The 52,901-nt window shown below is 74.2% G+C and carries 66 protein-coding genes (2 of these 66 running past the window's edge); 25 read left to right on the forward strand and 41 right to left on the reverse strand.

Going from position 1 to position 52,901, the window contains the following annotated elements; genetic code table 11:
- Window positions 1-1,307, reverse strand: partial view of a methionine synthase gene (gene metH / locus LPU43_RS19260; RefSeq protein WP_373321761.1) — the beginning only. The gene continues 2,197 nt to the left of window position 1, outside the view; only the first 1,307 of its 3,504 coding nucleotides appear in the window; the start codon lies at window positions 1,305-1,307; the stop codon falls past the left edge of the window.
- Between the two features lie 268 nt (window positions 1,308-1,575).
- Here metH and LPU43_RS19265 point away from each other — a divergent pair, with 268 nt between their 5' ends.
- Window positions 1,576-2,445 carry a PAC2 family protein gene (locus LPU43_RS19265; RefSeq protein WP_229401858.1) on the forward strand — a complete coding sequence of 290 codons (870 nt, stop codon included), beginning with the start codon at window positions 1,576-1,578 and terminating at the stop codon, window positions 2,443-2,445.
- A gap of 127 nt (window positions 2,446-2,572) precedes the next feature.
- Window positions 2,573-3,364, forward strand: a complete 792-nt coding sequence (locus tag LPU43_RS19270) for a GntR family transcriptional regulator (RefSeq protein ID WP_229401859.1) — start codon at window positions 2,573-2,575, stop codon at window positions 3,362-3,364.
- 137 nt (window positions 3,365-3,501) lie between these two features.
- Here LPU43_RS19270 and mshC read toward each other — a convergent pair whose 3' ends face one another.
- The 7 genes from mshC to LPU43_RS28575 all read right to left on the reverse strand — a co-directional run bounded on the left by mshC (window position 3,502) and on the right by LPU43_RS28575 (window position 9,362).
- Window positions 3,502-4,740 carry a cysteine--1-D-myo-inosityl 2-amino-2-deoxy-alpha-D-glucopyranoside ligase gene (gene mshC, locus LPU43_RS19275; RefSeq protein WP_229401860.1) on the reverse strand — a complete coding sequence of 413 codons (1,239 nt, stop codon included), beginning with the start codon at window positions 4,738-4,740 and terminating at the stop codon, window positions 3,502-3,504.
- Window positions 4,741-4,817: 77 nt separating this feature from the next.
- On the reverse strand, window positions 4,818-5,636 hold the full coding sequence (locus tag LPU43_RS19280) for an SCO1664 family protein (protein ID WP_229401861.1): 819 nt from the start codon (window positions 5,634-5,636) through the stop codon (window positions 4,818-4,820).
- Entirely contained in the window at window positions 5,633-6,217 is a 585-nt protein-coding gene (locus LPU43_RS19285) for a DUF3090 domain-containing protein (protein ID WP_229401862.1), read from the reverse strand. The genes LPU43_RS19280 and LPU43_RS19285 overlap by 4 nt, the downstream gene beginning before the upstream one ends.
- 157 nt (window positions 6,218-6,374) lie before the next feature.
- Window positions 6,375-7,088, reverse strand: a complete 714-nt coding sequence (locus tag LPU43_RS19290) for a histidine phosphatase family protein (RefSeq protein WP_229402013.1) — start codon at window positions 7,086-7,088, stop codon at window positions 6,375-6,377.
- Between the two features lie 169 nt (window positions 7,089-7,257).
- Window positions 7,258-8,094, reverse strand: a complete 837-nt coding sequence (locus tag LPU43_RS19295; RefSeq protein WP_229401863.1) for an undecaprenyl-diphosphate phosphatase — start codon at window positions 8,092-8,094, stop codon at window positions 7,258-7,260.
- Window positions 8,091-9,143, reverse strand: coding sequence for an LLM class F420-dependent oxidoreductase (locus tag LPU43_RS19300; protein WP_229401864.1), 1,053 nt, complete (start codon window positions 9,141-9,143; stop codon window positions 8,091-8,093). Before LPU43_RS19300 ends, LPU43_RS19295 begins: the two co-directional genes overlap by 4 nt.
- 87 nt (window positions 9,144-9,230) lie before the next feature.
- Entirely contained in the window at window positions 9,231-9,362 is a 132-nt protein-coding gene (locus LPU43_RS28575) for a hypothetical protein (RefSeq protein WP_255686341.1), read from the reverse strand.
- On the opposite strand from LPU43_RS28575, the gene LPU43_RS19305 reads away from it, so the two are divergent.
- Together LPU43_RS19305 and LPU43_RS19310 are read left to right on the forward strand one after the other, a co-directional pair.
- Window positions 9,361-10,332 carry an aldo/keto reductase gene (locus tag LPU43_RS19305; protein WP_229401865.1) on the forward strand — a complete coding sequence of 324 codons (972 nt, stop codon included), beginning with the start codon at window positions 9,361-9,363 and terminating at the stop codon, window positions 10,330-10,332. The genes LPU43_RS28575 and LPU43_RS19305 overlap by 2 nt on opposite strands.
- 145 nt (window positions 10,333-10,477) lie before the next feature.
- Complete coding sequence (locus tag LPU43_RS19310; protein ID WP_229401866.1) at window positions 10,478-10,669, forward strand: DUF5703 family protein; 192 nt, start codon at window positions 10,478-10,480, stop codon at window positions 10,667-10,669.
- A gap of 70 nt (window positions 10,670-10,739) precedes the next feature.
- Here the strand turns inward: LPU43_RS19310 and LPU43_RS19315 are convergent, their stop codons facing one another.
- Together LPU43_RS19315 and LPU43_RS19320 are read right to left on the reverse strand one after the other, a co-directional pair.
- Entirely contained in the window at window positions 10,740-11,411 is a 672-nt protein-coding gene (locus LPU43_RS19315; RefSeq protein WP_229401867.1) for a hypothetical protein, read from the reverse strand.
- Window positions 11,412-11,469: 58 nt separating this feature from the next.
- A complete protein-coding gene (locus LPU43_RS19320; protein WP_229401868.1) occupies window positions 11,470-12,798 on the reverse strand; it encodes a M20/M25/M40 family metallo-hydrolase in 1,329 nt (442 codons plus the stop codon).
- Window positions 12,799-13,120: 322 nt separating this feature from the next.
- On the opposite strand from LPU43_RS19320, the gene LPU43_RS19325 reads away from it, so the two are divergent.
- From LPU43_RS19325 to LPU43_RS19335, 3 genes are all read left to right on the forward strand, one after another.
- A complete protein-coding gene (locus LPU43_RS19325; protein WP_229401869.1) occupies window positions 13,121-13,738 on the forward strand; it encodes a hemerythrin domain-containing protein in 618 nt (205 codons plus the stop codon).
- A gap of 135 nt (window positions 13,739-13,873) precedes the next feature.
- Window positions 13,874-14,869: a LysR family transcriptional regulator gene (locus LPU43_RS19330; protein ID WP_229401870.1), complete on the forward strand. Its 996-nt coding sequence runs from the start codon at window positions 13,874-13,876 to the stop codon at window positions 14,867-14,869.
- Window positions 14,870-14,888: 19 nt separating this feature from the next.
- Entirely contained in the window at window positions 14,889-15,125 is a 237-nt protein-coding gene (locus tag LPU43_RS19335; protein ID WP_229401871.1) for a hypothetical protein, read from the forward strand.
- Between the two features lie 140 nt (window positions 15,126-15,265).
- Here LPU43_RS19335 and LPU43_RS19340 read toward each other — a convergent pair whose 3' ends face one another.
- Genes LPU43_RS19340 through LPU43_RS19350 form a run of 3 tightly spaced genes read right to left on the reverse strand, consistent with a single transcriptional unit; the run spans window position 15,266 to window position 18,370 of the window.
- Window positions 15,266-15,616: a DUF3140 domain-containing protein gene (locus LPU43_RS19340; protein WP_229401872.1), complete on the reverse strand. Its 351-nt coding sequence runs from the start codon at window positions 15,614-15,616 to the stop codon at window positions 15,266-15,268.
- A complete protein-coding gene (locus LPU43_RS19345) occupies window positions 15,616-15,798 on the reverse strand; it encodes a hypothetical protein (protein ID WP_229401873.1) in 183 nt (60 codons plus the stop codon). The genes LPU43_RS19340 and LPU43_RS19345 overlap by 1 nt, the downstream gene beginning before the upstream one ends.
- A 13-nt stretch (window positions 15,799-15,811) precedes the next feature.
- Window positions 15,812-18,370 (reverse strand): ATP-dependent Clp protease ATP-binding subunit, encoded by a 2,559-nt coding sequence (locus LPU43_RS19350; protein WP_229401874.1) that lies wholly within the window; start codon window positions 18,368-18,370, stop codon window positions 15,812-15,814.
- A gap of 290 nt (window positions 18,371-18,660) precedes the next feature.
- On the opposite strand from LPU43_RS19350, the gene LPU43_RS19355 reads away from it, so the two are divergent.
- The 5 genes from LPU43_RS19355 to LPU43_RS19375 all read left to right on the forward strand — a co-directional run bounded on the left by LPU43_RS19355 (window position 18,661) and on the right by LPU43_RS19375 (window position 23,992).
- Window positions 18,661-19,038: a PIN domain-containing protein gene (locus tag LPU43_RS19355; protein ID WP_229401875.1), complete on the forward strand. Its 378-nt coding sequence runs from the start codon at window positions 18,661-18,663 to the stop codon at window positions 19,036-19,038.
- Between the two features lie 308 nt (window positions 19,039-19,346).
- Window positions 19,347-19,607 carry a hypothetical protein gene (locus LPU43_RS19360; RefSeq protein WP_074473389.1) on the forward strand — a complete coding sequence of 87 codons (261 nt, stop codon included), beginning with the start codon at window positions 19,347-19,349 and terminating at the stop codon, window positions 19,605-19,607.
- An 8-nt stretch (window positions 19,608-19,615) separates the two neighbouring features.
- Window positions 19,616-20,656 carry a hypothetical protein gene (locus tag LPU43_RS19365; protein WP_229401876.1) on the forward strand — a complete coding sequence of 347 codons (1,041 nt, stop codon included), beginning with the start codon at window positions 19,616-19,618 and terminating at the stop codon, window positions 20,654-20,656.
- Window positions 20,649-23,333, forward strand: coding sequence for an FtsK/SpoIIIE domain-containing protein (locus tag LPU43_RS19370; RefSeq protein ID WP_229401877.1), 2,685 nt, complete (start codon window positions 20,649-20,651; stop codon window positions 23,331-23,333). The genes LPU43_RS19365 and LPU43_RS19370 overlap by 8 nt, the downstream gene beginning before the upstream one ends.
- Window positions 23,330-23,992: a hypothetical protein gene (locus LPU43_RS19375; protein WP_229401878.1), complete on the forward strand. Its 663-nt coding sequence runs from the start codon at window positions 23,330-23,332 to the stop codon at window positions 23,990-23,992. Before LPU43_RS19370 ends, LPU43_RS19375 begins: the two co-directional genes overlap by 4 nt.
- Window positions 23,993-24,038: 46 nt before the next feature.
- On the opposite strand, the gene LPU43_RS19380 is transcribed toward LPU43_RS19375, so the two are convergent.
- Both LPU43_RS19380 and LPU43_RS19385 read right to left on the reverse strand, forming a co-directional pair.
- Window positions 24,039-25,316 carry a cupin domain-containing protein gene (locus tag LPU43_RS19380; RefSeq protein WP_229401879.1) on the reverse strand — a complete coding sequence of 426 codons (1,278 nt, stop codon included), beginning with the start codon at window positions 25,314-25,316 and terminating at the stop codon, window positions 24,039-24,041.
- A gap of 9 nt (window positions 25,317-25,325) precedes the next feature.
- Window positions 25,326-25,628: a hypothetical protein gene (locus tag LPU43_RS19385; protein WP_229401880.1), complete on the reverse strand. Its 303-nt coding sequence runs from the start codon at window positions 25,626-25,628 to the stop codon at window positions 25,326-25,328.
- A gap of 243 nt (window positions 25,629-25,871) precedes the next feature.
- On the opposite strand from LPU43_RS19385, the gene LPU43_RS19390 reads away from it, so the two are divergent.
- Entirely contained in the window at window positions 25,872-26,627 is a 756-nt protein-coding gene (locus LPU43_RS19390) for a DUF72 domain-containing protein (protein WP_229401881.1), read from the forward strand.
- Window positions 26,628-26,765: 138 nt separating this feature from the next.
- Here LPU43_RS19390 and LPU43_RS19395 read toward each other — a convergent pair whose 3' ends face one another.
- Window positions 26,766-27,194 carry a DUF2267 domain-containing protein gene (locus tag LPU43_RS19395; RefSeq protein ID WP_229401882.1) on the reverse strand — a complete coding sequence of 143 codons (429 nt, stop codon included), beginning with the start codon at window positions 27,192-27,194 and terminating at the stop codon, window positions 26,766-26,768.
- A gap of 411 nt (window positions 27,195-27,605) precedes the next feature.
- Here LPU43_RS19395 and LPU43_RS19400 point away from each other — a divergent pair, with 411 nt between their 5' ends.
- The 4 genes from LPU43_RS19400 to LPU43_RS19415 are packed head-to-tail and all read left to right on the forward strand — an operon-like array spanning window position 27,606 to window position 31,059.
- On the forward strand, window positions 27,606-28,520 hold the full coding sequence (locus LPU43_RS19400; protein WP_229401883.1) for an ABC transporter ATP-binding protein: 915 nt from the start codon (window positions 27,606-27,608) through the stop codon (window positions 28,518-28,520).
- Window positions 28,513-29,388 (forward strand): ABC transporter permease, encoded by an 876-nt coding sequence (locus LPU43_RS19405; RefSeq protein WP_229401884.1) that lies wholly within the window; start codon window positions 28,513-28,515, stop codon window positions 29,386-29,388. Before LPU43_RS19400 ends, LPU43_RS19405 begins: the two co-directional genes overlap by 8 nt.
- Window positions 29,385-30,344, forward strand: coding sequence for an ABC transporter ATP-binding protein (locus LPU43_RS19410; RefSeq protein ID WP_229401885.1), 960 nt, complete (start codon window positions 29,385-29,387; stop codon window positions 30,342-30,344). The genes LPU43_RS19405 and LPU43_RS19410 overlap by 4 nt, the downstream gene beginning before the upstream one ends.
- 4 nt (window positions 30,345-30,348) lie before the next feature.
- Entirely contained in the window at window positions 30,349-31,059 is a 711-nt protein-coding gene (locus LPU43_RS19415; protein WP_229401886.1) for an ABC transporter permease, read from the forward strand.
- Window positions 31,060-31,421: 362 nt separating this feature from the next.
- Here LPU43_RS19415 and LPU43_RS19420 read toward each other — a convergent pair whose 3' ends face one another.
- The 10 genes from LPU43_RS19420 to LPU43_RS19465 all read right to left on the reverse strand — a co-directional run bounded on the left by LPU43_RS19420 (window position 31,422) and on the right by LPU43_RS19465 (window position 37,890).
- Entirely contained in the window at window positions 31,422-31,862 is a 441-nt protein-coding gene (locus LPU43_RS19420; protein WP_229401887.1) for a hypothetical protein, read from the reverse strand.
- A gap of 140 nt (window positions 31,863-32,002) precedes the next feature.
- Window positions 32,003-32,389 carry a hypothetical protein gene (locus tag LPU43_RS19425; protein ID WP_229401888.1) on the reverse strand — a complete coding sequence of 129 codons (387 nt, stop codon included), beginning with the start codon at window positions 32,387-32,389 and terminating at the stop codon, window positions 32,003-32,005.
- A gap of 481 nt (window positions 32,390-32,870) precedes the next feature.
- Window positions 32,871-33,122, reverse strand: a complete 252-nt coding sequence (locus tag LPU43_RS19430; protein ID WP_229401889.1) for a hypothetical protein — start codon at window positions 33,120-33,122, stop codon at window positions 32,871-32,873.
- A 200-nt stretch (window positions 33,123-33,322) separates the two neighbouring features.
- Window positions 33,323-35,410, reverse strand: coding sequence for a P-loop NTPase family protein (locus tag LPU43_RS19435; protein WP_229401890.1), 2,088 nt, complete (start codon window positions 35,408-35,410; stop codon window positions 33,323-33,325).
- An 82-nt stretch (window positions 35,411-35,492) separates the two neighbouring features.
- On the reverse strand, window positions 35,493-35,663 hold the full coding sequence (locus LPU43_RS19440; RefSeq protein WP_229401891.1) for a hypothetical protein: 171 nt from the start codon (window positions 35,661-35,663) through the stop codon (window positions 35,493-35,495).
- A 95-nt stretch (window positions 35,664-35,758) separates the two neighbouring features.
- Window positions 35,759-35,908 carry a hypothetical protein gene (locus LPU43_RS19445; protein ID WP_229401892.1) on the reverse strand — a complete coding sequence of 50 codons (150 nt, stop codon included), beginning with the start codon at window positions 35,906-35,908 and terminating at the stop codon, window positions 35,759-35,761.
- A 35-nt stretch (window positions 35,909-35,943) separates the two neighbouring features.
- Window positions 35,944-36,894, reverse strand: a complete 951-nt coding sequence (locus tag LPU43_RS19450) for a hypothetical protein (RefSeq protein ID WP_229401893.1) — start codon at window positions 36,892-36,894, stop codon at window positions 35,944-35,946.
- Entirely contained in the window at window positions 36,891-37,145 is a 255-nt protein-coding gene (locus tag LPU43_RS19455) for a hypothetical protein (RefSeq protein ID WP_229401894.1), read from the reverse strand. The genes LPU43_RS19450 and LPU43_RS19455 overlap by 4 nt, the downstream gene beginning before the upstream one ends.
- Window positions 37,145-37,297 carry a hypothetical protein gene (locus tag LPU43_RS19460; RefSeq protein WP_229401895.1) on the reverse strand — a complete coding sequence of 51 codons (153 nt, stop codon included), beginning with the start codon at window positions 37,295-37,297 and terminating at the stop codon, window positions 37,145-37,147. Before LPU43_RS19460 ends, LPU43_RS19455 begins: the two co-directional genes overlap by 1 nt.
- Before the next feature lie 62 nt (window positions 37,298-37,359).
- Window positions 37,360-37,890: an NUDIX hydrolase gene (locus LPU43_RS19465; protein ID WP_229401896.1), complete on the reverse strand. Its 531-nt coding sequence runs from the start codon at window positions 37,888-37,890 to the stop codon at window positions 37,360-37,362.
- A gap of 172 nt (window positions 37,891-38,062) precedes the next feature.
- Between LPU43_RS19465 and LPU43_RS19470 the strand changes: the two genes are divergently transcribed.
- From LPU43_RS19470 to LPU43_RS19495, 6 genes are all read left to right on the forward strand, one after another.
- Window positions 38,063-38,335: a hypothetical protein gene (locus LPU43_RS19470; protein ID WP_229401897.1), complete on the forward strand. Its 273-nt coding sequence runs from the start codon at window positions 38,063-38,065 to the stop codon at window positions 38,333-38,335.
- Between the two features lie 152 nt (window positions 38,336-38,487).
- On the forward strand, window positions 38,488-38,679 hold the full coding sequence (locus tag LPU43_RS19475) for a hypothetical protein (protein WP_229401898.1): 192 nt from the start codon (window positions 38,488-38,490) through the stop codon (window positions 38,677-38,679).
- Between the two features lie 62 nt (window positions 38,680-38,741).
- The gene (locus tag LPU43_RS19480; protein WP_229401899.1) at window positions 38,742-38,924 is read left to right on the forward strand and encodes a hypothetical protein; all 183 of its coding nucleotides are present in this window, start codon (window positions 38,742-38,744) and stop codon (window positions 38,922-38,924) included.
- Between the two features lie 347 nt (window positions 38,925-39,271).
- Window positions 39,272-39,610 (forward strand): GNAT family N-acetyltransferase, encoded by a 339-nt coding sequence (locus LPU43_RS19485; RefSeq protein ID WP_229401900.1) that lies wholly within the window; start codon window positions 39,272-39,274, stop codon window positions 39,608-39,610.
- A gap of 2 nt (window positions 39,611-39,612) precedes the next feature.
- Window positions 39,613-39,969, forward strand: coding sequence for a hypothetical protein (locus tag LPU43_RS19490; protein ID WP_229401901.1), 357 nt, complete (start codon window positions 39,613-39,615; stop codon window positions 39,967-39,969).
- Between the two features lie 14 nt (window positions 39,970-39,983).
- Window positions 39,984-40,730 (forward strand): hypothetical protein, encoded by a 747-nt coding sequence (locus LPU43_RS19495; protein ID WP_229401902.1) that lies wholly within the window; start codon window positions 39,984-39,986, stop codon window positions 40,728-40,730.
- Window positions 40,731-40,810: 80 nt separating this feature from the next.
- Here the strand turns inward: LPU43_RS19495 and LPU43_RS19500 are convergent, their stop codons facing one another.
- On the reverse strand, window positions 40,811-41,167 hold the full coding sequence (locus tag LPU43_RS19500) for a hypothetical protein (protein WP_229401903.1): 357 nt from the start codon (window positions 41,165-41,167) through the stop codon (window positions 40,811-40,813).
- Window positions 41,168-41,192: 25 nt separating this feature from the next.
- Here LPU43_RS19500 and LPU43_RS19505 point away from each other — a divergent pair, with 25 nt between their 5' ends.
- The gene (locus tag LPU43_RS19505; protein WP_229402018.1) at window positions 41,193-41,447 is read left to right on the forward strand and encodes a hypothetical protein; all 255 of its coding nucleotides are present in this window, start codon (window positions 41,193-41,195) and stop codon (window positions 41,445-41,447) included.
- Here the strand turns inward: LPU43_RS19505 and LPU43_RS19510 are convergent, their stop codons facing one another.
- The 12 genes from LPU43_RS19510 to LPU43_RS19565 form a co-directional block, all read right to left on the reverse strand.
- The gene (locus LPU43_RS19510) at window positions 41,448-41,831 is read right to left on the reverse strand and encodes a hypothetical protein (RefSeq protein WP_229401904.1); all 384 of its coding nucleotides are present in this window, start codon (window positions 41,829-41,831) and stop codon (window positions 41,448-41,450) included. It abuts the gene before it with no gap.
- A 5-nt stretch (window positions 41,832-41,836) separates the two neighbouring features.
- The gene (locus LPU43_RS19515; RefSeq protein ID WP_229401905.1) at window positions 41,837-42,253 is read right to left on the reverse strand and encodes a hypothetical protein; all 417 of its coding nucleotides are present in this window, start codon (window positions 42,251-42,253) and stop codon (window positions 41,837-41,839) included.
- A gap of 4 nt (window positions 42,254-42,257) precedes the next feature.
- Window positions 42,258-43,181: a hypothetical protein gene (locus LPU43_RS19520; RefSeq protein WP_229401906.1), complete on the reverse strand. Its 924-nt coding sequence runs from the start codon at window positions 43,179-43,181 to the stop codon at window positions 42,258-42,260.
- Window positions 43,178-43,510 carry a hypothetical protein gene (locus LPU43_RS19525; RefSeq protein WP_229401907.1) on the reverse strand — a complete coding sequence of 111 codons (333 nt, stop codon included), beginning with the start codon at window positions 43,508-43,510 and terminating at the stop codon, window positions 43,178-43,180. Before LPU43_RS19525 ends, LPU43_RS19520 begins: the two co-directional genes overlap by 4 nt.
- Window positions 43,511-43,519: 9 nt before the next feature.
- Window positions 43,520-43,930 (reverse strand): hypothetical protein, encoded by a 411-nt coding sequence (locus LPU43_RS19530; RefSeq protein ID WP_229401908.1) that lies wholly within the window; start codon window positions 43,928-43,930, stop codon window positions 43,520-43,522.
- 23 nt (window positions 43,931-43,953) lie between these two features.
- Window positions 43,954-46,080: a hypothetical protein gene (locus tag LPU43_RS19535; RefSeq protein ID WP_229401909.1), complete on the reverse strand. Its 2,127-nt coding sequence runs from the start codon at window positions 46,078-46,080 to the stop codon at window positions 43,954-43,956.
- Between the two features lie 3 nt (window positions 46,081-46,083).
- The gene (locus LPU43_RS19540; RefSeq protein WP_229401910.1) at window positions 46,084-49,416 is read right to left on the reverse strand and encodes a phage tail tape measure protein; all 3,333 of its coding nucleotides are present in this window, start codon (window positions 49,414-49,416) and stop codon (window positions 46,084-46,086) included.
- A complete protein-coding gene (locus tag LPU43_RS19545; protein WP_229401911.1) occupies window positions 49,416-49,754 on the reverse strand; it encodes a hypothetical protein in 339 nt (112 codons plus the stop codon). The genes LPU43_RS19540 and LPU43_RS19545 overlap by 1 nt, the downstream gene beginning before the upstream one ends.
- Before the next feature lie 35 nt (window positions 49,755-49,789).
- Entirely contained in the window at window positions 49,790-50,338 is a 549-nt protein-coding gene (locus LPU43_RS19550; RefSeq protein ID WP_229401912.1) for a hypothetical protein, read from the reverse strand.
- 82 nt (window positions 50,339-50,420) lie between these two features.
- On the reverse strand, window positions 50,421-50,903 hold the full coding sequence (locus LPU43_RS19555; RefSeq protein ID WP_229401913.1) for a phage tail tube protein: 483 nt from the start codon (window positions 50,901-50,903) through the stop codon (window positions 50,421-50,423).
- Window positions 50,896-51,237 (reverse strand): hypothetical protein, encoded by a 342-nt coding sequence (locus LPU43_RS19560; protein ID WP_229401914.1) that lies wholly within the window; start codon window positions 51,235-51,237, stop codon window positions 50,896-50,898. The genes LPU43_RS19555 and LPU43_RS19560 overlap by 8 nt, the downstream gene beginning before the upstream one ends.
- A gap of 9 nt (window positions 51,238-51,246) precedes the next feature.
- Window positions 51,247-51,585 (reverse strand): hypothetical protein, encoded by a 339-nt coding sequence (locus LPU43_RS19565; protein WP_229401915.1) that lies wholly within the window; start codon window positions 51,583-51,585, stop codon window positions 51,247-51,249.
- A gap of 52 nt (window positions 51,586-51,637) precedes the next feature.
- Here LPU43_RS19565 and LPU43_RS19570 point away from each other — a divergent pair, with 52 nt between their 5' ends.
- Window positions 51,638-52,156 carry a hypothetical protein gene (locus tag LPU43_RS19570; protein ID WP_229401916.1) on the forward strand — a complete coding sequence of 173 codons (519 nt, stop codon included), beginning with the start codon at window positions 51,638-51,640 and terminating at the stop codon, window positions 52,154-52,156.
- Here the strand turns inward: LPU43_RS19570 and LPU43_RS19575 are convergent.
- Together LPU43_RS19575 and LPU43_RS19580 are read right to left on the reverse strand one after the other, a co-directional pair.
- Window positions 52,153-52,563, reverse strand: a complete 411-nt coding sequence (locus LPU43_RS19575) for a gp17 family tail completion protein (protein ID WP_229401917.1) — start codon at window positions 52,561-52,563, stop codon at window positions 52,153-52,155. The genes LPU43_RS19570 and LPU43_RS19575 overlap by 4 nt on opposite strands.
- A protein-coding gene (locus LPU43_RS19580; RefSeq protein WP_229401918.1) for a hypothetical protein crosses the window boundary here: on the reverse strand, window positions 52,560-52,901 show its 3' portion. The gene runs 69 nt beyond the window's last position; only the last 342 of its 411 coding nucleotides appear in the window; its start codon lies off the right edge, out of view — the gene reads right to left on this strand; it ends in the stop codon at window positions 52,560-52,562. The genes LPU43_RS19575 and LPU43_RS19580 overlap by 4 nt, the downstream gene beginning before the upstream one ends.

Here is a 52,901-nt window from a genome sequence, read left to right on the forward strand (position 1 = left end):
CCGTCGCCGTCCTCGAAGTTGACGGAGTTGACCACGCACCGGCCGCCGAGCATCTCCAGCCCGGCCTCGATCACCGCCGGCTCGGTGGAGTCCAGCATGATCGGCAGCGTCGACGCGGTGGCGAACCGGCCGGCCAGCTCCCGCATGTCCGCCGCACCGTCGCGGCCCACGTAGTCGACGCACAGGTCCAGCAGGTGCGAGCCGTCCCGGGCCTGACCCCGGGCGATCTCCACGCACGCCTGCCAGTCCCCGGCCAGCATCGCCTCCCGGAACGCCTTCGAGCCGTTGGCGTTGGTGCGCTCCCCCACCATCAGCACGCTGGCATCCTGGGCGAACGGCACGTGGTGGTAGATCGAGGAGACCCCGGCGTCGGAGCGCGGCTCCCGGGGGCCCGGCCGCACACCGTGCAGCCGCTCGGAGACCACCCGGATGTGCTCCGGGGTCGTCCCGCAGCAGCCCCCGATCAGCGACACCCCGTACTCGGCGACGAACCGCTCCAGGGCGTCGGCCAGCTCCACCGGGGTCAGCGGGTAGACCGCGCCGTCGGCGGTGAGCTGCGGCAGGCCCGCGTTCGGCATCACCGACAGCGGCACCCGGGAGTGCTGGGACAGGTAGCGCAGGTGCTCGCTCATCTCCGCCGGCCCCGTCGCGCAGTTCAGCCCGATCAGGTCGATGCCCAGCGGCTCCAGGGCGGTCAGCGCCGCGCCGATCTCGCTGCCCAGCAGCATCGTGCCCGTGGTCTCCACCGTGACGTGGCAGATCAGCGGCACGGTGCGCCCGATGGTCGCCATCGCCTGGCGGGAGCCGACCACCGCCGCCTTGACCTGGAGCAGGTCCTGGCAGGTCTCCACGATCAGGGCGTCCGCGCCGCCGTCGATCAGGCCGGCCGCGTTCTCCCGGTACGCGTCGCGCAGCGTGGCGTACGCGGCGTGCCCCAGGGTCGGCAGTTTCGTGCCGGGGCCGATGGAGCCGAGCACGAACCGGGGCCGCTCGGGGGTGCTCCACGCGTCGGCGGCCTCCCGGGCGAGGCGCGCCCCGGCCTCCGACAGCTCACGGATCCGGTGGGAGATGTCGTATTCCGCCAGGTTGGCCAGGTTCGCACCGAAGGTGTTCGTCTCGACGCAGTCGGCCCCCGCCGCCAGGTACGCCTCGTGCACCCCGCGGACGACGTCCGGGCGGGTCACGTTGAGGATCTCGTTGCAGCCCTCGTGGCCCTCGAAGTCGTCCAGCGTCAGGTCGGCAGCCTGAAGCATCGTCCCCATCGCGCCGTCGGCGACGAGGACCCGGTCTGCGAGCACATCCAGCAACGAGTTCCACACGGAGTCCAGCCTAATGCGGGGGCTCGCGGAACCGTCGACCCCCACTCGCGCTCCCACATGGTGTTGGCCGGCACAGGGCGGTCCCGCCCCCGCGCGGGTGGCCCCCGGGCCGGACCGGCGCGGCCGACGGGCCGCATCCGGCGCCGGCACGTAGGCTGACGGACGTGAAGGACATCAGGGACGCCACCGCGCACGGCGGGCGGGTGACCGGGCCGTCACCCGCGACCGTTCCCGACGAGCAGGGTGAGGTGACGGCATGACCGAGTTCGACGGACTGCCGGTGCTGCGGTCCCCCGTGGCGATCGCCGCCTTCGAGGGCTGGAACGACGCCGCCGACGCCTCGACCGCGGCGGTCGAGCACCTGGAGCAGGTCTGGCAGGCCCGGCAGATCACCGAGCTTGACCCGGAGGACTTCTACGACTTCCAGGTCAGCCGGCCGACGATCACCATGGCCGACGGCGAGACCCGCCGGGTCGAGTGGCCCACCACCCGGTTCATGGTGGCCAGCCCCGAGGGCACCGAGCGGGACGTGGTGCTGATCCGGGGCATCGAGCCGAGCATGCGCTGGCGCACGTTCTGCGAGCAGGTGCTGGAGATCTGCCACAGCCTGGAGGTCGAGCGGGTGGTGCTGCTCGGCGCGCTGCTGGCCGACGTGCCGTACACCCGGCCCCTGCCGATCAGCGGCAGCGCCTCGGACGCGGCGGCGGCCCGGCGCTACCAGCTCACCCCCACCCGGTACGACGGGCCGACCGGGATCGTCGGGGTGCTGCACGACGCCTGCACGCGGGCCGAGGTCGACGCGGTCTCGTTCTGGGTGCACGTGCCGCACTACGCCAACAACCCGCCCTGCCCGAAGGCCACCCTCGCGCTGCTGCACCGGGTCGAGGAGGTGCTCGACCTGCCGGTGCCGATGGCCGACCTCGCCGAGGACGCCGCCGAGTGGGAGCAGCGGGTGCGCGGCGCCGCCGAGCAGGACGCCGAGCTGGGCGAGTACGTCCGCGAGCTGGAGGAACGCGTCGGCGACGCGGGCATCACCCCGCTGACCGGGGACGAGATCGCCCAGGAGTTCGAGAAGTACCTGCGCCGGCGCGGCGGTTCCGCCGGCCCCACGGCGGGCTCCTGGTAGGCCGCCGCTCTACCTTGCCGTGAAGGCCCCGGGTCGTGTCCGATCCGGGGCCTTTGGCGTGTCCGGGGTGGCGCCGTCACGTTCCCTGGCGCATCCTAGGAACCTAGCTGCGATCTTCGGAGGAGCGATGCAGATCAACCCGGGTGCCGCCGAGTTCCCGCACCGGCAGATCGCCGCGCAGCTCAAGGCCCAGGTCCGCCGCGGCGACTGGGCCCCGGGCGAGCGGCTGCCGTCCATCCCGGCCATCGCCGAGATGTTCGGCGTGGCGAAGCAGACCGTGCAACGCGCCGTCGACCAGCTACGGGTCGAGGGCATCCTGATCACCAAGCCCGGCTCCGGTACGTACGTGCGGGGCACCCGGCGCCGGCTCAACCGCCTCTCCCGGGGCCGGTACGGCGGCTTCCGCGGCTACCACACCGACCTGGCCGCCCGGTACCGTCAGCAGCTCGTCTCCGTCGGCCGGGCCCCCGCCCCGCCGGAGGTCGCCGACGCGTTCGGGGTCGCCGACGGCACCGAGCTGCTGTGCCGCCGGCACCTCGTGCGCACCGAGGACTCCCCCGTCGAGGTGGGCGCCTCGTGGTTCCTGCCCGCCGACGCCGCCGGCACCTCGCTGGAGCGGGGTGAGGCGTTCGGCCGCCCCCTCTACCAGGAGGCGGAGGAGGCGACCGGCCGCCGGTACGTCACCGCCACCGACACGATCACCGCCCGTCAGCCCAGCCGGGAGGAGGCCGAGACGCTCCAGATCCGGCCCGACACCCCGGTGCTGCACCTGCTGCACGTCGCCTACGACGAGCGGCGCAAGCCCATCGAGGTCGCCCAGGCCACCTGGCCCGGCCCGGTGACCACCCTCACCGAGGAGTACAGGATCCCCGCCCCCACCCCGTCCCCCGACCCGGACCCGGGCCTGGTCCTGGGCTGATCCACCCCACCCCGACCCGGTCCTGCGGACAGCCCCGTCGATCAAGGAGTTTGCGGCACGCCGAAGATCGACTCCGACGCTTTCTTCTTGATCAGCGGGGCGGGGCCGGAGGGGGCGGTGGGTGGGAGGGTGGGGGGTCAGAGGCGGATGCCCAGGAGGGCGTCCAGGGTCTCGGCGAAGAGGTGGGGGGCGTCCGGGTCGTCGGCCCGGCCGGCGAGGGCGGCGTCCGCCCAGGTGTCGGCGACCGCGATCGCGCCGGGGGTGTCCAGGTCGTCGGAGAGCCGGGCGCGTACCTCGGCCAGCAGCTCGGCCCCCGACGGGCCGGCGGGGGCGGCGGCGGCCCGGCGCCACCGGGCCAGGCGCTCCAGCGCGGCGGCGAGCACGTCGTCGGTCCAGGGGCGGTCGGCGCGGTAGTGGTCGGACATCAGCCCCAGCCGGACCGCCATCGGGTCGACCTGGTCGGCCCGCAGCCGCGAGACGAAGACCAGGTTCCCCTTCGACTTCGACATCTTCTCGCCGTTGAGGCCGATCATCCCGGCGTGGGTGTAGTGGGAGGCGAAGGGCGCGCGGCCGGTGAGCCGCTCGGCGTGCGCCGCCGAGCACTCGTGGTGCGGGAAGATCAGGTCGTTGCCGCCGCCCTGCACGTCGATCGACTCGCCGAGCAGGTTCAGCGCGATCACCGCGCACTCGATGTGCCAGCCCGGCCGCCCCGGGCCGAGGTCGCCGCCCGGCCAGGACGGCTCGTCGGCGCGGGCGCCCCGCCACAGCAGCGGGTCCAGGGGGTCGCGCTTGCCGGCCCGGTCGGGGTCGCCGCCGCGCTCGGGGAAGATCTCCAACATCTCCGCCCGGGGCAGGTTGGACTCGTAGCCGAACTCCGGCGCGGCCGAGATGTCGAAGTAGACGTCGCCGGTGCCGTCGTCGAGCCGGTACGCGGCCCCGTCCTTGAGCAGCGCGAGCACCCGGTCGGCGATGTCCGGGATCGACTCGACCGCGCCGACGTAGTGCTCCGGCGGGATGATCCGCAGCGCCTCCATGTCCTCCCGGAACAGGGCGGTCTCCCGCATGGCCAGGACCTTCCAGTCCTCACCGTCGCGCTCGGCCCGCTCCAGCAGCGGGTCGTCGATGTCGGTGACGTTCTGCACGTACCGCACGGTGAGGCCGGCGTCGCGCCACACCCGCTGCACGAGGTCGAAGGCGATCATCGTGGCGGCGTGGCCGAGGTGGGTGGCGTCGTAGGGTGTGATGCCGCAGACGTACATGGTGGCCACGCCGTCGGGCTGACTGGGATGCGCGCCGCGCCGCGCCGCGTCGAACAACGTCAGCGGGCCGCCCCTGCCGGGCAGCCGGGGCACCTCGTGTCCCACCCAAGACTCCATGCCCGCCAGCCTAACCAGACGCCCGGCGGGCCGGAGCCACCCCACCGGTGATCAACGCGACAGCCGGCGGCGGCCGGTCACATGGGCGGCCAGGGCACCGCCGGCCAGTCCCGCGGCGGCTGGGGGAAGCGGCCCGTGTCGCGTAGCTGCTCCACCCGGGCGAGGGCCGCGGCGACCTCGCGGAGGGTCAGGTGCTCGGCCAGCTCGTCGCCGAGCGCGCCGCCGAGCGCGACGGCGAGGTCGGCCAGCATCTCCCGCGCGTCCGGCGGCAGCTCGCGGCCGGCCCAGCCCCACAGGACGGTGCGCAGCTTCTCCTCGACGTGGAAGCTCACCCCGTGGTCGACGCCGTGGATGCGGTCGTCGGGGCCGACCAGCACGTGCCCGCCCTTGCGGTCGGCGTTGTTGATCACCGCGTCGAGCACGGCCAGCCGGGCCAGCCGGGGGTCGTCGGCGTGCGCCAGGGTGTACTCGACGCCGTCGTCGTCCCGGGCCGCCGCCACCGGGAACCAGCGCGGCGGCAGCGCGTCCGCCGGCACGAAGCCGACCAGCGGCTCGGCGTCGGGCGGCTCGTCGATCCAGAGCTGGCAGGAGCCCGGACCGAACGGGCCGTCGCGCAGCACCGTCGGCGGCACCAGGTCCCACCCGGTGGCACGGGAGACCAGGTACGCCGAGACCTCCCGCCCGGCGAGGGTGCCGTCGGGGAAGTCCCAGAGCGGGCGCTCGCCCCGTACCGGCTTGTAGACGCAGCGGGCGCTCGCCCCGTCGAGGGTGAGCGCCCCGAGCAGCGTGGCGTTGGAGGCGTCGACCAACCGGCCCTCCACGGTCAGCTCGCCGTCGCGCAGCAGCCGCAGCGTCGCCGCGCCGTCCTGCCGGGGTTGGAGTTCCGAGGAGGTCACCGGTGGTAACCGTTGTGCCGCGGGCAGAGGTGCCCGGCGGGGTCCAGCGGCTGCCCGCACAGCGGGCACGGCGGGCGGCCGGCGTTGACCACGCGGCGGGCCCGCTCGATGAACTCGCGGGTCGCCTCCGGGGTCAGCCGGACGCGCAGCCGGTCGAGATCCTCGTCCGGCTCCTCGTCGTCGTCCTCGTCGTCGTCCTCGTCATCGTCGTCGCCCAGCTCGACCTCGGCCTCCGCCTCGCCGGCGGCGATGGCCTCGATCACCACGGTCGCGGTGTCGACGTCGAAGGCCAGCCCGAGGGTGCCGACGCGGAACTCCTCGTCGACCGGCGTGTCCAGCGGGTCGTTGTCGCCCGCCGAGACCGCGGCCTCGGGCAGCCGCACACCGAAGCGGCGGGACGCCTCGGTGAGCAGCTCCTCCAGCTTCTCGGCGAGCAGCGACACCTGGACCTTCTCCAGCGCGACGCTGACCAGCCGGCCGCCGCCGCGCGCCTGGAGGAAGAACGTGCGCTCCCCGGGCGGCCCGACGGTCCCGGCGACGAACCGCTCCGGCGGCTCGAAGGCGTGCACCTGGTGGGTCATACCCACGACCCTATCCGGCCCGTCAGGGCGTCGCGCACCCCACCGACCGGGAAACGCACCCCTACGCCGCCGGCGTCGTACCGCCCCGCCCGCCCGGCTGCGGCGGCCCCCGCCGGCGCGGGCGCGGTGGCGGGTGTGGCGGCCGGGGTGGGTCGGCTCACCGCCCGGCCCCCGCTCCCCCGCCCACGGCGGCGTCGGAGGACGCCGGCCGCGCCGCCCGGCGCCGGCGTCGGCGCGGCGGCGGGACCAGTCCGGCCAGGTCACCGCCGGTGTCGTTGAGCCGCACCAGGAACGGTCGCAGCGGCGTGTACCGGATCGCGGTGACCGACGCCGGGTCCGCGACGATGCGCTGGAACAGATCGAGGTGTACGCCGAGCGCGTCCGCCACGATGGCCTTGATCACATCGCCGTGGCTGCACGCCAGCCAGACCGCCTCGGGGCCGTGCTCGGCGGTGACCCGCGCGTCCCAGGAGCGCACCGCCGCGACGGCCCGCGCCGACATGGCCGACATCGCCTCCCCCTCGGGGAAGACGACGGCGCTCGGGTGCTGCTGGACCACCGGCCACAGCGGCTCCTTGGCCAGCTTCTTGAGCGGCTGCCCCTCCCAGGCGCCGTAGCCGCACTCGATCAGGCCCTCGTCCACGACCGGCGTGGCCTGCGGCAGCGCCAGCTCCAGGGTCTGCCGGCAGCGGATCAGGGGGCTGGTCACCACGGCGGCGAGGGGCAGGCCGCGCAGCCGCTCGCCGACCGCCGTCGCCTGGGCGCGGCCGGTGTCGTCGAGCTCGACCGGCTGGCGGCCGGCGAGGCCACCGTCGGCGTTGGCGGTGGTGCGGCCGTGCCGCAGCAGGAGAAGAGTCGCCACGCCGCCCAGCCTATGGGGTGGGCGGCGCGGCGGGCCCGCTGCCCGTCGCCCCCGCGCGCCGCCCCCTCGGGGTGCGCCCCGCCGGGGGCGGCGGGGGTGATTGCCGGGGGGGCGGCGGGGTGATTGCAGGGGGCCCTTCCTATACCGAAAACGTTAAGAAGGGGCCCTTCCTTGCACGTCAGGTGGCGGAGATCGTGCCGGTCATCAGCAGGGCGAGGACCAGGGTGCCCAGCGCGACCCGGTACAGCACGAAGACGTACAGGGTGTGGTGGGCGACGTAGCGCAGCAGCCAGGCGATGGCCGCGTACCCGATGACGAAGGCGATCACCGTGGCGACCACCATCTGCGCCCCGCTCGGCGCGGACGTGCCCGGCGCGGACGGCTCGAAGACGTCCCCGACGCTGAAGATGCCGGACATCACGACGGCCGGGATGGCGAGCAGGAACGAGTACCGGGCCGCCGCCTCCCGGGTGAGGTTGAGCAGCAGGCCGGCGGTGAGCGTGCCGCCGGAGCGGGACACCCCGGGGATCAGCGCCATCGCCTGCGCGAAGCCCATCACGACGCCGTCGCGCAGCCGGAAGTTCGCCAGGGTGCGGTGCTGCCGCCCCCAGTACTCGGCGAAGGCCAGCACGAACGCGAAGACGATCAGCGTGGTGGCGACCAGCCACAGGTTGCGCCCGGCGGTGCGGATCTGGTCCTTGAACAGGAAACCGAAGAGCCCGATCGGGATCGAGCCGACGATGACGTACCAGCCCATCCGGTAGTCGAGGCTGGACCGCACCGAGCGGTCCCAGAGCCCGACGACCCAGGTCCGGGTGATCCGCCAGATGTCCTTGGCGAAGTAGATCAGCACGGCGGCCTCGGTGCCGAGCTGGGTGACGGCGGTGAACGAGGCCCCGGCGTCGCGGCCGAAGAAGAGGGCCGAGGTGATCCGCATGTGGCCCGACGAGCTGACCGGGAGAAACTCGGTCAGGCCCTGGACGACGCCCAGGACGATGGCCTCGATCCAGGTCACTCGCCGACTCCGGCCAGCTCCAGCGCCTCGGCCACGGTGCGCAGGGTCCGCACCCCGCTGTCCCGGTCGGCGACGAACAGCGTCACCGACAGGGTGGTGACGCCGGCGGCGGCGTACTCCCGCAGCCGGTCGGCGATGCGCTCCTTCGGGCCGAGCAGCGAGGTGCGGTCGATGAACTCGGTCGGCACGGCGGCGGCCGCGTCGCGCTGCCGCTTGGCCAGGTAGAGGTCCTGCACCTCGCGGGCGGCGTCGCCGTAGCCCATTCGGGTGGCGAGCTGGTTGTAGAAGTTCTGCTTGCGGCTGCCCATGCCGCCGACGTAGAGGGCGGCGTACCAGCGGACCAGCTCGGCGCAGGAGGCGACGTCGTCGCCGACGACCACCGGCACCGTCGGCACCACGTCGAAGCCGGCCAGCTCCTTGCCGGCCCTGGCCCGGCCGGCGCGGACGGAGGCGAGCTGCTCCTGCGCGAACTCCGGGGAGTAGAAGACGGCCAGCCAGCCGTCGGCGATCTCCCCGGCCAGCTCCAGGTTCTTCGGGCCCACGGCGGCGAGGTAGATCGGGACCTGCTCGCGCGGCGGCTGGAAGTTCAGGCGCAGCGCCTTGCCGGGGCCGTCGGGCAGCGGCAGGGTGTAGAACTCGCCGTCGTACGCGACGTCCTTGCGGCCGACGGCGAGCCGGACGATGTCGACGTACTCCCGGGTGCGGGCCAGTGGCTTGACGAAGCGCACCCCGTGCCAGCCCTCGGAGACCTGCGGGCCTGAGACGCCCAGCCCGAGCCGGAACCGGCCGCCGGAGAGGGCGTCGATGCTGGCCGCCGTCATCGCGGTCATCGCCGGGGTGCGGGCGGGGATCTGCATCACCCCGCTGCCCACGTCGATCCGCTCGGTCTGCCCGGCCAGCCAGGCCAACATGCTCGGCGAGTCGGAGCCGTACGCCTCCGCCGCCCACACCACCGAGTACCCGAGGCGGTCGGCCTCCTGGGCGAACGCCAGGTGGTCGGCGGGTGTGCTCCACGCCGTCCGGTATCCGAGACTGAGCCCGAGTCGCACTGGTCCTCCCCCATCGGCCGCACCACAGGTCGCACCAGGTTACGCAACGCGGGCGGTGGGGCCGCCCCCGGTCGGTTGGCGAACGCGTCACACCGGGGCGCGGGGGGCGGCGGCGCGGCGGGGGCGGAAATCGGCGGCGCGGCGGGCGGCGGCGGGGCGCAGGAACTTGACGGAGGCGAGGATATCGGTGGCGGCGGGTTCGAAATAAGGTTCACCCATGCAACAGCGACCGCTCGGCCGAAGCGGGCTGGCGGTTTCCCGGCTCGCGCTCGGCACCATGACCTGGGGCCGGGACACCGACGCCGACGACGCTGCCGCCCAGCTCAAGAGCTACCTCGACGCGGGCGGCAACCTGGTGGACACCGCCGACGTGTACGGCGACGGGGACGCCGAGTCGGTCATCGGCTCCCTGCTGGGCGGCCTGGTCCCCCGCGACGAGCTGCTGCTCGCGACGAAGGCGGGGCTGCGGCCGGGCACCGGCCGACGCCGGGACAACTCCCGGGGTCACCTGCTGCGCACCCTGGACGCCTCGCTGCGCCGGCTCGGCACGGACCACGTCGACCTGTGGCAGGTCCACGGGTACGACCCGGACACGCCGCTGGAGGAGACCCTCGCGGCGCTGGACCACGCGGTGGCCAGCGGGCGGGTCCGCTACGTCGGGGTGTCGAACTTCTCCGGCTGGCAGACCGCCCGGGCGGCGGCGTGGCAGGCGGCCTGGCCGGGGCGGGCCCCGGTGGTGGCCGCGCAGGTGGAGTACTCGCTGCTGGAGCGGGGGGTGGAGCGGGAGGTGCTGCCGGCCTGCGAGGCGCTGGGGCTGGGCGTGCTGCCCTGGTCGCCGCTGGGGCGGGGGGTGCTCACCGGCAAGTACCGGCACGGGCGGCCGGCCGACTCGCGGGCCGCGTCGGCGCACTTCGAGGCGTTCGTGGCGACGTACCTGGAGCCGCGCTGCTCCAGCATCGTGGAGGCGGTGGCCACGGCCGCGGGCGGGCTCGGGGTGTCGCCGCTGGAGGTGGCGCTGGCCTGGATCAGGGACCGGCCCGGGGTGACGGCCCCGATCCTCGGCGCCCGCACGGTCGGGCAACTGCTCGGCGCGCTCCAGGTGGAGCGGATGTCCCTGCCGGACGAGATCGTCATCGCCCTCGACGACGTGTCGGCCGTCCCGGTGGGCTATCCCGAGCGGGACGGCTGAGCCCGACCGCCGGGCGGAAAGGGCGAAGTCGGGCGGAGTCGGCGGGTCCGGGCGGAACCGGGGTGGTCCGGGCCGGGCGGCGGGCGGCGGCGGTCACCCCGGGAGGGGGTGGCGGACGGTGGCCCGGCTGGGCAGCATGGAACGTATGGACTACGAATACGCGCCGCTGCGGCTGCCCTCGAACGTCGACCGGCTCACCGCCGCGGCGCAGTTGGCGATCCAGGCGGAGTTCTCCGGGTGGGAGCTGGCCCGGGTGCGGCTGTACCGGGACGGCACGCGGCAGGTCATGCTGCGCCGCCGGGTGGTCAACCAGCCGCAGCCCGGCCTGTCGTACTGACGGCCCCCGTCCCGGGCCCCGCCGGACGGCGGGCCCGGGACGGAGCGTGGCCCGGTGCCGGTGGCCGGCGTCAGTGCCGGTGGCCGGCGTGGTCGTGCTCGGAGTCCTCGTCGAGGTCCAGGAACGGGTGCTCGTCGAGGCGCCCGACGAGCCGGTCGTCGGCGGCCGGCTGGAACGGGCCCACCGGGTCGTCCTCCTCGAACGACTCCAGGTCGACGGGGGCGGTGACCTCGCTGACCATCACCACCCCGTCGAGCGGCTCCAGCTCCGGCACGTCCAGCGCGCTCAGCGAGCCGTCGCCGCTCTGCAGCAGCTCCAGCACCGCCTCGCCGACGCCCTCGACGGGCTCGGGCTCGTCGTCGGCGGGGATGCCCTCCCGGCGGGCCGCCTCGGCGGCCCGCAGCAGCGCCTCGACGCTGGGCACCCGGTAGTCGCGGCGCTGGCGCACCGAGATGACCCGGGGGTGCGGGTCGGTCGCCTCGACCCCCTCGGCCCCGACGCCGAAGCGCTCGTCGGCCTCGTCGGGGTCGATGGTCTCGACGTCCCAGGGGGTGACCTCGCCGAACGCGTCGAGCAGCAGCTCGTCGTACGAAGAGGAGGCGTTGTTCAACGCGACGTACGCCTGCCAGACGTCGTCGTCGTCGATGCGACCCTGGGCGGCGCGGACGGCGGCCAGGTGCCGGCGGGCGGCGTCGATCACCCGCTCCAGGGCGGCGTCCAGCTCACCGTGCTGGTCGGTCATGTGTGGTTCCCTTCATCAATGGGGGGGTTCCGGGCCCGCCGGCAGGCGACGGGCGCGGTCAGCAAGTCCGGAGGAAGCGGTCGAGAACCCGCACGCCGAACTGTAGTCCGTCGACCGGCACCCGCTCGTCGATGCCGTGGAACAGGCCGGAGAAGTTGAGGTCGGCGGGCAGCCGCAGCGGCGCGAAGCCGAAGCAACGGATGCCGAGCTGGGAGAACGCCTTGGCGTCGGTGCCGCCGGAGAGCATGTACGGCACCGGCCGGGCGCCCGGGTCCTCCGCGCGCAGCGCCGCGGACATGGCCTCGACGAGGGGGCCGTCGAAGGTGGTCTCCAGGGCCGGCTGGCGCTGGATGTACTCGATGGCGATGTCCGGGCCGACCAGCTCGCGCAGTTGCCGCTCCAGCAGCTCGGACTGGCCGGGCAGGCTGCGGCAGTCGATGGTGGCGGTGGCCCGGCCGGGGATGACGTTGTCCTTGTAGCCGGCGGTGAGCCGGGTCGGGTTGGCCGTGTTGCGGATGGTCGCGCCGATGATGTTCGCGATCGGGCCGAGCTTGGCGATGGCGGTCTCCGGGTCCTCCGGGTCCAGCTCGACGCCGAGCAGGTCGGAGACCTCCTCCAGGAACGCCCGCACGGTGTCGGTGACGACCACGGGGAAGCGGTGCCGGCCGACCCGGGCGACCGCCTCGGCGAGCGCGGTGACGGCGTTGTCGTCGTGCACCATCGAGCCGTGCCCGGGGCGGCCCTTCGCGTGCAGCCGCAGCCAGTCGATGCCCTTCTCGGCGGTCTCGATCAGGTAGAGCCGGCGGGACTCGTCGACGGTGTACGAGAAGCCGCCGACCTCGCCGATCGCCTCGGTGCAGCCGTCGAAGAGGTCGCGGTGCCGCTGGGCCAGGAAGTGCGCGCCGTAGTCGCTGCCGGCCTCCTCGTCGGCGGTGAACGCCAGCACGATGTCGCGGGCCGGCCGGACCCCGGCGCGCTGCCAGTCGCGCACGACGGCGAGCACCATGGCGTCGAAGTCCTTCATGTCGATCGCGCCCCGGCCCCACAGGTAGCCGTCGCGCAGTTCCCCGGAGAACGGGTGGACCGACCACTCGTCGGCGTCGGCGGGCACCACGTCGAGGTGGCCGTGGACGAGCAGCGCGCCCCGGCCCGGGTCGGTGCCGGGGATGCGGGCGATGAGGTTGGCCCGGCCCGGGGCGGACTCGTGGATCCCGGCGTCGACGCCGACCTCGGCCAGCTTCTCCGCGACGTACTCGGCGGCTACGCGCTCACCCACACTGGTGGCGTTGTCCCCGGTGTTCGTGGTGTCGATGCGCAGCAGGTCGCGGCAGAGGTCCACGACCTCGGCGGTGGGGTCGGGTCGGGCGGAGGCGGCGTCGCTCGTCATCGGTTCTTCATACCAGCCGCGCGGCGCGCGCAGCGCGCACGGCCGGTCCCGATCGCGTCCGACCACGCCCGCCCGACCCGCCCGACCGCCGTCCGACCAGGCCCGCCCGGCCCGCGCGACCGCCGCCCGATCACGCCCGACCGGCCCGCGCGGCCGGTTCCGGTGCCGCCCGGCCGGTCCGGCGTCCGCGCGGCGCGGCCCGCCGGGACGTCGTTTCGCGCGGGCGCGGCGGGGGTACCGCGCTCGCGTCCCGCACCGCCCACCGGGCCGCCCCCGCCTTCCCGCGTCGGGGCCGCCGAGCCCGTCAGCCGAGGAGGGCACCATGACCGTCCCCCTGCCCCCGTTGCCGCCCGTGCCCGAGGAGGAGGGCTACCGGCCCGGCGGTCGCAGCCTCGTCGACCTCGTCGAGCGCGACCACCGGCGCCTGCTCGACCTCACCGACCGGGCGACCGACCCGGACGGCCCGCCGGAACGGCTCGCCGAGGTGGTGGAGGTGCTCACCGCCACGGTCTCCCGGCACCTGTCGGCCGAGGAGCAGTACCTCTTCCCCGCCGTCCGGGCCGCCCTGCCGGAGCGCGCCGGGCCGGTGGACCGCCGGGTCGAGGAGGCCGGCGCGTTGCTGGCCGCCCTCAAGGGGCTGACCGGGCCCGCCGACCCCGCGCTGGCCGAGGTGGCCGCCCGGGTGCGCCGGCACGTCTCCGGGGTCGCCGCGCTGCTCGGCCCGCTGCGCGAGGTGGCCACGGAGGCCGAGCTGATCCGGCTGGGCAACCGGTGGGAGATCGCCGAGGAGGCCGCGCCGACCCGGCCGCACCCGGGGACGCCGGCGACGCCGCCGTGGAACCGGATCGTCGAGCCGGCGGTGGGCGTGGTGGACAAGGTCCGCGACGCCGTGACGGGCCGGCCGACGTACGAGTCGGACCTGGGGCGACCCGGGGACTGACCGGTCGACGTCCGGTGACCGGCCGATTGCCGGTCGTCATCGACCGGATACCGGACGTCCACAAAATGAAGCATTGGTAAACTCCGATCAGCGAAGCCCCTTCCGTCAATCTCCTCGTGGTCATACCGTCACGGTATGAATCTGGAGCTGCGACACCTGCGGGTGGTGTGCGCGATCGCGGAGACAGGGAGCGTGACGAAGGCGGCGTCCACGCTCGGCCTGGCCCAGCCGGCGCTCACCGCCCAGCTCCAACGCATCGAGCGGGCGCTCGGCGGGCCGCTGTTCGAGCGCGACCGCCGGGGCGCGCGCCCCACCCCGCTCGGCGAGCTGGTGCTGTCCCGGGCCCGGGTGCTGCTGCCGGCCATGCAGGGCCTCCAGGACGAGGCGGCCCGCCTGGCCGGCGCGGGCCCCACCCCCGCCCGGTACCGCTTCGGCGGGGTGAACAGCCCCATCCTCGGCCGCCTGGTGCACCGGCTCGCCGCCGAGCATCCCCAGGCACAGATCACCACGTACGCCTCCTGGTCCTCCGCCGAGCTGGCCCAGCTCGTGGGCGGCGGCCGGCTGGACTACGCCCTGCTCGGCGTCTGCGGCGACTCGGTTCCGCCCACCGGGTACGGGCTGACCTGGCGGGAGCTGGCGGTGGAGCCGGTGCAGGTGCTGCTGCCCGAGCGGCACCCGCTGGCCGGCCGCGACGAGGTGCGGCTGGTGGACCTGCGCCGGGAGCGGTGGGTCGCCGCCCCCGGCGACGGCTGCTTCGGCGACTGCTTCGCCGCCGCGTGCGCGCGCGCCGGCTTCACCCCCAGCAAGATGTACGAGGCCGACGTGCGTGGCTGCGTCGACCTGGTGGAGACGGGCGTGGCCGTGGCGCTGTGCCAGGCCACCTTCCGGTCGGTGCCCGGCCTGGTGACCCGGCGGCTTGCCGGGTCGCCGCTGCGCTGGCGGCTGCTGCTGGGCTGGCACCCGGACGCGACCGGGGCGGACTTCGCCGACGGGGTGCTGGAGGCGGCGGTGGCGGCGTACACGGACACCCTGGCCGCGTACCCCGACTACCTGGCCTGGCTGCCGCACCACCCCGACTTCGGGGTGCGCCGGCCGGCCTCGGCCGGGGGCGTCGGGGTGCGAACCGCCTGACGCTGGGTATCCGGGCCAGATGACCGATGCGCAGCCCACCGGCGACGACCGGGAGACCCTGCGGGCGGCGGCCGCCGCGCACACCACCGCCGCGGCGGACGTGGAGGCGTTCCTGCGCCGCCTGCCCGGGGTGCCGGGGCCGGCCGACGTGGCCGAGTACGCCACCCTGCTCAGCCGGGAGGAGCGGGCGCGCGGCGAGCGGCAGGCCGCCGCCGACGCCGCCGGCCTGGGGATCGGCAGCGTCGAGCAGCAGTGACGCGGGCCCGCCCGGGCGGCACGGCGGGCCCGCGTCGGCAGTGAGATGGCCCGCCGGGCGGGACGGCGGGCCGGCATGGGCGGTGAGGTGGCCCGCCGGGCGACGTTGTGACGCCCGGCGGGCCGGGTACGGCCGCGACCTCAGCGTTCCACGAGGATGTCGTGGCCCAGGTCGAGCAGGGAGTGCCGCCACTGGTCGTCGGCTGTTCCGGCGGCCGGGCGCGCGGCGGTCAGGGAGCGGATCCGCTCGACGGCCTCCCGCATCACCGCGATGTCCTCGCCGGTCAGGTCGACCTTGCGCTTGCGCAGCACGGCGAGGATCTGCCGGCCGGGCTCGGGCAGGTCGAGGTCCGGGTTCGGCCCGAACGACTCCTCCCCCGAGCCCCGGGTCAGCAGCCAACTGCGCAGTTGCTCGGAGGTGACGTTCACCTCGGCGTGGAAGTCCTCCCAGAGCACCTCGACCTCGGGGTCGAGTCGCGCCTCGCGTGCCATCACGCCTCCTCTTCCGGCTCTTGCGGCGGCGGCCCGGACGGCTCCGGGTCGCGGGTGTGGGAGCCCAGGCCCTCCGGCGGCACCCGCACCCGGGCGGGATTGGCCGTCGGCGGGGCCACGATCGGCTCGCTGCGCTGCGTGTCGCACTCGGTCTCGTCGTCGGGCTCCCCGGGTCCGGTCATCTCCGCCGCCCGTTCACCGGGGGTGGGACGTGGTGGCGGCGGAGTAGCCGCGGTCGTCGGCGGTGACGTCGAGGGCGAGCGCGCCGTCGCGGGCGTCCACGGTGACCCGCTGGCCGGGCGAGAGGACGTTCTCCAGCAGCATCCGGGACAGCCGGTTGTCGATCTCGCGCTGGATGACCCGGCGCAGCGGGCGCGCCCCGTACTCCGGCTGGTAGCCGTGCTCGGCGATCCAGTCGACCCCGGCGACGGTGAAGATGACGTCGATGTCCTGGCCGTGCAGCCGGCGGCGGGTCTCCTCCAGCAGCAGCTCGGTGATCTGGCGCAACTGCTGCTGCTCCAGCCGCTGGAAGATGATCACCTCGTCGATGCGGTTGAGGAACTCGGGGCGGAAGTTCTCCTGGAGCCGGCGCATCAGCCGCTCGCGCAGCTCGGTGCCCTCCCCCGGGCCGCCGGCCTCCCCCGCGCCGAAGCCGACGGCCCGCTGGGTGCCGGTGATCAGCTCCGACCCGAGGTTGCTCGTCATGATCAGCACGGTGTTGCGGAAGTTCACCGTCCGGCCCTGGCTGTCGGTGAGCCGGCCGTCGTCGAGCACCTGGAGCAGGATGTTGAACACGTCGGGGTGGGCCTTCTCGATCTCGTCGAGCAGCACCACCGCGTACGGGCGGCGGCGCACGGCCTCGGTGAGCTGGCCGGCCTCCTCGTACCCGACGTAGCCGGGGGGCGCGCCGACGAGCCGGGCGACGGTGTGCCGCTCCTGGAACTCGCTCATGTCCAGGCGCACCATCCGGTCCGACTCGCCGAACAGCGCCTCGGCGAGGGCGCGGGCCAGCTCGGTCTTGCCGACGCCGGTGGGGCCGAGGAACAGGAAGCTGCCCATCGGCCGGTCGGGGTCGGCCAGCCCCGTACGGGACCGGCGCACCGCCTCGGCGACGGCGCCGACCGCGTCGTCCTGGCCGACGACCCGCTCGTGCAGGTACCCCTCCAGGCGCAGCAGCCGGTCCCGTTCCTCCTCGGTGAGCTGGGACACGGGGATGCCGGTGGCGCGGGAGACCACCTCGGCGATCTCCTGCGGCCCGACCGAGGGCACCGCCGAGCCACCCTCCTCCTCGTCGCCGCGCGCCCGCCGGACCTGCCCCTCCAACTCGGCGATCTGGTCGCGCAGCGCGGAGGCCCGCTCGTACCGCTCGTCGGCGACCGCCTGCTCCTTGTCCCGGCGCACCTCGTCGAGCTGCTGCTCCAGCTCCCGCACGTCCGCCGCCGGGGTGCGCGTGCGCAGCCGCACCCGCGCGCCGGCCTGGTCGATCAGGTCGATGGCCTTGTCGGGCAGGAACCGGTCGGTGACGTACCGGTCGGAGAGCTCGGCGGCGGCGACCAGCGCCTCGTCGGTGAAGCGGACCTGGTGGTGGGCCTCGTAGCGGTCGCGCAGGCCGCGCAGGATCGCCACGGTGTCCTCCACGCCCGGCTCGGGCACCAGCACCGGCTGGAAGCGGCGGGCCAGCGCGGCGTCCTTCTCGATGCTCTTGCGGTACTCGTCCAGCGTGGTCGCGCCGATCACCCGCAGCTCGCCGCGCGCCAGGGCCGGCTTGAGCATGTTGGACGCGTCCATGCCGCCCTCGCTGCCCGCCCCGCCCGCGCCGACCAGGGTGTGGATCTCGTCCAGGAAGATGATCAGCTCGTCGCGGTGCGCGCGGATCTCGTCGATGACCTTCTTGAGCCGTTCCTCGAAGTCGCCCCGGTAGCGGGTGCCGGCGACCAGGCCCGCCAGGTCGAGCTGCACCACCCGCTTGCCGAGGAGGGTCTGCGGCACGTCGCCGTCGCAGATCCGCTCGGCCAGCCCCTCCACGATCGCGGTCTTGCCGACGCCGGCCTCGCCGATGAGCACCGGGTTGTTCTTGGTGCGCCGGGACAGGATCTCCACGGCCTGCTCGATCTCGCCGGCCCGCCCGATCACCGGGTCGATCTGGTCGTTGCGGGCCAGGTCGGTGAGGTCCTGGCCGTACTGGTCGAGGGTGGGGGTGCCCCGGTCCGGCCGCGCGCCGGTCGGCGCGCCGCGCTCGGCGCTGGCGGCCTGGAGCGACTCCGGCTGGATGCGGCCGGAGGCGAGCATCCGCCCGGCCGGCGACTCCGGGTTCAGCGGCAGGGCCATCAGGATGTGCTCGGGGCCGATGTAGTTGGCACCCATCGCGCGGGAGAGCTGGTGGGCGTCGAGCAGCGCCCGCTTCGCTGCCGGGGTGAGCGACAGGTTCGGCGGCACCTCGCCCCGGGGCGCGCCGTCGCCGCGCCCGCCGAGGGCGTTGACCAGGGCGTCCGGGTCGGCGCCGGCCCGCCGGATCAGGTCGCGCAGCGGCTCGCGCTGCAACGCCGCCCAGAGCAGGTGGTCGGTGTCCAGGTCGTTGCTGTGCCGCTGTGCCGCCCGGCGGGCCGCGTCGGCGAGCATCTCCCGGGCGTCGGCGGTCATCAGCCGGGTGATGTCGACCCGGTGCGCCGGCCGGCGGCCCCCCTCGCCCCGACCGAAGTACCGGGCCAGGAACTCGTCCCACGGGTCGGAGCCGAAGTCACCGGGTCCCATCATCTCTGTCCTCCGTGGGTCGGGCACGCTCGCCGGTGCGGTCGCCGCCGGCACGGTCGGCGGTGGCTACCCGGCGGTCGGCGCGACAAACACGGGCGGGACGGGCGGGGATCCGCCCGGCGGGCCGCGGCCGGGCGCGGTGCCCCGCCCGGCGGGACCGAGCGGGACGGGCGGGCTCGGCCCGGCGGGCTGGACCGGGCAGGGGTTCGGCTCGGCGGGACGGGTGGGACCGGGCCGGGCTCCGCCCGGCGGGGCGGGCGGGGTCGGCTCCACGGCGGTGGCAGGCTGGGGTCATGGAGTCGACGCCGCTGCTGATCGTGGACGCCGCCAACGTGGTGGGTTCCCGCCCGAACGGGTGGTGGCGGGACCGGGCCGGGGCCGCCGCCCGGCTGCGCGACGCCCTCGTCCCGCTGGCCGAGTCCGGGGTGCCGCCGCAGCTCGCCGGTCCGGCGGAGGTGGTGCTGGTGGTGGAGGGCGCAGCCCGGGGCGTCCCGGCCGTGCCGGGCGTGCGGGTGGTCGCCGCCCCGGGGTCGGGCGACGACGCGATCGTCGACCTCGTCGGGGCCGCCCCGGACCGCCGCCGGCTGGTGGTCACCGCCGACCGGGAGCTGCGGGCCCGGGTCGGCGCGCTGGGCGCCGAGGTCCACGGCCCCCGCTGGCTCCCCACCTGACCCCCACCCACCCCACCCACCCCCACCCACTCCGGGCCGCCCTGTCGGGCCGGTGATCAAGAAGAAAACGTCAGAGCTGGTCTCGCCGATGACGCAAACCTCTTGATCACCAACGCCCGGGGCGGGGCGGGGGCGGGGCGGGGTCCCGTTGGTGGGATCGGGTGACTCGGGGGTGGGACGAGTCGACAGGGGTTTGCGCATGTCAGTGACGTAATCGGACAGCCGGGCAGCAACACCGACAGGGCGGATGTTCTCTCCCCCACGGGGATGGGATGTAATGGAGATCTCCCCGCCCCCAGGAGGTCCCCGTGGCGAGCGTCGCCGAGCTGAAGGCAGCCATCGATGTCGCCCTCCAACAGATCGGTGACGGGCAGAGCGCCGTGCAGGCGGCCGGCGAGAAGCTGGCCGAGGCACAGCAGACCCTGGCCGGGGCGCTGGAGGGCAGTGGGCACGAGACGGTCGAGGCGGCGCAGGCCTCGCTGACCCAGGCCAGCCAGGAGTTGGAGGAGTGCCTCGCGGCCACCCTCGTGGCGGTGGAGCAGGCGCAGCTCTACGTGTCGACCCTGTAGGGGCCGGCGTGTCGATCATCGAGGACGTCGGGGCCCAGGTGCGTGCGGCCAGCGAGGAGCTGCCGCTGGCCCAGCTCGCCCTGGCGCTGGAGAAGTTCGGGCAGGCCACCGAGCGGCTGCGCTGGGTGCGGCAGGAGTCGGCCGACCCGATGGGGGTGCCAGAGCTCTCGGCCGCCACCGAGCACGCCGAGTCCGCCGGGCACGCGCTGCGGGTGGCCCAGGAGCAGTTGTCGGCGTACCTCGCGGCGATCGGCCTGGCCCCCGACGGCGCGCCCCCGCCCCGCCCGGCGGCCGGCGACCGGCAGGTGCACGACGCCCCGCGCGAGGCGCCGCCCGCCGCCGGGGAGCAGCCCCCGCCCGACCAGGACGACAACCCGGTGCTGCGCCGCTGGTGGGCGGTGCGGGTGGCGGAGCTGACCGGCGGCCGGGAGGGCGCGCCCGACGACCCGGACGAGCGGATCGGCGACTCCCGCGAGCTGCTGCGCCGGGTGGCCGAGGGGGTCCGCTCCGGCGACCGGGACCGGCTGCGCCGGGAGCTGCGCGCCGCGCACGCCGACGTCGGCCTCGGCCTGGCCGCCATCGCCCCGCCGCTGCTGCGGGAGCTGGCCGGGGAGCTGCTCGGCCACCCGCCCCGCGCCGACGACCTGCCCAAGCTGCGCGGGGAGCTGGAGGGGCGCGTGCGCGACCTGCTCCCCGGCCTGCCCGAGCCGGCGCTGGAGACGCTGCTGACCCGGGTCTGCCGGATGCCCCCGCCCCGGCGCGGCAGCGGCGAGGAGCCGCCGCACGCCGCCGACCCGGCGGTCACCGCCGGCGTGGTCGCGGCGGTGCTGCTCGACCGGCTCGGCCGGGACCTGCCCCGCGAGGCCGAGCGCGACCCGGCCGGCGAGCGGGCCCGCGACCAGCGCCGCGAGGCCGAGCGGGACGCCTGGGACACCGCGACGCGGGAGCGCGCCGAACGGGAACGGGCGGCCCGGGAGCGGGCCGCGCAGGGCCTCCCGCCCGTCCTGCCGGCCGACGAGGCCGCCCGCCGCCGGGACTCCGATGGCTGACCGCCGCGCCCAACTCGTGACCCGGGTGCGGGGGATGCTCTCCGAGGCGCTGGGCGCCACCCGGCACCGCCTCGCCACCGCCGACGTCGAGCTGACCGCCGCCCGGGACCGGCTCGCCCGCGTCCAGCACGCCGCGGCGGCCGTACCGGCGAGGGTGGGCGCGGAGCGGGACCGGCGGCTGGCCGAGATCGACGCCCGGCACGCCGCCCGGATCGCGGAGCTGGCCCGCCGGGCCGTCGACGCCGCCGACCGCGAGGCCCCCGGTGCGGCGTCCGCCGACTGGCCGGACTGGCGGGCGACGCCGGTCGGGCGCGGCGAGCCGCCCGGCCCGGTACGGATCGGCACCGTGGCGATCCCCGGCGCGGAGCCGGTGCCGGCGCTGGTGCCGCTGCTCGACGCCGGGCACGTCCACCTGGGCGGGGCCGAGGCCGACGGCGGCGCGGCCGTCGTGCCGGCGCTGCTGCTGCGCAGCGTCGGCCGGGCCGACCCGGGCGCGGTGCGGCTGTTCGGGTACGACCCGGAGCGCCTCGGCGGCGGGCTGGCCGGGTTCGCCCCGCTGGGCACCGCCGGGCTGCTCACCTTCGTGGGCCCGGGCGGGCTGGGCCGGCTGCTGGACGACCTGGTGGAGCAGATCCGCCGGATCAACGAGACGGTGCTGGCCGGGGAGTACCACTCGCTGCGGGAGCTGGCCGCCGCGACCGGCCGCCGCCCCGAGCCGTGGCGGGTGGCGGTGCTGCTCGGCGGCGACGAGCTGTCCCGGCACGAGCGCGGCCAGCTCGACCGGGTGGTGCGTACCGGGGCGGCCTGCGGGGTGCACCTGGTGGTGCGGGGCGTGCCGGTGCCCGACGACCCGACCGTGACCCGGGTCGTGGTGGGCCCCGACGGTGCCCGCGTCGGCGGCCCGCCCGCCCTGCCGGTGCGGCTGGACCCTCCGCCGCCGGCCGTCCTGGTCACCGAGACCTGCCGGCAGGTCGCCGCCCGGGTCAACGCCGGCCCCCCGCCGACCCCGTTCACCGACCTGCTGCCCCCGCCGGAGCAGATGTGGCGGGAGGACTCCTCGACGGCGCTGACCGCGCCGATCGGCGAGGGCCCGCACGGCCGCCCGGTGCTGCTGACCCTGGGCGACTACCCGCCGCACGCGCTGATCGGCGGCCCGTCCGGCACCGGCAAGACCAACCTGATCTTCGCCTGGATCGGGGCGCTGGCCTCCCGCTACTCCCCCGCCGAGCTGGAGTTCTACCTGCTCGACTTCAAGGAGGGGGTGTCCTTCGCCCGGTTCGCGCAGGGCCGGCGCGACCCGAGCTGGCTGCCGCACATGCGGCTGGTCGGGATCAACGTCAACACCGACCGGGAGTTCGGCCTGGCGCTGCTGCGGTTCCTCGCCGAGGAGCTGCGCCGGCGGGCCGACGCGGCCAAGAAACACGAGGTCACCAAGCTGGCCGAGCTGCGCGCGGTCGACCCGACCGGGCACTGGCCCCGCATCGTCGCGGTGGTCGACGAGTTCCAGGCGCTGCTCGCGGGCCGGGACGTGGTCGCGCGGGAGGCCGCCGACCTGCTGGAGGACCTCGCCCGCCGGGGCCGCTCGCAGGGCATCCACCTGGTGCTGGCCTCCCAGGATGTGCGCGGCATCGAGGCGCTGTGGGGCCGCCCGGCGCTGGTCGCCCAGTTCACCCTGCGCATCGCGCTGCCCAAGGCGCTGCGCATCCTGGCCGAGCGCAACGACGCCGCCCAGTCCCTGCCCCGGCACCACGCGGTGGTCAACGCCGAGTCGGGCCTGGTCGAGGGGAACCAGGTGGCCCGCATTCCCTCGGCCAGCGACTGGGACGAATGGAGCGAGTTGCAGCACCGGCTGTGGCGGATGCGCCCCGCCGACGCGAAGCCCGCGCGCCTCTTCGACGGCGACGCGATCCCCCGGCTGGCCGACGCCCCGGACTTCCGGGCGCTCACTCCGCCCGAGGGCGACGCCCCGCCGCGCAGCCCGGTCGCGGTGCTCGGGGAGATCATCGACGTACAGGCCCGGTCGGCGTCGCTGCGGCTGCCCCGCGCCCCCGGGCGGAACCTCGCGGTCATGGGCACCCGGGTCGACGAGGCGTGCGCGGTGCTGGACGCCGCCGCGCGGTCCCTGGCCCGCCAGCACCGCCCCGGCACGGCCCGGTTCTCCATCGCCTGCCTCGACCCGGACGCCGACCCCGCCGCCCGGGAGCTCTACGCCGACCTGGCCGACGACGCCGCCTGGTACGACGACGAGACCGTGCCCGAGCTGATGGCCGAGACGGCGGCGGCCCTGGACCGGCCGGGCACCCCGGCCACCCCGCACTACCTGCTGCTGTACGCGGTCGACGCGGCAGCCGGCCGGCTGGCCGCGCGGGCCGGCGGGCGCACCGGCCTGGAGCAGTTGCGCCGCATCCTGCACGACGGGCCGGAGCGGCGCACCCACGTGCTGGCCTGGTGGCGCGGGGTGGCGCGGATGCGGGTGGACCTTGGCGGGCCGGCCGCCCGCACCGACCAGATCGGCGCGTGGGTGGCCCTCGACGTGCAGGGCGGCGAGCTGGGCTCGTCCCTCTACCCGGGCACGGGCGGCCCCGACTGGTATCCCCGGCCGTGGCGGGGGCTCTTCTTCGACCGGGCCGTGCACCGCACCGGCCAGGTCATCATCCCCTACGGGCCGGCGCGATGAACGAACCGGTGAGCAGCGAGACGTACGCGGCGCAGGTGCGGCGGCTGGCGGAGCTGAGCGACCGGCTCCGCACCCAGCGCGCCGAGGCGCGCACCTGGTACGACCAGCAGTGCGCCGCCGCGCAGCGGGCGGTCGCCGAGGCCGGCGAGCAGCTCCGTGACGCCGAGCGGGAGGCCGACGCGGCGCGGGAGATGGTGGAGCGGGTGGACGCCGAGGCGGGCCACCTGTGGCAGCAGCTCCGCTCCCGGCTGGGGGCCGGGGCGCGCCGCCTCGGCGACCCGCCCGGCCCGGCCCGGGACGCCTCGGGCGACCCGCTGCTGCTGCTGCACGGGGTGCGCGGGCTGCTGGACCGGACCAGGCAGCCCGGCGAGCTGCCCTCCTCGGCGAATCCGCTGCTGGCGCTCTGCGGGGTGCTCGGGGCGGCGCTGATGTTCGCCCTCGGCACGGGCGTACGGGCGCTCGGCGCCCGCCACGGCGGGGACCTCGCGGTGGGCCTGCCGGTGCTGGCGCTGGTGGTGACCCTGCTCGGCCCGCTGGTCGGGCTGGCCCTGGCCAAGCGGATGGCCGACCGGCGGCACGCGGTGCTCTCCCCGCGCCCGATCACCGTCGTGGTGGTCGCGGGCCTGGCCACCACGGCCCTGCTGCTGTTGACGCGGTGAGGAAGGGGCCCTTCCTATACCGGAAGCGTTAACAGGGTGCCCTTCCTTACTCCTCGGCCGGCACGGCGACGGCCTCGCGCAGGAGGCGGCGGGCCAGGACGATCCGGTCCGCGTCGTCGTCGAGGCCCGGCAGGTCCCCGACCCGGGTCACCCCGCCGGTGAGCAGCGCCCGCAGCGCCGCCTCGCACTGGGCGGGCAGGGTGAGGGCGCGGTCGAACAGGCGCAGCGTCACCCGGCCGTCCCCGGTCGGGGTGAGCTGCCAGCGCAGCCCCGCGCGGAGGGTGAGCCGGGTGTCCGCGTCGACGGCGGCCAGCGCGGCGGCCTGGGCGAGCGGGCGGATCGGCGCGGGTCGGGCGGCGGGCCAGGCGCGGGCGCGCAGCCGCGCGGCGACGGCGGCCGGATCGGCGCGCAGCAACCAGTCCCGCAGCGCCTCGACCGTCTCGGTCAGCTCCGGTTCGATCGCGTCGGGGTCGGCCACGTCGGTGCCGAACGGCAGGCCGGCGCGCAGCCGGGCGTCGGAGGCCGCGAGGGCGAGCAGCTCCTCCACGATCGCGTACCGGGTCAGCGCCCGGACGCCCACGGTCAGGTGCAGCGAGCTGGCCTCCTGCGCCTGGGCGCTGTGCAGCCACCCGCGCGGCAGGTAGAGCGCGTCGCCGGGTTCGAGCACCACGTCGAGGGCGGCGGGCCCCTCGGCGGTGGCGGAGACCTCGTCGGCCCGGCCGCCCCAGGGCTGCTTCTCCAGCGGGTCGGGCAGCACCGGCGGGTGGATGCGCCAGCGCTTGCGCCCGTCGACCTGGAGGACGAAGACGTCGTGGGTGTCGTAGTGGGTGGCGAAGCCCTGGCTGCCGGCCGGGGTCAGGTAGGCGTTGACCTGCAACGGCTGGGCGAGGGCGAGGCCGAGGTCGCGGGCGAAGTCGACCAGGGCGGGCCAGGTGCGGTGCAGCCCCTGGAGCACCAGGGTCGCGCCGGAGGCGTACAGCTCCAGCACCCGCTCGTCGAGGACCTGGTCGCCGATCTCGGCGCCGGCGCCGCCGCCGCCGGTGTAGCGGGACGCCGGCACGAGCTGGCCGTCCTTGGCGACCCGCAGGAAGGGGGTACGCAGGCCGCGGCGGCTGAGCAGCTCGTCGGCGTCGGTGGGGCTGAGCAGGTCGGTGAAGCCCTCGGGGTTGGGCAGCTCGGCGGCGCGGGACAGCAGCGGGCCGCGCCCCCAGTGCGCGGCGGCGAACTTCCCGGGCTCGACGGCGACGCAGCGGGCGAGGGCGCGGGCGGCGGGGGACGGAGCCGCCGGGCGGCCGTTGCCGCCCGGCGGGTCGATGATCGTCATGTCGCTCCGTCAGGCGCTGCCGTCGGCGCCGCCGTCGTGCTGACCCGGCGTCGCCCCGCCGTCGGCCGGGCCTTCGGCGCTGCCGTCCGCCCCACCGTCGTGCTGACCGGGGGTGGCACCGCCGTCGGCCGGGCCCTCCGCGCTGCCGTCGGCGCCGCCGTCGTGCTGACCCGGCGTCGCGCCACCGTCGGCCGGGCCTTCGGCGCTGCCGTCCGCCCCACCGTCGTGCTGACCGGGGGTGGCACCGCCGTCGGCCGGGCCCTCCAGGTTGGCGCCGCCGCTGGTCTGGATGTCGTCGTCGTTGAGTGCCATTCGGTGCTCCCTCGGTAGTGCTGCCCCGCCGTACGGCGGGGTCCGTCATGCGGCCGTGGTACCCCCGCCCGATCTGCTCTAACCACCGTAGTGCGCAGGTCACGCCCACATCACAGGTTCCCGGTACGGGACGGCGACGGACAGCGGGGGCGGGCGGCGGGCGGCGGGCGACAGGCGGCGGTGCCAGGATGGGAGGGAACCGACCGTGGGGGGACGGATGAGCGCGACATCGGCGGCGGGCGCGTGATCCTCGTCGGCACCTCCGGCTGGCAGTACCGCGACTGGCGCGGCCGGTTCTACCCGGAGCGGCTGCCGCAGCGGCTCTGGTTGGAGCACTTCGCCGCCGGATTCGCCACGGTGGAGGTGAACAACGCCTTCTACCGGCTGCCGGAGCGGGAGACCTTCGCCACGTGGCGGGCCCGCACCCCCGACGACTTCTGCGTGGCGGTCAAGATGAGCCGCTACCTGACCCACGTCAAGCGGCTGCGCGACCCCGCCGAGCCGGTCGCCCGGTTCCTCGACCGGGCCACGGCGCTCGGCGACCGGCTCGGGCCGGTCCTCGTGCAGCTCCCGCCGAACCTGCCGGCCGACCCCGACACCCTCGACGCCACGCTGCGCCGCTTCCCCGCCGACGTGCGGGTCGCGGTGGAGCCCCGCCACCCGAGCTGGTGGAACGACGCGACCCGCCGGGTGCTGGAGCGCCGCCGGGCCGCGCTGGTCTGGGCCGACCGGCTCAGCCGGCCCGTCGCGCCGCTGTGGCGCACCACGGACTTCGGGTACCTGCGGCTGCACGAGGGCCGGGCCCGCCCGTGGCCCCGCTACGGCCGCGCCGCGCTCGCCGCCTGGGTGCGCCGGCTGACGCAGGCGTACGGGCCCGACGAGCCGGCGTACGTCTACTTCAACAACGACCCCGGCGGGGCGGCGATCGTCGACGCGGTCGCCTTCGCGGGGCTGGCCCACGCCGCCGGCCACGCCACGACCCGCGTCCCGCCGTCGTGACCGGGCCGGGCCCGCCGGCCCACGCCGGGCGGGCGCGGCGGGCGGGCGCGGCGGGCGGGCGCGGCGGGCGGGCGCGGCGGGCGGGCGCGGCGACCCACGTCTGGGCGGGCACGCCGGCCGGGCCGGCGCGGCGGTCGGTCAGGGAATCATGTGGACCAGGTCCTTCGGCATGGCGGACCGGACGTCCTCCCACTCCCCATGGGTGACGTGCCGACGCAGGGTGTCCAGCACGACTTGGACCACCCGCTCCGGGCCGCCCTCCACGTCGTACGGGAAGCCCTGGCGGACCTCGTAGAGAAAGTCGTCCCGGTTCAGCTTGATCGGCACGTCCGACGGCTGCCAGCCGTCGAAGTAGATCCCCCGCAGCAGCACGGGAAGCTGCGCGGAGAACTCGACGCTCTCCTGCACCGGCAACCGGTCGCGCAGCAGGTGCAACACCGTGCGCAGCGCCGCGTACGACTGGTTGCGCTGCTCCTTCGGCCAGCCGTACGCCGCCTCGATGTCCTTGAGGATCAGGTTGGTCTTGTCCAGCGAGGACTCGAACGCCGAGATCAACTGCTCAGCCATCTGGCCACCCCCGTAGCTCGTCGTGCCACCGTCGGTCGTCGTCGCGGCGCGGCGGCCCGGCCGGGCCCCGCCACTGCCCGGTGACGCTGACCCGACCGGGCCGCGCCACCGCGCGTCGGGGGCCGGCCGACCCGACCACGCGCAGCACGCCGCCACGCCGCCGAGCCGCCGTGTCCCGAACCGTCATCGCTTTCGCACCTTTCGTCCCGTGTGGGCCGTCGCGCCCGTCGTCCCCGCCGACCGGCCACGGACCACGGACACGCCCATGCTCTGCCGGGCGAGGATGACCCCGCCTCACCCGCTCCGGACGACTTCCGGCCGGAGCCCTAGGGGAACCCGGCCGGGAAGATCAGGGATGCGCCGGGGCCGGACGGACACCCCCGGGGGCCTCCGATCCCTACGCTGTACGGCGTGACACTCATCGCGACCGAGTCGCTGACGAAGACGTACGGGGGTGGGGTCACGGCGTTGGCCGACCTGACCGTCGCGGTCGAGCCGGGGATCATCGGGCTCGTCGGCGCCAACGGCGCCGGCAAGTCGACCCTGATCAAGATCCTGCTCGGCCTGCTCGCCCCGACCAGCGGCCGGGTCCGGGTGCTCGGCCTCGACCCCACCGCCGACTCCGCGCGGGTCCGCGCCCGGGTCGGCTACATGCCCGAGCACGACGCCCTGCCACCGGACCTCTCCGCCGCGGAGCTGGTCACCCACCTCGGCCAGATCAGCGGCCTGCCGCGTACGGTCGCCCGGGAGCGGGCCTCCGAGGCGCTGCGGCACGTCGGGCTCTACGAGGAGCGCTACCGCCCGGTCGGCGGCTACTCCACGGGCATGAAGCAGCGGGTCAAGCTCGCCCAGGCCCTCGTGCACGACCCCGACCTGCTGCTGCTGGACGAGCCGACCAACGGCCTCGACCCGGCCGGCCGGGACGCCATGCTGGCGCTGGTGCACCGCATCGGCACCGAGTTCGGCATCTCCGTGCTGGTCTGCTCGCACCTGCTCGGCGAGGTGGAACGGATCTGCGACACCCTCGTCGCCATCGACGGCGGGCGGCTGCTGCGCGCCGACCACATCTCCGCCATGACCTCCGCCACCGACGTGCTCGCCGTGGAGGTCAGCGAGGGCACGGAGGAGCTGGCCGCGCGGCTGGCCGCGCTCGACCTGCCGGTCCGCCGGGACGGGCGGCTGCTGCTCGTCGAGCTCGCCGACGACGCCACCTACGACCTGATCCTCGGCGCGGTCGCCGAACTGGACCTGCCGCTGCACCGGCTGGACCAGCGCCGGCACCGGGTGGCCGAACTCTTCGCCACGAGGGAGCCCAGTCATGCCTGAGCCGACCGGCGTCATCCACGACATCGGCTACCAGCGTTACACCGGCCCCCGACTGGGCCGCCGGGCCGTCTTCGGCGCGCTCTACCTGCACGGCCTGCGGACGGCGTTCGGGCTGGGGCGCAGCGCGAAAGCCAAGATCTTCCCCTGGCTGGTGCTCGGCATCGTCACGCTGGTCGCCGCCGCCGCCACCGCCGTGCGCAGCCAGATCGGCGAGGTGGTGATGACGTACGCCCAGTTCGCCGACAACATGAGCTGGCTGGTCATCTTCTTCGTCGCGGTGGTCGCGCCCGAACTGGTCTCCCGCGACCTGCGCAGCGGCGTGCTGCCGCTCTACTTCTCCCGGCCGCTGCCACGCTCGGACTACCCGCTGGCCAAGCTGCTGGCGCTGGCGACCGCGCTGTGGTTGCTGCTCGGGGGGCCGCAGCTCCTGATGTTCCTGGGCGCCGCCTTCACCGGCGGCGAGGGCATGGGCGGGGTCTGGGACGAGCTGCTCGACCTGCTGCCGGGCCTGCTCTACGCCGGGCTGTGGGCGGTGGTCTTCGCCTCGGTCGGGCTGCTGGTCGCCTCCCTCACCGGCAAGCGGGCGTTCGCGGCCGGCGGGATCGTGGCCGTGTTCCTGATGACCACGCCGATCGTCGGCGTCCTGTCCATCATGCCCTCCCGGGCGGTCAACGAGCTGGCCTTCCTCGCCTCGCCGTCGACGCTGGTGGGCGGCGTGGGCGGGTGGGCGCTCGGCGACCTGCTGGGGCCCCAGGCCCCGGTTCCGATCGGCGGCTTCGGTCCCGTCTACGCGGTCGCCGCCGTGCTCCTCGTGGCCGGCTGCGTCGCCCTGCTGCTGCTGCGATACCGGAAGGTGGCCGCCCGATGACCACGATCAGCGTCGACCAGGCGGCGGGGACACCGACCACCGTCACCAGCACCCTCGACCTCGCGGGCGTCTCCCGCTGGTACGGCAACGTGGTGGCGGTCAACGACGTCAGCATGAGCCTCGGCCCCGGCGTCACCGGGTTGCTCGGCCCGAACGGCGCGGGCAAGACGACGCTGCTGCACATGATGGCGGGCTTCCTGGCCCCGTCGCGCGGGGTGGTCACCCTCGACGGCCGGCCCACCTGGCGCAACCCGGAGGTCTACCGCCGGCTCGGCCTGGTCAGCGAGCGGGAGGCGGTGCACACCTTCCTCACCGCCTACGAGTTCGTGCTGGCCAGCGCGAAGCTGCACCGGCTGCCGGACCCGACGGCGGCGGCCCGCCGGGCGATCGCCCTGGTGGAGCTGGAGGGCGCGCAGGACCGCCGGATCGGCACGTACTCGAAGGGTATGCGCCAGCGCGCCCGGGTGGCCGCCGCGCTGGTGCACGAGCCGCAGGTGCTGCTGCTCGACGAGCCGTTCAACGGCATGGACCCGCGCCAGCGGCTGCACATGATGGAGCTGCTGCACCGCCTCGGCGACGCCGGCCGCACCATCCTGTTCAGCTCGCACATCCTGGAGGAGGTCGAGCAGGTCTCCGGCACCGTCCAGGTGATGGTCGCCGGCCGGCTGGCTGCCTCCGGCGACTTCCGCACCATCCGCCGGCTGATGACCAACCGGCCGCACGTCTTCACCGTGCACTCCACCGACGACCGGGCGCTCGCCGTGGCGCTGATGGCCGAGGCGTCGGTGACGGGTGTCGAGCTGGACCGCGCCGGGTTGACGGTGCGCGCCGGCGACTACGGCGCGTTCACCCGCGTCCTGCCGAAGATCGCCCTGCGGGAGGGCGTCCGGGTGCGCCAGCTGGTGCCCCAGGACGAGTCCCTGGAGAGCGTCTTCTCCTACCTGGTGGAGGCCTGAACCCATGTCTACCGTTTCCTGGATCACCCTGCGCGGGCTGTTCGGGCGTCGCCGGTTCCTCCTGCTGCTGCCGCTGCCCCTGCTGCTGGTGCTGCTGGCGGTGCTCTCCCGGTCGCTCGGGGTGGACGCGGACGACTGGGGCCCGCCGGTGCTGGTCGGGCTCGGCCTGGCCGTGGTGCTCCCGGTCGTCGCCCTGATCGTCGGCACCGGCGTGCTCGGCGCCGAGATCGACGACGGCACGGTCGTGCACATCCTGACCAAGCCGCTGCCGCGCTGGCAGATCGTGCTGCCCAAGCTGGCGGTGGCCGCCGGCGTCAGCGCGGTCACCGTCGCCGTGCCGCTCTTCGTCGCCGGCAGGCTGGCCGACTCCGTACGCCTCGGCCTGTCGCTCGCCGCCGCGTCGGCGGTCGGTGCGCTGGCGTACTCGGCGCTGTTCCTGGCGCTCAGCCTGCTGACCCGCCGGCCGGTGCTGCTCGGCCTGGTCTACGTGCTGATCTGGGAGGGGCTGCTCAGCAGCTTCGTCAGCGGCACCAGGGTGCTCTCCATCCAGCAGTACGTGATCGCCCTCGCCGACCGGCTCGCCCCCACGGAGCTGTTGCACGGCGACGTCTCGGTCCCGGTGGCGGCGGTGATGACCGCGCTGATCAGCGTGGGCTTCACCGTGCTGGCGGTGGACCGGCTCCGCTCGTTCAGCGTGGCCGGCGAAACGAGCTGACCGGCGGGCACGACCGGCCCTCAGCCCGTTGATCAAGAGGTTTGCGTCACCGGGGATCGCCCCACTGACGCAAACCTCTTGATCAACGCCCCGGCTCCGTGCGGGCGGCGTCGAGGCGGGCTGAGGCCAACCGCGCTGCATGTCGGCGACGTGGGGTGGTCCCGGGATGGGGGAAGGCGCGATGTCGCCGACATCGAGTCGATCAAGGGGGCAGGCCGACCTCAGGCGGTCAGGAGGGACTGGAGGCGCTGGCCGTTGCGCTGCGCGTAGTCCCGATAACAGTTGTCTAGAGCGCAGTTGGCGGTGTACAGAGGGCTGTTTTCCCAGGAGACGCCAGAGCGATCCTGCCAGGTTTATCGGCACTACTTGAGGGCTCCGTTATGGCTGGCCCGAGCCTGCGGCACCCGGTGACAGTCCAACCGCACGACGGTCTTGCCGAAGGGAACGGTGTCCTCGCCGACCCCGTCCTCCCACCACCCACGCTCCTCGTCCTCACGGGCCTGCTGCTCGCGGATTCCCTCCTCCGTCTCGAAGCGCAGGCGACGGAGTTCCGCCTCGGCAGTCGAGGCGCGGAGCTCAGCAGCCCGGACGTCCTGCTCCAGGCGAGCCACACTGATCCGGTGACTCGCCAGGGCAGCGATCATGGTAGCCGTGAGAAAAACCGGCATGCCTGCCTCAACGATCGCCTCTGGTGTGTCCCAGGCCGAGACGATGTCGCCGGCTCGCATGGTGACGAGGCCAGCGGCGATGAGGGTGGCGGCGAGGCGGGCGAACCGATAGATCGAGAGGTGGTGAGGGTGCATGGGGGTGATCAGCTCCGATCGGTCGTGCAGGAGGGGCGATCGGAGGTCGGGGGTTGCGGTCGCCCGTCCTCCTGCCGGGGCCCGGTGTGGTCACGGGGGCCGGCGCGTGCCCGCCGCAAGGGCTGGCGGGCGCGGGTGACTCAGGCGGGGCCGGGGTCGATGCAGGTGTGCTGGCTGGGCAGGGTGGATCGGGGGCGGGTGTGCCCGAGCCGGGCCACGGCGTGGTCGTCGCTGGCCTGTGCTGCGGTGGCGCCCGCCAGCTCGTGGGCGGGGTGGGCGGGCTGGTGCTGCCCTCGGGTGGCCTGCTCGCCGGCGGGGTGGCCGGAGGTGTCGGGGCATCCGGTGTCGGCGCGGGTGTCACCGTCCGGCTCGGGCAGCGCCTGGTCGACGGTGCCGAGGTCGCCCGGCTGCTCGGCGACGGGTCGCTCGTCGGCGTGCAGGGTGCCGCCGAGGCCGGTCCAGGCGGCGGCGGTGATGGCGCCGGCCAGGAGCCAGCGGCGGAGTCGAGTCGTGATGATGGCCAACACCTCCCCCAGGTGCTGTTGTGGCAGTCCCGTCAAGCAGACCGCCGGCAGGTCATACCGTCGCGCAGGGCGAGGCATGTAGCAAGCATGATCCGCGCCGTGCGAACAGCCATCGTCGTACACGAGTGCGAAAATTGCACGGGTGGCGACGGTGGATGTTCGGGCAGCTACGGAGATCGGTCTCTATTTGACCTGCTTGAGTGGATCTACCCGCCCGCAACGTCCACATAGTACAGAACCTCCCGATTCCCGGATCACGCGAAAGTGATTCATGCACCGGCATGAGTAGGCCGGCCACCCGAGATGAGTAGCCGGCCTACTTGCAGCTTGGGCTCAGTGTGCGTCGCGGCGCACCCGAGCAAACGGGTTCTACGCCCGGCACCGGTGGTCCGCCAGCAGGCGCGGCTAGTGCCAGCGCAGGCCTGACCCCGGATGCGCGACCGCCCCCGGCCGGCGTGGTCGGGGGCGGTGCTCTGCGCGGGGGTCAGCGGCGGCGGCGTAGCAGGTTCATCAGCCGGCGCCCGGGGCGGTGTCGTTTCCCGCTGCCGCCGCAGGCGTGGCAGTCTCGCCAGTGCTGCCCGTCCGGGCCCATGTGGATGCCGCCGCCCTCGCAGCGGGTGCACCGGCCGTACGGCCAGATCAGGCACTCGGCGACGTAGAGGGCGGCGAGTCCGAGAATGACCAGCGCGACCGTGCCGGTGCCGGGCGGTAGAGGGTCGAGCGACAGGATGGGCATGGGGGCCTCCAGGCGGGGGTTTCGGGGGGTTGGGTGAGCCTGCCCGGAAACCCCTCTACGGGGGCCTACAGCGCAGGTCGTGACGCCCTACCCCTCTACCTACGCGGGTAGAGGGCGGGTCTACTTTCGGCCCGGTCCGGCCCGCCGGTAGAGGGCGGGTCGAACCGGGGCATTGCGGGCAGGCCGTAGAGGGGTGGGGTCTACGGCTGGCTGAGGAAGTCCACCGGCAGAGCACCGAGAAGGTCCGACTTGTACCAGCCGTTCAGGTTGACGGTCCCGATCTTCACCTGGGTCGTCGAACGCTTCACCCCGGCGGTCGCCAGCTCGGCCGCCAACTGGTCCGGCGCGTACGAGCCGTACGTCTCCTCGTCGACGTTGACGAGGCCGGCGAGCACGTCGCGGGTGTGCATCCGGTCGCTGTGCCGCATCACGTCCAGGACGTCGGCGAGGATGCGCGGCACCCGGTAGCCGGCGTCGTCGGCGGCCTCCAGCACGTCCGAGGCGGCGTCGCCCTCCAGCGTGCCGGCGGCCTGCCGCAGCTCACGCCCCCGCTGGCCGATTTCCAGAAACGCGGGCATGTCGATGTAGTCGCAGCGCACCGTCACATACGAGCCAGGGCCGGTGAGCAGCACGCCGACGCCCTTGTGGTACTCCTCCAGCACCGACGCGTCGGCGCCCATCGCGGCCTTGCCCTTGCCGAGCACCATGTCTGAGCTGGGCTTGTCGGTGACCTGGGTGCAGAACCGGTAGTCAATGACCTCCCGCAGCTTGGTGGGCACCGACTCGGCGTCGGGCCGCTGCGAGGCGAAGTTGGGGATGTAGCCGGCGGCCCGGCCGCGCCGCACAATCCGCGCCATCCGGTTGACCGCCTCCTCGCGGTCCTCCTTGTCCATCGCGGTCAGGAACTCCTGCAACTCGTCGATGGTGACCATGGTGACGGGCAGCTTGTACTTGGCGCTGATGTGCGGGGTGAGCTTGCCGTCCGGGCAGATCGACGGCGGCAGCGACCCGAGGATCGCGAACCGGCGCTCCATGTCGGCGAGGATCTCGCCCAGCATGTCGAGGAACGCCTCCAGGGCGTCCGGTTCGGCGCCGAGGACCAGGCGGTAGGCGACGGCCCGCATCGCCCGCCAGTCCGCGCCGCCCTTGCCGTCGGCGACCATGTGCCGCACCGACGGGTCGAGCATCCCGGCGGCGGACGGGATGCGCTGCGCCGACGACTTGCCCCGGCCCGGTAGCCCGCCGAAGAACAGGGAGTGCTCCAGCAGGGACAACTCGATGCGCTCGCCGCGGGCGTCGCGGCCGAACGGGATCGGGTCCCAGATGCTCCACTGGTCGGCCTTGGCCAGCGGCGACGGCGTGTTCGGGCCGAGGTACGGGTCGTCGTCGGCGACCCAGATGTTCAGCCGGCCGGCGTGACCGCCGGAGTTGGCGCGGACCCGACCCATCAGGACCTGAATCTCGTCGACGCCCAGCTCGGCGGCGAGGACGTCCCGCTTGGCGATGGCGTCGGCGGCGGTCTTGCCCCCACCGCGGGGCATGTCGACCACGGCGGCCCAGCCCCGGCCGTCACGCATGATGGGCGCGACCCGCCGCAACTCCACCTCGCCCTTGAGCAGGCCCGCCGCCCGGAACGCCTCGTTGAGGATCTGCATGTTCAGGTCCTGGGTGGCGTTGGGGTGGGGCGAGTCGAGGATCGGGGTCTCGGTCCTGCCCTTCCAGCCGGCGGCCGTGGCGCTCGCGGTGAGCACCGCACCCAGCGTGTACAGCACTTCGGGGCCCACCGCGAGGGTCATCACGCCGAGGACCACGCCGCTGCCGGCGGTGCTGTATCCGAGCCGCTTGGCGCGCCGGATGGCCACCTTCCCGCGCTCCAGGGTGTTGTCGCGGACGTCGGTCCACTGGCCGCGCAGGGTGGCGTCCTCGATGACCTTCGCGTACTCACCGGCGGTGATCCACCGGCCGAAGCGGTACGCGCCCCGGCCCGCGCCGCGCACGGTGCGCACGACGATCCGCACCCCGTACTTCGGGCAGCGCCAGAGGTGCCACCGGGAGCGGTAGGAGGCGCGGCGGCTGACGGCGCGGACCTGGCCGACGAAGGCGTGCCGGGACTTCGCCCAGTCGGGCAGCACCGGACCCCACTCGCCGTCGGGCGTCTGGGCGTAGACGTCGCCCTCGACGACGTCGGGCTTGGCGGGCACTGCCGTTGGCGCGGTGGGGGCCGGGGTGACGGCGGGCTGCCGGGGGAACGGGAGCACCTCCCCCAGAGGTGCTGCGGTGTCGGTCATGCTGCTCTCCTCGCGAGCTTGTCCTCACGTGCTGGGTGCGGGGCCCGGCCAGCCCGGTCGGGCCCCGCGCGGGTGGGTCGGGTCAGCGGCGGTACCAGGGGACGTTCTTCTCGGCGTCGATGACGGCGGAGTTCGCGGCCAGGTATTCGTCGTTCACGTCGCGGGTCCTGCTGGTGACCTCGGCCAGGTGCTCCCGGGCGGCCTTGTGCTTCTCGATCGCGGCCTTCTTCTCCGCCTTCTTGTCCTTGCCCATGTCGGTCTCCTGTCGCTGGTGGTGCTGGTCTGCCGGTCCGGTCGGGCCGGCTCCGCGCGGGCACCCGGTGATGGGCGGGTGCCCGACGGGGCCGGTCAGAGCGGGGTGGAGCTGATGACGGCGACGGTGCTGCTGGTGTTGATCGGCTCGCACGGGTCGCAGGTCAGGTAGGTGCGGCTGCCGCCGCCGGTGCGGGTCTCGGTGACGCGGCGGGTGGCCTTGGCGCCGCAGCGGGAGCACTTCATCGGTGGGTGTCCTTTCGTCGGAGGTGCGGGGACGGTCAGCGCAGCGTCTTCTCGTGGCGGTAAAGCTGGTCAACCAGCGCCGTGGACGCCTTCCACCGGCGCGCGGTCAGCGCCTCACGCATCCGCCGGCGGAACTCCCGCAGGCTCGGCGGGTCCTCGTCGCGCTCGGCGGCGGTGTACACCTCGGCGGCGAGCAACTGGAGGGCCTTGTCGTCGGGCGTGCCGCAGTTGTCGTCCGCCCGTGCCGCACCCGTGCCGTCAGGCGTGCCACCAGCGGTGATGGCCGGAACAGCCAGCGAGTCGAGCAGCCCGCGGATGTCGTCGTCGGAGATCAGACCGAACGACGGCAGCTCACCGGCCGGCACGGTGTCGGCCGTGTCGGCGGCGCGGTCCAGCAAGGCCGCTTCGTAGGCCCGGCGGGCGGTGTCGACCTCGGCGTGGGCCTTGACGCGGGAGCGGTACTCCCGGGCCATGTGCTCCGCGCCGACGGCCTCACCGACCGCCTTCACCTCGTCGACGGCACGCGCTACCGCCACGGCGTCGCGGCCACGGGACCGCACCAGGTCGACCTTGCGTTGAGCGTCGGCGGTGATCCGCACGCCGGCCGTGGACAAGGCCATCTGCAAGGTCAGCTTGCCGAGCACGGGGATGACCGCGCCGATGACGGCGATGGGGACGGTCGTGGCGGTCAGGCCGTGGACGAGCACGGCGGCGACGGACACGGCCAGCAGTACCCAGCCGAGGATGGTGGGGGTGCGAGAGGCGGACGCGGACCGGCGGTGGGCCCGCTCGTGCAGCATCGCGGACACCCACACGAGGTCGAACAGGGCTCCGGCGCTGTACGCCACCCATGCGGGGGCCTGGGTGGCGAGCAGGCCGCCGACAGCCACGAGGGTCCAGGCGACGGCGAGCGCGGTCAGGGCGGCGGGTAGACCCCACAGGATGCCGGCCTGCACGGCGTTGACGGGGTTCGTGCGGGCGGTCATCGGGTCAGCTCCCGGGGCCGGGCCGGGACCGGCCGGGCCTGGACCGGCACCGGGGCGGGCTGCGGTCGGGCGTCCAGCCGCTCGCCGCGCTCGATCAGCGCCAGGGACAGGGCGGCGATCAGCCACGGCAGCAGGCCGGCGGCCTCCAGCGCGGTGCCCGGGTCACCCGGCGGCAGGTGGATCGCGGTCTCCCACGTGGCGGTGAAGAGGGCGGCGCCGGCGGCGTGGCCGGCGATGTTCTTGGCGTTCATCAGGACTCCAGGGAGATCGGGACGCACATGCCGGCCGCGCCGATGCGGTCGCCGCAGGGCTGCGTCACGTGGTTGGTGTAGGCGGCCAGGCCGGCGAGCAGCGCGCACGCGGCGACGGTCAGCCGGACCCAGCGGTCGATGCGGGTACCCATCGCGGGCACCTCCAGACGTGAGAGGTGGGGCAGGGGGAAGCGGAGGGGATGCGCCGGGCCGGTCAGAGGGGCTGGCCGGTCAGGGCCTGCCACGTGGCGGCGACGGTCGACGGCACGTCGGCGCGCACGGCGGCGGGCAGCTCGTCCACCGGCAGCCACACCGCCCCGTCGACCTCGGCGAGCTGCGCGACGGTCGGCGCGGTGCTGTCGGCGGTGGCGATGTACAGCAGGTCGATGTGGTGGTGCGCCGGCTCGCCCTTGTGCGGCTTCGGTGGCGCGGGGAACTCCGCGACCATGAACGGCGTCGGGTGCACCCGACGGGCACCGGGCACCACGAACCCGCCCGGGGTCCACACGGTGGCGACGACACCCGTCTCCTCGCGCACCTCGCGGATCGCGGCCTCGTCGCCGGTCTCGTCCGGGTCGACGTGCCCGCCCGGGAACTGGCGCAGCCCGGACGCCTTGTGGTCGACGAGCAGCACTCGGCGGGCGGCCGTGTCGATGACGACGGCGGACGCGGTGTGGTGGCGGCTGTGCGACGACACAGCACCGGGCAGCGGGCCGGGGCGGGCGTCGGGGATGATGTTGGGCACGGGTCGACTCCTGTCGTGTCAGGGCTCGATTCGAGGCCCCTGCCAGCGCCGGAATCGCTGGTCAGGGGCCGCCTCGTTTCCGGGGCCGATGCCGACTGTAGTGGGTGGCTTGTCAGGGCGTCAAGGTACCCACTACAGTCACGTTTGCAAGGGCACCCCTTACGATCACGAGGTGGAGAATCCGTTGGCCGACATCGACGACATCGAACAGATCACCGACCCCGCCGAGCGCGCCCGGCAGGCGGGTGAGCGGCTCGCGGCGATCCCGACGTGGCAGGAGCGGCTGCGGAAGATCAGGCAGGCGGCCGTGGTCGAGATGAAGAGCGGCGGCATGAGCTACGCCGAGATCGGCCGCAAGCTCGATCTGCACCGCAACCGCATCCAGCAGATCCTGGAAGGGCGCTCCGCCGGCGGCAAGGGCGGGAAGGCGGGGGCCGCCGAGTAGCCCGCTGAGCACGACGAAGCGCCCTCACTGCCATGCGGCAGTGGGGGCGCTGTCGTTGGGTGCGATCGGCTGTAGTGGGGGGCTTGTCAAAATGCCAAGGTACCCACTACACTTGAGGCACGGGCAGGGAGCATCGACCAAGGGAGACGGGCATGGCGACCACCATCTACTGCGAGACCTGCGGCAAGACCGGCGCGACCGAGGTCGTCCCCCCGTCCGGCGGCACCGCCGAGATGTGCGGGCCGTGCATCCGCTACGACCGCCGCCAGGCCGCCATCGACGCCCGCTGGGCCGAGCTGGCCGACCTCACCGACGACCAGGCCGCCCTCGCCCTGGCCGCCTGACACGCCCCGGGGGTCGGCCACCCGGCCGGCCCCACCCCCACCCCCGCCGAGAGGAACCCGCCATGCGGCCCACGGCCACCGTCACCGTCCCCACCGAGCCCGCCGCGTATGCCCGCTGGCTCACCGGCCGAATGCACGCCGTCGCCCACCTGATCAGCCGGGACGAGAGGGTCGACCTGGACAACGACACCCGCGCCGGCCTGGTCGAGGCAGCCCGGGCGCTGCTCGCCGCGGTGGACGCCTGACCCCCGACGCACGAACGGCCCCGACCCCCACCAGGGGGCCGGGGCCGTAGCACATCCGGGCCGTGATCAGGCGTCCGTCCACAGCCCGCCCGCCATCCACAGGCAGCCCGCCGCCTGGTTGCCCCGGCCAGCCCGCGCCGGGCACGCTCACATGGTCGGCGCGGCCACTCCGACCGGCACCGGCCACACCTGCGGGCGGTGGGGTGCCAGGACCAGCAGGCCACCGGCAGTCCGGGCCCGGACACGCAGACGCCCCCGCCCCGGCCGTCAGGCCAGAGCGGGGGCGCTGTTCGCTCTCCTCCGAATCCGTGTAGACGCGTCTACATTCTTTGTGTAGACTCGTCTACATGAGCGAGCGGCAGATCACCCGGGACATCGCCCGATACAGCGAGCAGGACCAGCCGATGCACCGCTGGGCGATGACCATCGACGGCGAGACCGTCTCCGAGCTGTGGGTGGCCGTCGAGACCGGCGAGATCATGCAGGTCGAGACCCCCGACGAGCACCAGGGCAACGGGTACGCCACCGCGCTCTACCGGCAGGCCGCCCGCGAGATCGCCGTCTTCCACGCGCCCGAGTCGCACCGCACCTACGAGGGTGACCGCTTCGCCCGCTCAGTCGGCGGCGACGCGCTGCCCTGCCTGCACGGCTGCTGCGACGACACCCCCGACTTCGACGAGGAGTGACCATGACCGACGACCTCGCCGCCTGGGCCGGACCGGCCTGGGCCGAGCTGACCGATGAGCAGCGTGAGCAGCTCGCCGCCGCCGCCCGAGACATCGCCGAGCGGTACCCGGACCCCGACGACCAGGGCGAGCGCGACGCCGCCCTGTCCGCCGCCGTGCAGTACCTGCTGGGAGAGACGACGCCGGAGGACGCCCAGCGGGCCCTGGTGAACGCGCGGCAGCGGGAGCGGGAGGCGTACGTGGCCGCCGTCCACGTGGCCGTCATGGCGCACCGCTTGGACGGCGTGCCGAAGGCCACCGCCGCCCGCCGCGCCGGCATCGACCGGATGACCTTGCTCAAGGCCCTGGGCGAGCGGTGAGCCGAGGGGAAGCGATGAGCCAGGAAGAGTGGCTCGCCCAACTGCGCCGCGCCAGCCTTGCGGTCACCGCAGCCACCAGCGCCAGCGACGCGGCGTTCGCCGGGCTCGACGCGGCGATCCGGGCGGCGAGGCAGGCCGGTCGCACGGTGACCCACCTGGTCAACGTCAGCGGCCTGAGCAAGGCGCGCGTCGACGAGGCGATCGCGGCCGTCGGCGCGGGCGGGGAAGAGGTGCCGGGCAGCGACACCGACCTGCGGGTCGCCGCCTACACCGCAGCCGCTGCCGACGCCGATTACCTGGCCCGGCGGGCCCGCCGGGACGCGCTGATGCTGCAAGCCGGCCTGATGTCGGGGCTGCGGTTCACCGAGATCGCCAGCGCGGCTGGCGTGTCCCGCCGGTACGAGTGGCAGCTACGCACCGGCCGCCTCGACGTTGACCGGCGCTCGGCCCGGCAGGACGTGTTCGGCGGCGCGGGCATGGAGGCGTACCGGGCCACCGAGAACGCGACCCTCAGGGAGCGACGCAGGGCGGTGCGGGCCGGGGCCGACGTGCGGATCAAGCACGGCCGGCACGGCTACCGGCACGGGTGCCGGTGCGAGGTGTGCGTGGCGGCCCGGCGCGCGGTGCAGGAAGGTGCCGTGGAGGTGAGTCACGGGCTGACCGGCTACCGCGACGGCTGCCGGTGCGAGGTGTGCGCCCCTGCCCCCGCCAGGTACCACCGGGAGTGGCGTCGCCGCCGGAAGGGCACCTCAGCGGGCTGACCCCGGACACGACGAAGCGGCCCCCGCCGCCCGACCTCGAACCGAGGTAGGCGACGGGGGCCGCAGTCTGTGAAGAGGGCCTACGCCCCGCTGGCCGTGATCGGCGGCCGGTCGGCCTTCGGGGTCACCTGCTCGCGGGTCAGCAGCGCCAGCACGCCCACCACCGCCACCTGCACGGCGCCGACGGTCTCCTGCGACACCTCTAGGCCGTACGCGGCCACCAGCACGGCCACGGCGGTGACGAGGCCGGTGAACGCCGCCGGCGCGACCGGGCGCACCGCCACGGCGTTGACGGCCGTGGTCACGGCGGTCAGCACGGCCACGATCGCCGCCGCCTGCGTCGCGGACAGACCGGGCAGCCCGAACGTGACGAACACGCCCAGCAGCGCGGAGATGGCCTGGATGACGAGGGTGGGCTCACGCCCGAAGAGCTTCACGGTGCCTCCTGGGTACGGTCGTTGGATGGCAGGTCTCCCGCAGGTGCGCGAGTCGGCCTGGCTGTACGCGCCGGGCGATCCCCACGTGCCCCTCGCCCACGTGCGGCTGGAGGAGCGCATGGATGGGTCCGGCTGGGACATCTACGTGGCGGACCCGGCGACCGGGCCCACGCAGCACGTGCGCTGGCCGGACGAGGCCGGGGCCCGAGCCGAGCTGGAGCGGGTGTACGCCGCTGGCCGGGCCGACGGGCAGTGGCGGATCTGGCGACCGGAGGGGTGACTACGGGCGGCGGCCGTTGATGGTGCCGCCCGGGTCGGCGAGGACCATCGTGCGCAGCCGGTCCAGCTCGGCGGTCGGCGACAGGATCGCGGCCCGCCACGACCGCAGCGTCGCCACGGCGGCGTCGATCTCGCCGGTCAGCTCCCGCATCTGACGGCGCGTCTCGGCCGCCTCGTTGCGGGCGGCGAGGGCCTCCCGCTCCGCTTCCGCCGTCCTCTCTTGCAGCTCGTTGACCTGCTTCAGGGCGGAGTCGGTGAGCAGGGCGACCGCGTCCGCTCTGGTCTTGGGTCGGCCCATCACCCCGGTGATGAGCGTGCCGACCACGCCGGCCAGGCCCCCGCCCCCGACCGCCGCCGCCAGCAGCGCCCAGATGTTCCCGCTCACCCCGCTCACCCCGTGTCTCCCGCCTGCCTCAGCACCCGCATGCCCTGCCACACCTGCCAGCCCCGCCACACCGACGCCGCCGCCCAGGCCGCGCAGAACCCGGCGGCGAACCCGACCGCGCCCGATCCGGTGGACAGCAGCGCCAGCCCGTACAGCAGCGGGGCCGCCGCCTGCCCGTGCATCGCCGCCAGCTCCAGCACCAGCGCCCGGTAGGCGTCGGGCAGGGCGATCGACACGAGGCCGATCACCCCGGAGCCGAGCAGCAGCAGGTACCAGGTCCACAGCACCCACGGGGCGACAAGCTGCTCCAGGCTCGTCGGCGGCCGGGCACCGGCCACGAACAGCACGCCGACGAGCGCGGACAGGACCAGGAACATGACCTCGTGGGGGCGGTGCCTGCCGGTGACGACGATCGTCGCCACCCGGCTATCCCTGCGCCGGTGCGCTGGCGCCGATCCGGGCGGCCAGCTCGTCGACGACCCGCCCGGCCAGGTCGGCCGGGATCGCTGCGGCGATGGCCTCCGGCGTCAGCCCGGCCAGCACCCCGGCGACGATCGCCGGCTCGTCGACCAGGTCCTGCCCGGCCAACCGGGCCAGCTCGGCGCGGACCGCGGCGACCTGGGCGTTGGTCGCCCGTCCGGTCTCGGCGATCGTCTGCAGGGTGTAGCCCAGCGACCAGGACTTGTTGCCCTGGCTGGCCTTGGCCGGGTCGCCGTAGTCGGAGTTGGCGTGCGGCGGCCGGGCCGCCGGCACCCGGTCGGCGGCGACCACGGCCGGGCCGACCTCCTCGCGGATGACCCGGCGCAGGTCGTCGATGCTCGCCATGATGTCCTCGCTCTCGATGAGGCCGATGCTGGTCAGGTAGCGGCGGAACAGCGGCGACTGGTCGCGCCCCGCCTTGATCGCGTCGCGGAAGTAGCTGATGTGCGTGTGCGCCAGGTGGGAGCGGTCGCCCGACGAGCGCCGGCCGAGCCGGTCCCACCGGCGGACCGTGCGCCCGTCCGGCGAGTAGATGACCTCCCGGATGTCCCGGGTGTCGGCCGCTCCCTTGGCGCACTCGCCGGCCAGCCACCGGGAGAAGTGCCGCAGGTCGTACACCTGCCCGGCGCGGGCGACCCGGAACTGGCCGATGTCCAGGGCGGCGGCGTCGTCGGTCAGGCCGGTCCGGTCCCGGCTCGACTCCCGCACCGAGTAGTCGTCGCCGTCGACCCGGTCGGAGCCGCAGTGGTAGCCGCCGCGGTGAGCCGGGTCGCCCACGATGCCGACCGCCACCGGAACCAGGCCGTGCGGCCCGAGGTGGTCAAGCAGCAGCCGGCGCGGGGCCAGCAGGGACTCGGGGGCGCGGGTCACGGCGTCACCGGCCCGGGGTTGCCCGGCTCGTCGCCGCGCAGCTCCGACAGCGGCGGAACCAGCGTTATCGGCCCCGGCGGCAGCGCGTACTTCAGGCGCATCATCTCGTCGGGCACCTGGTCGATCACCCTCGGCGGGTTCTCGAAGGTCGCGCAGATCCAGTAGTTGTGGCTGAGCCAGACCGGGTCGCCACCCGGCCCCCAGTGGACCTGGGTGGCGGTGGTGTAGGTGTCGGTGACCACCGTTTGCAGCCAGGTGGTGATTTCGTCGATGTTCTCGCCGTCGAAGAACTTCATCTGGCATGCGGGGATGACGGTGACGGGTTCCACGGGCACTCCTCAGAGCGAGTAGGTCGCGAACATCCTGATGTTGGACTGGGCGGGGATGGCGATCGTGGTTGAGCGCAGGAGGACCGTCCCGTCTGGGTTGATCAGCCCCTCGCCGTGGTTGGTGCCGCTGCCCCAGGCAAGCCCTCCGGTGATGGCCGGTGGGCGGGTTCCGACCGGCAGGGTGGCGCACAGGGTGTCGACGATGTTGGGGGCGATGCCGCCGGAGCCCGCCGCGATGTTGCTCTCCGACCGGACGTACAGCCACACCGAGCACGTGCCGGACGACGGGCGCAGCCGGGCGAGGAAGTCGAGCAACGTGAAAGCGCTCGGTACGACCAAGCCGGTGAGTACGTCCTGGTAGTACGAGCCGTTGAGCCGGGCCGGGGTGATGCGCATCCCGGACTGCATGAGCACGGCCAAGGGGTGCCTCCTCTCAGATCAGGTCAGAGCGCGACGATGGCCGGGAACCAGACGTCCACCTCGGTCCCGACGAGCCAGGACCGGCGGATGCCGTTGACGCCGCGGGCGGTGATGATGGCGGTCTGCGGACTGCTGGTGCCGCTGATCGCCGACACGGTGACCCGCTCCTCGCCGACCCGCAGGTCCAGCGGGAAGTCCTCGGCGGCGGTGGTCCACGGCCCGTTCTCCGCCGTGCTGGCCAGGCTGAGGGTCATCGCGCTGGCGGCCAGGGGCGCGGCGAGCGTCGACCCATCGGCGGCCACCCGGTCCTCGCCGTCGACGAGCGCCACCCGCCACGGCGCGTTGGGGCTCGTGTTGATGGTGACCGTCCACGCGTACCGGTCGAGCTGCTCGGTGTAGCCCTCGATCTGCTGGTCGATGACGCCGTCCACGGACAGCTCGGGCGGCACGCCGGTCACGGTGAGGCGGGCGCCGAGCGGGTCGCGGGCCAGCCACGCTGGCAACGCCGCTGCCGTCTGCTCGCGGCCCCAGTTCAGGGTGAGCACCGGGTAGCGCATCTGCTCGACGGTGCCGAGGTGCACCCGCCAGGACGCCTGGTCTCCGGCGTCGGCGTCGGTAGCGACGTTGACCGACGTCGACTGCTCATACCGGCCGTACTCGGCCACGTGCGCCTCGTCGGACACCTGCACGCCACCGGCGCCGCCCGGACGCGACACGGTCCAGTCGTTGCGGACGGACCGGTCGTCGCTCGTCGGGGCGAGCCCCGGGGCGAGCTGGGAGTAGACCAGCCCGATGTCGACCGGGCGGTTGTACCGGTCCACCCGCCGCAGGTAGGCCAGCCGCCCATCCAGGGACTCGTACAGCATCCCCCCGTCGGCGGCCTCCACCTCCCGGGCCAGGTCCAGCAGCCCGCCGACCGGCTGCGGGCCCATCGCCGTCTCCGCGGTGCCGACCGGCACCAGCGGCACGGCCTGGTCGGCGGCGAGCCGCTCCAGCCGGGCGCCCGCATCCTCGCCCGCGTACCCGGCCGCCGCCCACGCCGTCGAGGTGGGCAGCGAGGGGCGCACGGTCGCCCCGAGGTGCGCGTAGGTGGTGCCCTGCACCCCGGCGGGCAGCAGCGTCACCGCCGTCATCTGCCCGACGATCGTGCCAGCGATCCCGCCGGTGGGCGACGCGGTCCAGGTCAGATCGCCGACCGCGTGCACCCGTAGCCCGAGCTGGAGGAAGCTGACGAGGCCGGGCCGGGTCAGCGTCACCTGCACGCCCACCCACCCGGTGGTGGGATCGGCCCCGTCCGGCCACGGCATGCTCGTCGTGCCGACCTGGTCGCCGTCGAGGTACGCGGTGGCCTTCAGGGTCGTCTTGCTAGCCCGGACGGTGATCTTGTCGACCTGGGGGCTGCTGACGGTGACCGTCATCAGGTCCGCCTCGACGTCGAGCTGCGGCGACGTCACGTAGACCATGACCGTCGCCACGGTCGTGTCGCCGACGATGAAGACTCCGCCGCCCACCGGCATGGCGATCCGCGCCGTGGTCGAGTCGAGGCGGACCGCCGACGCCGACCCGGGTAGGCCATTAGCGTCCGCCCCGAAGGTCAGCGGCCCGGCCGCCCGCGCGGCGGGCTGAGGCTGCGACTGGCGGCCGTACACGGCCGGGTAGGTGGTGCCGGCCCCGTCCTCCAGCGGGCAGTAGGCGAGCAGCCCCATGCTGCTCATCTGCCGCAGCAGCGGGCTGCGCACGGCCGAGCCCTGCGCGAGCCGGCGCGTGATGCCGGAGGCGACCACGTCGACCTCGTACGTGTCGACGCCCCGGTCAGCGAGCCGGGGCTCGATCTCCGAGGCGAACCCCGTGTGCCGCGTCCACCACTGCCCGAGCACGCTGACCTGCACCCGCAGCGGGCAGCCCAGCCGCCAGCCCGGGTACTCCGGGCTGGCCGGGTTGCGCGGCAGCCATCGGCCAGCCGGGCTCTTGAGCGTGAGCGCGCAGCTCGACGGGGAGGTGGTGCCGCCCTCGTCCGAGCGGCCCCGGGTGATGCGGATACCGGCCCGCACCCACCGGGTGATGTCCTGCCACACCCACGTTGCCGGGTCGGCGGTGAGGCTCGCCCCGGGCGCGATCTGCACCCGGAAGGTCAAGGGGAAGACGCTCACGGCTCACCACCTCGGGGCAAGAGTGTCTTGGGCGCTGCCGCCACCAAGACGGATGATCTTTTGCACGCCGCGCAGCACGCCGGTGCCCTCGATGACCACCGTGTGCCGGTGCTCGATGACCTGCCGGACCACCGTGCCGCCCGCCGTCGCGCCGACACCGGGGACGACCGTCTCCGGGCCCCGCTCGGCGAAGCTGTAGCTGTTGCCGCTGGCCAGGCCGACTCCGACGACCGGCTCCGCGATCACCCCGCCGTTCTGCATGGCGATGTGGACGTGGTTCCGGTGCGCCTCCATCAGCGCGTTGTTGAAGCTGCCCTTGTTGACGCCCCGGGTATACGCGTAGTCCCGGCTGGCCGTCCGGTGGATCAGCTCCAGCGGCCGGCGTGCGGCCAGGAACTTCGCCAAGCCGTCCTGGTTGTAGCCCATCCAGTCGACCGCGCGCCCGCTGCCGTGCCACAGCGGATCGCCCGGCCGGTATCCGTTGCCGAAGCTCCCGGACATCGGGCCGGTGCCCCGGATCAGGGCGGCGATGCTCCGCCAGATCCCCGAATCGCCCCTCTGCGCCGACGGGGACGACGGCCACGCCCCGAAGTCGGGCATCACCGCGCTGGCCACCTCCGCCAAGGAGGGGATGCGGGTCCGCTTCGCGGTCGTCGGGTACGGCCACTTCACCCGCCCGCCGTCCGCGTACCCACCGTCGTCGTGCGCGTGCCGGAGTTGGCCGGTCGCGTTCATCTCGTCCAGCAGGCCCGGATACGTCGCCTCGATGCGGCGCCGAGACTCCTTCTTGATGACGAACTCGTCGGCGTGCACGGTGCCCGCCGGCTGATACTTCTCGCCCGGCCCGGTCCAGCCGCCGGAGTGGTAGTCCCGCCCCTGCACCGGCCCCTGAAAGTTCGCCGGGATCGTGCCCTTCTTCAGCGCCTGCTGGTACGTCGACAGCCGCTTGAGTCGGTCCAGGGCCACCGGGTAGCCGACGATGTCGATCAGCGCCTTGTAGCGGCCGTCGAACGCGTCCGCCTTGGCCTTCGCGTCCTTGAGCTGCTTGTCCGCCTTCGTCACGCCCGGCGCGGACACCGCCGCCTTGTAGTCGCCGTCGTACTCCTCGGCGGACTCCTTCGCGTCCCGGAACTGGCGCTCGACGTCCTTGATCTCCCGCTCGGTCAGCCCGGCCGCCTCCAGCGTCGCCCTCAGCGCGGGCGTCATCCGCCCGTCGAAGGTGCCGCTGAGCTCGCCGGCCGCGCCCTGCAAGGTGATCGCCGCCAGCGCCAACTTCCGGCTGGCCTCGCGCGCCTCGTCGCTGTTGCGGCCGTGCTCCTTGACCGCCTTCGCAGCCTCCCGCTGCGCCTCGGCAAGCTTCTGCTGGGCGTCTAGCAGCCCCCACACGGGGTCGACCTCGGCCTTCATCTTCTCGGACAGGTCGACCAGGGCGTCCCGCTGGCCGCGAGCAGCGGCAGCAGCCGCGTCGGATGCGGTCTTGTACTCCTTGGTGGCGCCGGTCAGCGAGCTGGTCGGCGACACCGCCTCGGCAGCAGCCGCACCCGCTGTCTCCAACGCAGCCGCGTACGCCGGGAACTGCTTGCGCAGCTCCTCGACGGTCACGCGGGACTTCGCGGCCTCAGCGGCGAGCCGATCGAAGGCGGCCTGAGCGTCCTCGGTCTTCCCCCCAGACACGAGTTGCGCCAGCGCCTGATCCATCGCCTGCACCCGCTCCCGGGTGCGGGTCAGGCTGGTGTTCGTCGAATCCAAGCCGGGCACGACGCCTTCGAGCAGGTCCTGTCCCCACCTCGCAAATTTCCTGCGGTCGTTGTCGGTGTCGGCCAGGAACTTCAGGCCGACGCTGAGGTCCTTCATGTCGGAGCCGAGCACACGCGCGGACTCGCCCGCGAGCTGTCCCGACGCGCCCCACGTCGCCAGGCCCTGCGCCATCGCGTCGACCTGCGGGTTCAGCTCGCCCGCGATCTTGCTGACGATCGCCCCGGTGACCTGGAGGGCAGCGAACGCCATCGTGGCCCGGCCCGCCCACTTCGAAGCCGCCTCCAGGCCGCGGGCAGCCCGAGTGCCAGCGGGCCCTGTCGCGGCCAGCTCCTCGCGGAAGTCCGCGTTGGCCCGCCGTGCCTTGACCCACCCGGCCCCGAGCAGGGTCGTCGCCCCGCCCAGCGCGGCCATCACCACCAGCGTGCTGCCCACCGCCGGCGGCAGGGCCGACAGCTCGCCGACGAGACTGTCGAGGGTCTGCACCAGCACCCGCACCCCGCTGTTGGGCCCGGACGCCGACTCGATCGCCAGGGTCTCCAGGGAGCCTTTCAGCCGCTCGATGTCCCCGGCCAGGTTGTCCGTGCGCATCGCTGCGGTTTCGGAGGCGTACCCGGCGTCGTTGACCTTGTCGATCCACGCCTGGACGCCCTCAGCGCCCTGCTCGTAGAGGATCGACGCGCCCCGCACCGCGTCAGCGCCGAAGATCGTCGCCATGGCGTTGGCCCGCACCTCAGGGGTCAGCGACTGCATCTTCGCCCGCAGCTCACCGGCGAACTGGGCGAGCCCCTTGGCGTTGCCGGAGGCGTCGTACAGCGAGATGCCCAGGTCGTCCATCAGGGCCTTGGTGGAGCCCGACGGTGCCTGGAGCATCAGCAGCATCTGCTTGAAGCTCGTACCAGCGTCGGAGCCGGTGAGACCCGCCGACGCGAACGCCGCCAGGCCGCCGGTGGTCTCCTCGATGCTGAGGCCGGTCTGCGCGGCCACGAGGCCGGCCTGGTTGAGGGCCATGCCCATGTCGTGGACGCTGCCCTGGGCCTTGCCAGCAGCGGCGGCGAGCAGGTCGGCGACGTGCGGAACGTCGGCCCCGGACAGCTTGAACTGGGTCAGCGCGCTCGCGGCAACCTCAGCGGATTCGGCCACGCTCAGACCGCCGGCGGCGGCTAGGTCCAGCGCCCCGCGCAGGCCGCCCGTCAGGATCGCCGTCGTCGAGACACTGGCCTTGGCCAGCTCCTCGATGCCCTGCGCCGCCTCGGTGGCGCTGAACGAGGTGTCCTTGCCCGCTTGGAGAGCGGCCTCCCGCAGCCGCTCCATGTCCGCCGAGCTGGCCTTCGTCGCCGCCTGCACAGCGCTCATCTGGCGGTCGAAGTCCATCGCGAACTTCGCGGCCAGCCCGGCGGTGCCGAGCAGGCCCACGCCCATCATCGCCGCCTGATCGGCGACCTGGTCCAGCCGGCCAGCCCGCGCCGCCTTGTCCATCTCCGCCGTGAACGCCCTGGTGGCGGTACCCGCCTGCCGGAGCCCGGCCATGTACCCGCCGACCTCGGCCGTCAGCTTCACGCCGACCGTGCGCAGCGCCACTACCCCTCACCCCCGACCATTCGGACGTGCCACAGCCGGGCACCGCCGACGATGTCCCGCGTTTCCGCAGCCTTCTGCGCCTCCAGCAGTGCGAGCCGCGCTCGGCACACCAGCCGCTCGGCAACGAACTGCGGGCCGCCCTCTTCCGGGCTGGTCACATCGGCGTATCGCTGGCCGCAGCCGCACGGGCACCGCTGCGCCCGGTAGTGCCCGAGCGCGAGGATCTCGGCCCGGTCCTGCTCCGTCCACTCCGGCTCCCGCACCGTGACGGACCGCGCCACCCGGCCACGCCGGTCGTAGTAGTAGCGGGTCGACTCCGCCGGCTCACGTCCGTCCAACCGGCTCGGTGGGATGCCGAGCCGCTCGGCCGCCTCTACTCGGTCCCGGAAGGCCGGTTCATCCGCGAGGCGACGAGCGAGAAAGGGATGTCCACCTCGCGCCGGTTCACCGACCACGCCGCGTCGGCCAGATCGGCGAACTGCCGGTCCGTGAGCACCCCGTCGTCACCGAGCAGCGCGGCCCAGTCCTCGTCGTCCAGGGCCGGCTCGACCACCGACTTGCGGATGAGGGCCTCGTAGAACGTCTCGACGTTCACGCCGATCAGCCGGTCGCGCTCGTCGACCTCGCCGGCGTCGGTCTTGCGGGGCGGATGCTCGGCGCAGAACGCCCGCCACCTCGGCGGGGGCATCGCCCGCACCCGAAACGCGGTAGTGTCGTCGCGCATCTGCTGGCGTAGCACCTCCATCCGCTCGGCGATGCTGCCCGCCCCGTCGCCCTCCAGCGAGGTCGCTGGCGTGCGCAGCGCGTCTTCGAGCTGCCGCTCCAGATCCTCGAACTCGGCGGTGAGGTCGCCGCGTAGGCAGATCGGTACGGTCCGCTCGGGCAGCCGCGCCGACTTGATCCGGTCCTTGATGTTGCTCATGTCCTGGCCCTTCACCCTGGCCCTGGACGTGGAGCGGGGACGGGCCGGGCCAGGTGGCCCGCCCCCGCGATCAGGGGTCCGATCAGGCGACGTTGACGCGCAGCGCGGGCTTCAGCCGGAGCTTCAGCGGCACCTCGTACCGGTCGATGGTGTTTGGCTCCGGGTCCATCCACGCGGTCTCGCCGCAGATCACCGGATACACGCCTTGCAGGTGCTGACCCGACACGTACGCGGTCGCGGCGGCGATCGACCGGCGGATCACCAGGAAGCCTTCGACGTCCGGGAGCATCGTGGTGTACGCCGCGTCGCTGCCGGTCTGCTTCTTCAGCCGCACCAGGGTGCCGCTGAAGCTGCGGCGTCCGTTCGTGTTCGTGTCGAAGTCGTCCTCGATGCCGCTGGTGCCCACGTCCGCGGTCTCGGGCCGGAAACCCACCAGGCCGTCCGCCGGCATCCACTGGCTGATCCGCAGACCGGCGTTCAGCTCGCTGGCGGTCGGCACGAAGATGTTGGCGATGGCCAGCACGAAGTCGACCCGAACCTTGCCGTCGCCGGGGATGTCACCCATCCTGCTTCTCCCTCTTGATCGCGGCCGGCGACGCCGGCTCGGACACCTGCACCGGATTCACGACGTCGGCCGGGTCGGCCGCGTGGAACGGGTCGACCGCGGGCGGCGGGTCGCACTCCATCCAGCCCTTCGGACGCCATAACTCCAGCGCGGCGAACGGCAGCCGGGCCCGACCGCCGTTCTCCTCGTGCCGCACCCACACCTGCGCGCCCGGCCCCGGAGGGTCCGTCTCCGCCCAGCCGAGCGGCTTCCACTGGTCCCGGGCGTCGGCGCCCTCGATCAGAGCGACGTTGCCCTGTCCGTCGGTCATCCAGTACGTGGTCTTCTTCGTCATCTCGACTCCTCAGCCCCGGACGAGTTCGGCCGTCACCGAGGTGGTGCCGGAGTAGGCGACCGTCGCGACACCGGTCGACCGATTGACGTGGCCGGGCAGGATGCGCAGCCACCGCCTGGCGCCGGCCGGGATGCTCTGGGCGACGGTGGTGCCGGCGTTGCCGACGGCGGTCACCCCGGGGTCGGTGATCGTGACCGTGATCGACGAGCCGCCACCGTTGGTGACGACCAGCAGCGCCCCGAACTGGCCGACGTCGCTGCCGGAGATCGTGTCGGTGGAGTTGACGGCCGCCGACGGTACGGTCACCGCCGTGCCGCCGGGGACCGAGGTTGCGGTGAGCAGCGCCATCGGCGCGCACCTCCTGATCAGACAGGTCCGCCCAGACGGCGGACAGTGACAGGTGACCGCCGCCGGTACGGTGTCCGGCATGGCGAGGGACATCGACCGCGACCAGATCATCGCGGCGTACGCAGACGGCCAGGAAGTCGAAGAGATTGAGCGTCGTTTCGGCGTGACCCGGGCCGAGATCGAGCAGATCGTCGCCGGGGAACCGGGGCCGGTCGAGTCCGCTCCGGCACCCCGCCGGGCACCCGCCGCCATCGTCGCCGCGACGCTCATCGTCGTGCTCTACGGCCTGGTCCAGTTCGTCACCGCCGCAGCCCACCCGTACTACAGCCGTGGCTTCGCGGCGACGATCGCCGCCATCGTCACCGTCGTCTACGGCCTCATCGCGGTCGGCATCTGGCGCGGGTGGCGGGCAGTTCAGTGGATCGGTGGATTCGGCGGTGCCATCGCCGTCGTCACCGGTGCCGGTGTCAACGCCGAGCCGGACCCGCTGCGCCTCATCGGCGGGGCGGTTTTCGTCGCCTTGCTCTTCGTGCCCGAGCAGTCCCGCGACTGGTTCACGCGGCGCCGCTAGGCCGGCACCGACTCGACCCTGTAGACGTCCACCTGGTCCATCAGCAGGACGCCGGTGGACTCGTCACGCTGCGGCGGGTCGCCGTCCTCCCGCCGGATCGGGAAGCACGACCGACCCGTTGCTGCCGGGACCACGCCCAGCAGGGCCGCCCGCACCCGGCTACCGACCGCCCGCGCCGCCGCCGCGTTGCCCCCGACGCTGTGCACGTAGGCCCACAGCACGTACCGGCCCGGCACCTCCTCCAGCGCCCGGTCGTCGGAGTCCTCGGGGTCGGCGTCGGAGAAGTACACCAGCGCATACGGGGGCGTCTGCCCGGCCGGCACGGCCCCGTCGAGCACCTGCAGCGGCGTGCCGCCCGGGGCGGCCTGCAGCAGGGCCAGGATCGCTGTCACGTGCTCCCGGATCACCGCTGCTCCAGCAGCTTCGCCGCCAGATCCTCCAGAGCGGCGGCGAACTTCGGGGCCTCCCGCTCCCCGGCCGGCCGCATGTGCGGCATCGGGGCGCTGGTCAGCGACCCGTTCTCCACGATCGCGCCGAACGGGCCCTGCAGGCGTGTCTTGTTCTTGTCCGGGCCGATGTCCGCCGTCGGGCCGCGCAGCCCCTGGTAGACGTCGTAGCCGATGGAGTACGGGTAGCGGCGCAGGTGCGAACGGCGGCCCCGCAGCTTCCGCCGCACCGTGCGCTGCGCGTCCTTCTTGATGTTCAGAGCCCCCCGGCCGAGCACCTTCGCGGCCTCGGCCGGCGC

The organism is Micromonospora okii, assembly GCF_020884795.1.
GTDB lineage: Bacteria > Actinomycetota > Actinomycetes > Mycobacteriales > Micromonosporaceae > Micromonospora > Micromonospora okii.

Bases quoted from the DNA above. Each gene is read 5' to 3' on its own strand.
- LPU43_RS19310 (WP_229401866.1), top strand. From the start codon at position 10,478: ATGGACTACGAATACGCGCCGCTGCGGCTGCCCTCGAACGTCGACCGG.
- LPU43_RS19475 (WP_229401898.1), top strand. From the start codon at position 38,488: ATGGCGACCACCATCTACTGCGAGACCTGCGGCAAGACCGGCGCGACC.
- LPU43_RS19325 (WP_229401869.1), top strand. From the start codon at position 13,121: ATGACCGTCCCCCTGCCCCCGTTGCCGCCCGTGCCCGAGGAGGAGGGC.
- LPU43_RS19395 (WP_229401882.1), bottom strand. From the start codon at position 27,194: ATGGCTGAGCAGTTGATCTCGGCGTTCGAGTCCTCGCTGGACAAGACC.
- LPU43_RS19410 (WP_229401885.1), top strand. From the start codon at position 29,385: ATGACCACGATCAGCGTCGACCAGGCGGCGGGGACACCGACCACCGTC.
- LPU43_RS19560 (WP_229401914.1), bottom strand. From the start codon at position 51,237: ATGACGAAGAAGACCACGTACTGGATGACCGACGGACAGGGCAACGTC.
- LPU43_RS19330 (WP_229401870.1), top strand. From the start codon at position 13,874: ATGAATCTGGAGCTGCGACACCTGCGGGTGGTGTGCGCGATCGCGGAG.
- LPU43_RS19445 (WP_229401892.1), bottom strand. From the start codon at position 35,908: ATGAAGTGCTCCCGCTGCGGCGCCAAGGCCACCCGCCGCGTCACCGAG.
- LPU43_RS19550 (WP_229401912.1), bottom strand. From the start codon at position 50,338: ATGAGCAACATCAAGGACCGGATCAAGTCGGCGCGGCTGCCCGAGCGG.
- LPU43_RS19405 (WP_229401884.1), top strand. From the start codon at position 28,513: ATGCCTGAGCCGACCGGCGTCATCCACGACATCGGCTACCAGCGTTAC.
- LPU43_RS19485 (WP_229401900.1), top strand. From the start codon at position 39,272: ATGAGCGAGCGGCAGATCACCCGGGACATCGCCCGATACAGCGAGCAG.
- LPU43_RS19320 (WP_229401868.1), bottom strand. From the start codon at position 12,798: ATGACGAGCGACGCCGCCTCCGCCCGACCCGACCCCACCGCCGAGGTC.
- LPU43_RS19380 (WP_229401879.1), bottom strand. From the start codon at position 25,316: ATGACGATCATCGACCCGCCGGGCGGCAACGGCCGCCCGGCGGCTCCG.
- LPU43_RS19495 (WP_229401902.1), top strand. From the start codon at position 39,984: ATGAGCCAGGAAGAGTGGCTCGCCCAACTGCGCCGCGCCAGCCTTGCG.
- LPU43_RS28575 (WP_255686341.1), bottom strand. From the start codon at position 9,362: ATGGGTGAACCTTATTTCGAACCCGCCGCCACCGATATCCTCGCCTCC.
- LPU43_RS19415 (WP_229401886.1), top strand. From the start codon at position 30,349: ATGTCTACCGTTTCCTGGATCACCCTGCGCGGGCTGTTCGGGCGTCGC.
- LPU43_RS19430 (WP_229401889.1), bottom strand. From the start codon at position 33,122: ATGCCCATCCTGTCGCTCGACCCTCTACCGCCCGGCACCGGCACGGTC.
- LPU43_RS19490 (WP_229401901.1), top strand. From the start codon at position 39,613: ATGACCGACGACCTCGCCGCCTGGGCCGGACCGGCCTGGGCCGAGCTG.
- mshC (WP_229401860.1), bottom strand. From the start codon at position 4,740: ATGGAGTCTTGGGTGGGACACGAGGTGCCCCGGCTGCCCGGCAGGGGC.
- LPU43_RS19440 (WP_229401891.1), bottom strand. From the start codon at position 35,663: ATGGGCAAGGACAAGAAGGCGGAGAAGAAGGCCGCGATCGAGAAGCAC.
- LPU43_RS19565 (WP_229401915.1), bottom strand. From the start codon at position 51,585: ATGGCGCTGCTCACCGCAACCTCGGTCCCCGGCGGCACGGCGGTGACC.
- LPU43_RS19355 (WP_229401875.1), top strand. From the start codon at position 18,661: ATGGAGTCGACGCCGCTGCTGATCGTGGACGCCGCCAACGTGGTGGGT.
- LPU43_RS19270 (WP_229401859.1), top strand. From the start codon at position 2,573: ATGCAGATCAACCCGGGTGCCGCCGAGTTCCCGCACCGGCAGATCGCC.
- LPU43_RS19350 (WP_229401874.1), bottom strand. From the start codon at position 18,370: ATGATGGGACCCGGTGACTTCGGCTCCGACCCGTGGGACGAGTTCCTG.
- LPU43_RS19455 (WP_229401894.1), bottom strand. From the start codon at position 37,145: ATGAACGCCAAGAACATCGCCGGCCACGCCGCCGGCGCCGCCCTCTTC.
- LPU43_RS19375 (WP_229401878.1), top strand. From the start codon at position 23,330: ATGAACGAACCGGTGAGCAGCGAGACGTACGCGGCGCAGGTGCGGCGG.
- LPU43_RS19460 (WP_229401895.1), bottom strand. From the start codon at position 37,297: ATGGGTACCCGCATCGACCGCTGGGTCCGGCTGACCGTCGCCGCGTGC.
- LPU43_RS19265 (WP_229401858.1), top strand. From the start codon at position 1,576: ATGACCGAGTTCGACGGACTGCCGGTGCTGCGGTCCCCCGTGGCGATC.
- LPU43_RS19340 (WP_229401872.1), bottom strand. From the start codon at position 15,616: ATGGCACGCGAGGCGCGACTCGACCCCGAGGTCGAGGTGCTCTGGGAG.
- LPU43_RS19335 (WP_229401871.1), top strand. From the start codon at position 14,889: ATGACCGATGCGCAGCCCACCGGCGACGACCGGGAGACCCTGCGGGCG.
- LPU43_RS19345 (WP_229401873.1), bottom strand. From the start codon at position 15,798: ATGACCGGACCCGGGGAGCCCGACGACGAGACCGAGTGCGACACGCAG.
- LPU43_RS19385 (WP_229401880.1), bottom strand. From the start codon at position 25,628: ATGGCACTCAACGACGACGACATCCAGACCAGCGGCGGCGCCAACCTG.
- LPU43_RS19370 (WP_229401877.1), top strand. From the start codon at position 20,649: ATGGCTGACCGCCGCGCCCAACTCGTGACCCGGGTGCGGGGGATGCTC.
- LPU43_RS19555 (WP_229401913.1), bottom strand. From the start codon at position 50,903: ATGGGTGACATCCCCGGCGACGGCAAGGTTCGGGTCGACTTCGTGCTG.
- LPU43_RS19505 (WP_229402018.1), top strand. From the start codon at position 41,193: ATGGCAGGTCTCCCGCAGGTGCGCGAGTCGGCCTGGCTGTACGCGCCG.
- LPU43_RS19420 (WP_229401887.1), bottom strand. From the start codon at position 31,862: ATGCACCCTCACCACCTCTCGATCTATCGGTTCGCCCGCCTCGCCGCC.
- LPU43_RS19305 (WP_229401865.1), top strand. From the start codon at position 9,361: ATGCAACAGCGACCGCTCGGCCGAAGCGGGCTGGCGGTTTCCCGGCTC.
- LPU43_RS19285 (WP_229401862.1), bottom strand. From the start codon at position 6,217: ATGACCCACCAGGTGCACGCCTTCGAGCCGCCGGAGCGGTTCGTCGCC.
- LPU43_RS19480 (WP_229401899.1), top strand. From the start codon at position 38,742: ATGCGGCCCACGGCCACCGTCACCGTCCCCACCGAGCCCGCCGCGTAT.
- LPU43_RS19435 (WP_229401890.1), bottom strand. From the start codon at position 35,410: ATGACCGACACCGCAGCACCTCTGGGGGAGGTGCTCCCGTTCCCCCGG.
- LPU43_RS19450 (WP_229401893.1), bottom strand. From the start codon at position 36,894: ATGACCGCCCGCACGAACCCCGTCAACGCCGTGCAGGCCGGCATCCTG.
- LPU43_RS19315 (WP_229401867.1), bottom strand. From the start codon at position 11,411: ATGACCGACCAGCACGGTGAGCTGGACGCCGCCCTGGAGCGGGTGATC.